The sequence below is a fragment of the Caballeronia arvi genome, assembly GCF_001544695.2.
GTDB lineage: Bacteria > Pseudomonadota > Gammaproteobacteria > Burkholderiales > Burkholderiaceae > Caballeronia > Caballeronia arvi.
On sequence record NZ_FCOM02000034.1, the window covers coordinates 1 to 57671 of the forward strand.

General features: G+C 66.0%; 49 protein-coding genes and 1 pseudogene (1 of these 50 running past the window's edge). 23 read left to right on the forward strand and 27 right to left on the reverse strand.

Annotated elements, in window-relative coordinates:
- Positions 1 to 143: 143 nt before the first annotated feature.
- Positions 144 to 1181 (reverse strand): Vgb family protein, encoded by a 1038-nt coding sequence (locus AWB74_RS28400; RefSeq protein ID WP_061150033.1) that lies wholly within the window; start codon positions 1179 to 1181, stop codon positions 144 to 146.
- 227 nt (positions 1182 to 1408) lie between these two features.
- Between AWB74_RS28400 and AWB74_RS28405 the strand changes: the two genes are divergently transcribed.
- The 4 genes and pseudogenes from AWB74_RS28405 (at position 1409) to AWB74_RS28420 (ending at position 6381) form a co-directional block, all read left to right on the forward strand.
- Positions 1409 to 2737 (forward strand): NAD(P)/FAD-dependent oxidoreductase, encoded by a 1329-nt coding sequence (locus AWB74_RS28405; RefSeq protein WP_061149978.1) that lies wholly within the window; start codon positions 1409 to 1411, stop codon positions 2735 to 2737.
- 462 nt (positions 2738 to 3199) lie between these two features.
- The gene (gene acnB, locus AWB74_RS28410; RefSeq protein ID WP_061149979.1) at positions 3200 to 5785 is read left to right on the forward strand and encodes a bifunctional aconitate hydratase 2/2-methylisocitrate dehydratase; all 2586 of its coding nucleotides are present in this window, start codon (positions 3200 to 3202) and stop codon (positions 5783 to 5785) included.
- 117 nt (positions 5786 to 5902) lie between these two features.
- Positions 5903 to 6046 (forward strand): annotated as a pseudogene (locus AWB74_RS28415) (ABC transporter permease subunit); the annotation flags it as partial.
- On the forward strand, positions 6046 to 6381 hold the full coding sequence (locus AWB74_RS28420; protein WP_235024702.1) for a DUF3088 domain-containing protein: 336 nt from the start codon (positions 6046 to 6048) through the stop codon (positions 6379 to 6381). The pseudogene AWB74_RS28415 and the gene AWB74_RS28420, both read left to right, overlap by 1 nt.
- Positions 6382 to 6421: 40 nt before the next feature.
- On the opposite strand, the gene AWB74_RS28425 is transcribed toward AWB74_RS28420, so the two are convergent.
- The 13 genes from AWB74_RS28425 to AWB74_RS28485 form a co-directional block, all read right to left on the reverse strand.
- Complete coding sequence (locus AWB74_RS28425) at positions 6422 to 7411, reverse strand: sulfonate ABC transporter substrate-binding protein (RefSeq protein WP_061150035.1); 990 nt, start codon at positions 7409 to 7411, stop codon at positions 6422 to 6424.
- A 173-nt stretch (positions 7412 to 7584) separates the two neighbouring features.
- Positions 7585 to 8760, reverse strand: coding sequence for an acyl-CoA dehydrogenase family protein (locus AWB74_RS28430; RefSeq protein WP_061149980.1), 1176 nt, complete (start codon positions 8758 to 8760; stop codon positions 7585 to 7587).
- Between the two features lie 100 nt (positions 8761 to 8860).
- Complete coding sequence (locus AWB74_RS28435) at positions 8861 to 9751, reverse strand: ABC transporter permease (RefSeq protein WP_061149981.1); 891 nt, start codon at positions 9749 to 9751, stop codon at positions 8861 to 8863.
- Positions 9748 to 10740 carry an ABC transporter permease gene (locus tag AWB74_RS28440; protein ID WP_061150036.1) on the reverse strand — a complete coding sequence of 331 codons (993 nt, stop codon included), beginning with the start codon at positions 10738 to 10740 and terminating at the stop codon, positions 9748 to 9750. Before AWB74_RS28440 ends, AWB74_RS28435 begins: the two co-directional genes overlap by 4 nt.
- Before the next feature lie 5 nt (positions 10741 to 10745).
- Positions 10746 to 12461 carry an ABC transporter substrate-binding protein gene (locus AWB74_RS28445; RefSeq protein WP_061149982.1) on the reverse strand — a complete coding sequence of 572 codons (1716 nt, stop codon included), beginning with the start codon at positions 12459 to 12461 and terminating at the stop codon, positions 10746 to 10748.
- Positions 12403 to 14103, reverse strand: a complete 1701-nt coding sequence (locus AWB74_RS28450) for an ABC transporter ATP-binding protein (protein WP_061149983.1) — start codon at positions 14101 to 14103, stop codon at positions 12403 to 12405. Before AWB74_RS28450 ends, AWB74_RS28445 begins: the two co-directional genes overlap by 59 nt.
- A complete protein-coding gene (locus AWB74_RS28455; RefSeq protein WP_061149984.1) occupies positions 14100 to 15485 on the reverse strand; it encodes an LLM class flavin-dependent oxidoreductase in 1386 nt (461 codons plus the stop codon). Before AWB74_RS28455 ends, AWB74_RS28450 begins: the two co-directional genes overlap by 4 nt.
- A gap of 48 nt (positions 15486 to 15533) precedes the next feature.
- Complete coding sequence (locus AWB74_RS28460; protein WP_061149985.1) at positions 15534 to 16778, reverse strand: acyl-CoA dehydrogenase family protein; 1245 nt, start codon at positions 16776 to 16778, stop codon at positions 15534 to 15536.
- Positions 16779 to 16922: 144 nt separating this feature from the next.
- Complete coding sequence (locus tag AWB74_RS28465; RefSeq protein WP_061149986.1) at positions 16923 to 18233, reverse strand: MFS transporter; 1311 nt, start codon at positions 18231 to 18233, stop codon at positions 16923 to 16925.
- Positions 18234 to 18270: 37 nt separating this feature from the next.
- Positions 18271 to 19200, reverse strand: coding sequence for an amidohydrolase family protein (locus AWB74_RS28470; protein WP_061149987.1), 930 nt, complete (start codon positions 19198 to 19200; stop codon positions 18271 to 18273).
- Positions 19197 to 20150, reverse strand: a complete 954-nt coding sequence (locus AWB74_RS28475; protein ID WP_061149988.1) for an amidohydrolase family protein — start codon at positions 20148 to 20150, stop codon at positions 19197 to 19199. Before AWB74_RS28475 ends, AWB74_RS28470 begins: the two co-directional genes overlap by 4 nt.
- The gene (locus AWB74_RS28480) at positions 20147 to 21451 is read right to left on the reverse strand and encodes an MFS transporter (RefSeq protein ID WP_061149989.1); all 1305 of its coding nucleotides are present in this window, start codon (positions 21449 to 21451) and stop codon (positions 20147 to 20149) included. Before AWB74_RS28480 ends, AWB74_RS28475 begins: the two co-directional genes overlap by 4 nt.
- A gap of 53 nt (positions 21452 to 21504) precedes the next feature.
- Positions 21505 to 22872 (reverse strand): NAD(P)H-dependent oxidoreductase, encoded by a 1368-nt coding sequence (locus tag AWB74_RS28485; RefSeq protein ID WP_061149990.1) that lies wholly within the window; start codon positions 22870 to 22872, stop codon positions 21505 to 21507.
- A 486-nt stretch (positions 22873 to 23358) separates the two neighbouring features.
- Between AWB74_RS28485 and AWB74_RS28490 the strand changes: the two genes are divergently transcribed.
- Positions 23359 to 24006: a GntR family transcriptional regulator gene (locus AWB74_RS28490; protein WP_061150037.1), complete on the forward strand. Its 648-nt coding sequence runs from the start codon at positions 23359 to 23361 to the stop codon at positions 24004 to 24006.
- Positions 24007 to 24115: 109 nt separating this feature from the next.
- Here AWB74_RS28490 and AWB74_RS28495 read toward each other — a convergent pair whose 3' ends face one another.
- Together AWB74_RS28495 and AWB74_RS28500 are read right to left on the reverse strand one after the other, a co-directional pair.
- On the reverse strand, positions 24116 to 24952 hold the full coding sequence (locus AWB74_RS28495) for an anti-sigma factor family protein (protein WP_235024703.1): 837 nt from the start codon (positions 24950 to 24952) through the stop codon (positions 24116 to 24118).
- On the reverse strand, positions 24949 to 25482 hold the full coding sequence (locus tag AWB74_RS28500; RefSeq protein ID WP_061127257.1) for an RNA polymerase sigma factor: 534 nt from the start codon (positions 25480 to 25482) through the stop codon (positions 24949 to 24951). The genes AWB74_RS28495 and AWB74_RS28500 overlap by 4 nt, the downstream gene beginning before the upstream one ends.
- A 168-nt stretch (positions 25483 to 25650) precedes the next feature.
- On the opposite strand from AWB74_RS28500, the gene AWB74_RS28505 reads away from it, so the two are divergent.
- From AWB74_RS28505 to tagF, 17 genes are all read left to right on the forward strand, one after another.
- On the forward strand, positions 25651 to 25887 hold the full coding sequence (locus AWB74_RS28505) for a hypothetical protein (protein WP_087039233.1): 237 nt from the start codon (positions 25651 to 25653) through the stop codon (positions 25885 to 25887).
- A gap of 164 nt (positions 25888 to 26051) precedes the next feature.
- Complete coding sequence (locus AWB74_RS28510) at positions 26052 to 26612, forward strand: Hcp family type VI secretion system effector (protein ID WP_327362570.1); 561 nt, start codon at positions 26052 to 26054, stop codon at positions 26610 to 26612.
- Between the two features lie 39 nt (positions 26613 to 26651).
- Positions 26652 to 27686: a type VI secretion system protein TssA gene (gene tssA / locus AWB74_RS28515; protein ID WP_087039237.1), complete on the forward strand. Its 1035-nt coding sequence runs from the start codon at positions 26652 to 26654 to the stop codon at positions 27684 to 27686.
- A 33-nt stretch (positions 27687 to 27719) separates the two neighbouring features.
- The gene (tssB, locus tag AWB74_RS28520; RefSeq protein ID WP_061149993.1) at positions 27720 to 28247 is read left to right on the forward strand and encodes a type VI secretion system contractile sheath small subunit; all 528 of its coding nucleotides are present in this window, start codon (positions 27720 to 27722) and stop codon (positions 28245 to 28247) included.
- Between the two features lie 46 nt (positions 28248 to 28293).
- Positions 28294 to 29754, forward strand: coding sequence for a type VI secretion system contractile sheath large subunit (gene tssC / locus AWB74_RS28525; RefSeq protein ID WP_061150039.1), 1461 nt, complete (start codon positions 28294 to 28296; stop codon positions 29752 to 29754).
- Between the two features lie 59 nt (positions 29755 to 29813).
- A complete protein-coding gene (gene tssE / locus AWB74_RS28530) occupies positions 29814 to 30365 on the forward strand; it encodes a type VI secretion system baseplate subunit TssE (protein WP_061149994.1) in 552 nt (183 codons plus the stop codon).
- Positions 30362 to 32254, forward strand: coding sequence for a type VI secretion system baseplate subunit TssF (tssF, locus tag AWB74_RS28535; RefSeq protein ID WP_061149995.1), 1893 nt, complete (start codon positions 30362 to 30364; stop codon positions 32252 to 32254). Before tssE ends, tssF begins: the two co-directional genes overlap by 4 nt.
- Positions 32239 to 33285, forward strand: a complete 1047-nt coding sequence (gene tssG / locus AWB74_RS28540) for a type VI secretion system baseplate subunit TssG (RefSeq protein ID WP_061150040.1) — start codon at positions 32239 to 32241, stop codon at positions 33283 to 33285. Before tssF ends, tssG begins: the two co-directional genes overlap by 16 nt.
- The gene (gene tssH / locus AWB74_RS28545; protein WP_061149996.1) at positions 33278 to 35878 is read left to right on the forward strand and encodes a type VI secretion system ATPase TssH; all 2601 of its coding nucleotides are present in this window, start codon (positions 33278 to 33280) and stop codon (positions 35876 to 35878) included. The genes tssG and tssH overlap by 8 nt, the downstream gene beginning before the upstream one ends.
- A 10-nt stretch (positions 35879 to 35888) precedes the next feature.
- The gene (locus AWB74_RS28550; RefSeq protein ID WP_061149997.1) at positions 35889 to 36278 is read left to right on the forward strand and encodes a DUF4280 domain-containing protein; all 390 of its coding nucleotides are present in this window, start codon (positions 35889 to 35891) and stop codon (positions 36276 to 36278) included.
- 24 nt (positions 36279 to 36302) lie between these two features.
- On the forward strand, positions 36303 to 38309 hold the full coding sequence (locus AWB74_RS28555) for a type VI secretion system Vgr family protein (protein WP_061149998.1): 2007 nt from the start codon (positions 36303 to 36305) through the stop codon (positions 38307 to 38309).
- A 20-nt stretch (positions 38310 to 38329) separates the two neighbouring features.
- Positions 38330 to 39679: a type VI secretion system-associated FHA domain protein TagH gene (tagH, locus tag AWB74_RS28560; RefSeq protein WP_087039238.1), complete on the forward strand. Its 1350-nt coding sequence runs from the start codon at positions 38330 to 38332 to the stop codon at positions 39677 to 39679.
- Positions 39680 to 39689: 10 nt separating this feature from the next.
- Positions 39690 to 41027, forward strand: coding sequence for a type VI secretion system baseplate subunit TssK (gene tssK / locus AWB74_RS28565; RefSeq protein ID WP_061150000.1), 1338 nt, complete (start codon positions 39690 to 39692; stop codon positions 41025 to 41027).
- Between the two features lie 11 nt (positions 41028 to 41038).
- A complete protein-coding gene (gene tssL, locus AWB74_RS28570; protein ID WP_061150001.1) occupies positions 41039 to 42355 on the forward strand; it encodes a type VI secretion system protein TssL, long form in 1317 nt (438 codons plus the stop codon).
- 27 nt (positions 42356 to 42382) lie between these two features.
- Positions 42383 to 45784, forward strand: a complete 3402-nt coding sequence (tssM, locus tag AWB74_RS28575) for a type VI secretion system membrane subunit TssM (RefSeq protein ID WP_061150002.1) — start codon at positions 42383 to 42385, stop codon at positions 45782 to 45784.
- Entirely contained in the window at positions 45784 to 45957 is a 174-nt protein-coding gene (locus AWB74_RS28580) for a TagF domain-containing protein (RefSeq protein ID WP_087039234.1), read from the forward strand. Before tssM ends, AWB74_RS28580 begins: the two co-directional genes overlap by 1 nt.
- Entirely contained in the window at positions 45957 to 46541 is a 585-nt protein-coding gene (gene tagF, locus AWB74_RS28585; RefSeq protein ID WP_061150003.1) for a type VI secretion system-associated protein TagF, read from the forward strand. The genes AWB74_RS28580 and tagF overlap by 1 nt, the downstream gene beginning before the upstream one ends.
- Here tagF and AWB74_RS28590 read toward each other — a convergent pair.
- The 11 genes from AWB74_RS28590 to AWB74_RS28635 form a co-directional block, all read right to left on the reverse strand.
- Positions 46538 to 47350: a PP2C family protein-serine/threonine phosphatase gene (locus AWB74_RS28590; RefSeq protein WP_061150004.1), complete on the reverse strand. Its 813-nt coding sequence runs from the start codon at positions 47348 to 47350 to the stop codon at positions 46538 to 46540. The two genes, tagF and AWB74_RS28590, sit on opposite strands and share 4 nt — an antisense overlap.
- 27 nt (positions 47351 to 47377) lie before the next feature.
- Entirely contained in the window at positions 47378 to 48736 is a 1359-nt protein-coding gene (locus tag AWB74_RS28595; protein ID WP_061150005.1) for a serine/threonine-protein kinase, read from the reverse strand.
- 1 nt (position 48737) lies between these two features.
- On the reverse strand, positions 48738 to 49616 hold the full coding sequence (locus AWB74_RS28600; RefSeq protein ID WP_061150006.1) for a Tll0287-like domain-containing protein: 879 nt from the start codon (positions 49614 to 49616) through the stop codon (positions 48738 to 48740).
- Complete coding sequence (locus AWB74_RS28605; RefSeq protein ID WP_087039235.1) at positions 49613 to 50503, reverse strand: FecR family protein; 891 nt, start codon at positions 50501 to 50503, stop codon at positions 49613 to 49615. Before AWB74_RS28605 ends, AWB74_RS28600 begins: the two co-directional genes overlap by 4 nt.
- Before the next feature lie 193 nt (positions 50504 to 50696).
- Positions 50697 to 52232, reverse strand: a complete 1536-nt coding sequence (locus AWB74_RS28610; protein ID WP_061150008.1) for a hypothetical protein — start codon at positions 52230 to 52232, stop codon at positions 50697 to 50699.
- 51 nt (positions 52233 to 52283) lie between these two features.
- Positions 52284 to 52418, reverse strand: coding sequence for a hypothetical protein (locus AWB74_RS48220; RefSeq protein ID WP_268811209.1), 135 nt, complete (start codon positions 52416 to 52418; stop codon positions 52284 to 52286).
- 177 nt (positions 52419 to 52595) lie between these two features.
- Positions 52596 to 52988 carry a hypothetical protein gene (locus tag AWB74_RS28615; RefSeq protein WP_061150009.1) on the reverse strand — a complete coding sequence of 131 codons (393 nt, stop codon included), beginning with the start codon at positions 52986 to 52988 and terminating at the stop codon, positions 52596 to 52598.
- Positions 52989 to 52996: 8 nt separating this feature from the next.
- Positions 52997 to 53665: an RraA family protein gene (locus AWB74_RS28620; protein WP_061150010.1), complete on the reverse strand. Its 669-nt coding sequence runs from the start codon at positions 53663 to 53665 to the stop codon at positions 52997 to 52999.
- The gene (locus AWB74_RS28625; protein ID WP_061150011.1) at positions 53662 to 54702 is read right to left on the reverse strand and encodes an amidohydrolase family protein; all 1041 of its coding nucleotides are present in this window, start codon (positions 54700 to 54702) and stop codon (positions 53662 to 53664) included. The genes AWB74_RS28620 and AWB74_RS28625 overlap by 4 nt, the downstream gene beginning before the upstream one ends.
- Before the next feature lie 30 nt (positions 54703 to 54732).
- Positions 54733 to 56055: an MFS transporter gene (locus AWB74_RS28630; RefSeq protein ID WP_061150012.1), complete on the reverse strand. Its 1323-nt coding sequence runs from the start codon at positions 56053 to 56055 to the stop codon at positions 54733 to 54735.
- 184 nt (positions 56056 to 56239) lie between these two features.
- Positions 56240 to 57139, reverse strand: a complete 900-nt coding sequence (locus tag AWB74_RS28635) for a LysR family transcriptional regulator (RefSeq protein ID WP_061150041.1) — start codon at positions 57137 to 57139, stop codon at positions 56240 to 56242.
- Between the two features lie 239 nt (positions 57140 to 57378).
- On the opposite strand from AWB74_RS28635, the gene AWB74_RS28640 reads away from it, so the two are divergent.
- A protein-coding gene (locus tag AWB74_RS28640) for a CBS domain-containing protein (RefSeq protein ID WP_061150042.1) crosses the window boundary here: on the forward strand, positions 57379 to 57671 show its start. The gene runs 391 nt beyond the window's last position; only the first 293 of its 684 coding nucleotides appear in the window; it begins with the start codon at positions 57379 to 57381; its stop codon lies beyond the right edge, outside the window.

The window sequence follows — 57671 nt, forward strand, 5'->3', positions numbered from 1 at the left end:
TGCCAGGCGCCACTGCGCAGGTGCTGCGTTTTAACGTCTGTCTAGGAAAATCTCAACGGCCCTCACGCGACGCTTACGTTTTTGCGTTCGGGCGAGCGATTTGCGCGAGCGCCCAGCGCGATCATCCCGAGAAACAGGTGCGGTCAATTGCTGCCGGCATTCGCTGCATTCAACCGATAACGCACGAGATGATCAGTGCCTGACTCGGACAACCAGACTTCGCCAGGGCGGCCCATCATCTGACGTACGTTCGCGTGTGGCCGCGGCAACGCGAAACTTTGAAATTGCTCAGTTCGCGGGTCGAAGCGCACTAACGCGTTGGCTGTCCATTCACTGAGCCACACGATGTCCCGGTCATCGACGAATATCGCGTATGCGTGCGGATTCGGGCCTGGCAGCGGCCATTCCTGCCAGCGATGCGTTGCCGGGTCATACATGCCGACCTTACCTGCGTTCCACTCGCTGACCCATACGCGTCCTTTCGAGTCGGACCATACTCGCCGGGCACCCTGATCGGGCGTTGGCGGCTCGATGACCCTTGCTGCGCCGCTCACCGGGTCGATGCGGCCGAGGTAGCTGCCTGCAAGTGAGGCGAAGTACAAGCTGCCATCCGGCGTGACGCAAATGCCGTAGGCGCCAGGCCCACGCGGTGCATCGAACACGCGCATTCTGGCACTCGCCGGGTCCAGTTCGCCGAAAATTCCGCTTTGACCGGTAAACCAGAGATGGCCGCGTTGGTCGAAGACTGCCGTGTTCAGATTGGCGTTCTGTCGGTCCTTGGGCAATGGAAAGCGCGTGACGTCGAGCGTCTTTGGATCGACGCGCACGATTGCGTTCAGCCCGCCATCGGTGATCCATGCCGCCCGATCCGGACCGACGATCACGCCGTGTGGTGCCGATCCGTCGCCGAGCGGGACCGATTCCATTTTGCCGCTGCGCGGGTCCAATCGTCCGACCGCGCCTCGTGCCTGTGCCGTATACCACACGACGCCATCTGGCGATGGTGCGACGTCGTGCGGTGCGCTGCCGGATGGAACGGCGAATGAATCGAAGGATGGGGTCTGGGCCGCTACCTGCGCTGAACCTGTCGCGACCAGCGCCCAAACGAGCGCAGGCGCAAAACGCCGGAAGAGCCGCGATGTGAGGCCTCTGTTCACCGTTGCCGCTGCGATGTGCATCATGTTCGCCTCCATGACCAGCATGGGCCTGCGATCGCTCGAACAGGCAGTGCACTTCGCAGCCCTGGGCGAATCGCTACGTGAGGCGATGGGTCCGTTTCCAGCCCGTCGACTCTTGTGCATATTCTGTATCAGATGCAATAGGATCGTCCTATCAACGATCCTGTGGAACAGCGAAAATCTCGACAGCAGTAACCCCTCAAAATCCGCCATTCCAGCGGCTGCGAACGATGCTAAAGATCGACGAAGTCACGAACAGCGAAGGTTTCCCCGAGCGATGCGACGTCGCGGTGATAGGCGGCGGCATCGTCGGCGTCAGCACCGCCTATGAACTGGCGCGACGCGGCGTATCGGTGGTTTTGCTCGAAAAGGGCATCATCGGCGGTGAGCAGTCGGGGCGCAACTGGGGTTGGGTGCGTCAGCAGAATCGTGACCTGTACGAACTGCCGCTCGCGATGCAAAGCCTCAGGCGCTGGAGCGAACTCAGCGAAGAACTGGACGAGGACGTCGGCTTTCGCCGGTCCGGCATTCTGTACGGGACGGAGCAACAGTCCGACGTCGCGCAATGGGAGTCATGGCTCGCCCGCGCGCGCGAAGTCGGCTTCAGCAGCGAGATACTCAGCGCGCGCGAACTGGCGTCGCGCATTCCGTCCGGACGGGCCAAGTGGGCCGGAGGCCTGTGGTCGGTCACGGATGGCCGCGCCGAGCCGTCGAAAGCCGCGCCAGCGATCGCGCGCGGAGCGCAAAGAATCGGCGCGAAGGTGTATCAGAACTGCGCGGTGCGCGGTCTCGACATGAGCGCGGGCCGTGTTTCCGGGATCTGGACCGAGCGCGGCCGGCTTGCGGCCGATACCGTAGTGCTCGCGGGAGGTGCGTGGAGCGCGTTGTTCTGCCAGCGTCACGGCATCGATCTGCCCGCGATCAACGTGATGGGAACGGCGCTGCGGACCGCTGAAGCGCCGGGCGTCATCGAGGGCTGTTTCTCCGGGCCCGACTTCGCGCTGAGACGACGGCTGGACGGCGGTTACACCATTGCCGTTCCCGGCTACGGACGCGTGGAACTGGCGCCGCAAAACCTGCGGCATTCGGTGAAGTTCCGCACCATGTTTCGCAGCAAGCTGAAGAAGAAACTGAAGATTCGCGTCGGCCAGAGCTTCTTTCAGGGACCGGAGGCCAGCGCGAACTGGCGCGACGGCGACCTTTCTCCCTTCGAAAAAGCGCGCGTGCTGGATCCGCGGCCGGATATGGAATGGCTCGACCGTGCGCTGCATAACGTCGCACGCGTGTTCCCCGAGTTGTCGGGCATGCGGATCGCTCACGCGTGGGCGGGCGCGATCGACACGACGCCGGATCTTGTCCCCGTCATGTCGAAGGTCGATGCCAAACCCGGTCTCGTGATTGCGTCCGGCTTCAGCGGGCACGGCTTCGGACTAGGGCCGGGCGCGGGCTTGCTCGTAAGCCGGCTGGTGATGGAGGATGCGCCGCAGCTCGACCTCAACCCCTTCAGACTGGCCCGCTTCAGCGACGGATCGAAACTGAGTAGCCCTCAGATGATGTGAGTCGAAGGCGCGCCGACGCTTAGCGGCGCGCACGGCGCAGGATTGGCCCTCAGATACGAACACCTTCGCGTTCGCCTTGGAACGAAACCGTCCGCACTTTCAGCAGGCCGCGTCGCCACGACGCATGGCGCAATCACGCGCTTACCGCTCCGCTGGGCAGTGCTCAACTTCTTAGAGACCACGTAAGACCACTCTTCCTGCGAAGCGACGAGCGCCCGATTAGTTCGTCATCCTTATCTATGGAACACGGGTGACCCTTTGAACTTTCGCGATCTTTGCCGGCCAATGCCGTTCGTCATCGTTTCAATTTTCGATTCTCTTTGCCAACTCTTATATAAGACATAAGACATAAGACAGTTGACGAAAGCGGCGTATCGCAATAAAATCACGCTCAAAGAGTGCCCGGAACAGCCTCGGCGTGTCTGGGAGAATTTCCTTTGAACGCAATACGAACGGTCCCCCATGCTTGAAAACTTTCGCGCTCACGTAGCCGCACGCGCCGCGCTCGGCATTCCTCCCTTGCCACTGACGGCTCAGCAGACTGCCGAGCTGGTGGAACTGCTGACGAATCCGCCCGCGGGCGAAGAGCAGACGCTGCTCGACCTGATCACCCACCGCGTGCCCGCCGGCGTGGACGAAGCCGCGCGCGTGAAGGCGGGCTTCCTGGCCGCCGTTGCCAAAGGCGAGACCGCGTGCGCGCTGATCTCGCGCGCACGCGCCACCGAACTGCTCGGCACGATGCTGGGCGGCTACAACATCCAGCCGCTGATCGAACTGCTGTCGGATGCCGAAGTGTCCGCCGTGGCCGCCGATGCGCTGAAGAAAACGCTCCTGATGTTCGACCAGTTCCACGACGTCAAGGAACTCGCCGACAAGGGCAACGCCAGCGCCCGCGCCGTGATGCAGAGCTGGGCCGACGCCGAATGGTTCACGAGCCGTCCGGAAGTGCCGCAAAGCCTGACCATCACCGTGTTCAAGGTGACGGGCGAGACCAATACCGACGACCTGTCGCCGGCCCCGGATGCCACCACCCGCCCGGACATCCCGATGCACGCGCTGGCCATGCTGAAGAACGCCCGTCCCGGCATCACGCCGGAAGAAGACGGCAAACGTGGCCCGGTCAAATTCATCGAGTCGCTGAAGGAAAAGGGCCACCTGGTCGCCTACGTCGGCGACGTGGTCGGCACCGGCTCCTCGCGCAAGTCGGCCACCAACTCGGTGCTGTGGTTCACGGGCGAAGACATCCCCTTCATCCCGAACAAGCGTTTCGGCGGCGTGTGCCTCGGCGGCAAGATCGCCCCGATCTTCTACAACACGATGGAAGACGCCGGCGCGCTGCCGATCGAACTCGACGTATCGAAGATGGAAATGGGCGACGTCGTCGAACTGCGCCCGTACGAAGGCAAGGCTCTGAAGAACGGCGAAGTCATCGCCGAGTTCCAGGTCAAGTCCGACGTGCTGTTCGATGAAGTGCGCGCCGGCGGCCGCATTCCGCTGATCATCGGTCGCGGACTGACGGCCAAGGCGCGTGAAGCGCTCGGTCTCGCCCCGTCGACGCTGTTCCGCCTGCCGCAGCAGCCGGCCGACAGCGGCAAGGGCTTCTCACTGGCGCAGAAGATGGTCGGCCGCGCATGCGGTCTGCCGGAAGGCCAGGGCGTCCGTCCGGGCACGTACTGCGAACCGAAGATGACCTCGGTCGGCTCGCAGGACACCACCGGCCCGATGACCCGCGACGAACTGAAGGACTTGGCGTGCCTGGGCTTCTCGGCCGACCTCGTCATGCAGTCGTTCTGCCACACCGCCGCTTATCCGAAGCCGGTGGACGTGAAGACGCATCAGACCTTGCCGAACTTCATCAGCAACCGTGGCGGTATCGCGCTGCGCCCGGGCGACGGCGTGATCCACTCGTGGCTCAACCGCATGCTGCTGCCCGACACCGTGGGCACGGGCGGCGACTCGCACACGCGCTTCCCGATCGGCATCAGCTTCCCGGCAGGTTCGGGCCTGGTCGCCTTCGCGGCCGCCACCGGCACGATGCCGCTGGACATGCCGGAATCGGTGCTGGTCCGCTTCAAGGGCAAGATGCAGCCGGGCGTGACCCTGCGCGATCTGGTCAACGCAATTCCGCTGTATGCCATCAAGCAAGACATGCTGACGGTCGCCAAACAAGGCAAGAAGAACATCTTTTCCGGCCGCATTCTCGAAATCGAAGGCCTGCCTGATCTGAAGGTCGAGCAAGCGTTCGAATTGTCGGATGCTTCGGCTGAGCGCTCGGCCGCCGGTTGCACGGTGCACTTGAACAAGGAGCCGGTCATCGAATACCTCAACAGCAACGTCACGCTGTTGAAGTGGATGATCGCGCAGGGTTACCAAGACCCGCGCAGCCTGCAGCGCCGCGTCGATGCGATGCAGCAGTGGCTCGCCGACCCGCAATTGCTGTCGCCGGATGCGGACGCCGAGTACGCAGCCGTCATCGAAATCGATCTGGCCGACATCCACGAACCGATCGTGGCCTGCCCGAACGATCCGGACGACGTGAAGACGCTGTCGGACGTGGCCGGCGCCAAGATCGACGAAGTGTTCATTGGCTCGTGCATGACCAACATCGGCCATTTCCGCGCCGCTTCGAAGCTGCTGGAAGGCAGGCGCGACATCCCGGTCAAGCTGTGGGTTGCCCCGCCGACCAAGATGGACCAGAAGCAGTTGACCGAGGAAGGCCATTACGGCGTCTTCGGCACGGCCGGCGCCCGTACGGAAATGCCGGGCTGCTCGCTGTGCATGGGCAATCAGGCACAGGCGCGCGAAGGCGCGACGGTCATGTCGACCTCGACCCGCAACTTCCCGAACCGCCTGGGCAAGAACACGAACGTGTACCTCGGCTCGGCGGAACTGGCGGCGATCTGCTCGCGTCTGGGCAAGATCCCGACCAAGGACGAGTACATGACCGACATCGGCGTGATCAATGCCAACGGCGACAAGATCTATCAGTACATGAACTTCGATCAGATCGAGGACTTCAAGGAAGTGGCCGACACCGTGCAGTCGTAAGCGTGTTGTCGGAGTACGGCGTGTCGATCACGTCGTAGCGCCACGGAATGGCGCCGCAGGCTGAACGCCTGCGGCGCCATTTTTATTGGAGTGCAAAGAAGTGCTTCGGGCCAGTGCGGCGTGCGCAATGTCGATCCTTTGCTGATCCGCTCCGCGCGTTCGATGGGCCTCAGGCCGTTGCAACTGTTCGTGAAGGTCGTCTTGCCGGCATCGGTGCCGTCGGTGTTCACGGGCATTCGCCTCGCGGGCGCCAACGCGATTTGCTGATCCTGCTGGAACCCGGCTTCACCGATACGAAGCACCCCGGCGAAGTGTTCATCTGTCCCGACGGCGCGCCCATCGAAGGGCTGCTCGCCACCGATCCCGCGCGTGCGGCCCGCCTCGATATCGGCCGCGTGCCGTTCGAGCGTCCGCGACGTGCGGTCATCGAAGCGCTGAGCGAGGCGCATCAAAGTCTGCCCGTCCTGGTGATCGGTGGCGATTTGCCCGCACCGTCCGATGCAGTGCGCCTCGGCGAAACGCGCTTCGTCACCGATACGCGCCGCATCCTCGCGTTGCTCGCGGAGCGGCACGGTTTCGCCAAGGTACATGATTAGGATTCCATATCGTGATGTGCCGGCCGCCGCCGTGCGGCGCTCAGGCCAGATCGGGCGGCGCGGCCTTCGCTACATCGACATGTTTCGGAATGAGGCCGAGCTCGACGAAGGTATCGGCGATCTGTTGCTGCTCGCTGATGATCGTCCGCGTGATGGCTTCGGTGCCGAACACCTGCCGGCTCACCGCGAGATCGACGACGGCTTTCGGCAAGCCCCATAGCCGCGCGAGTTCGGTCGCGAGTTCATCTGGATTCTGCTTGCCCCATTGATCGACCGCCCGGATTTCTTCGATGACGACGCGAAGCACATCGGCATTCTTCGCCGCATAACTCTGCGAGGAAAAGAAGTAAGCGCGATTGCCGACGACACCGCTCGCATCCGCGACGATGCGCGCATTCAGCGTCTTCTGCGCCGCCGCGAAGAACGGGTCCCAGATGACCCATGCATCGATGGAACCGCGCTCGAACGCGGCGCGCGCATCGGCGGGCGCGAGGAACGCGAGCTCGACATCGCGATACTGCAAGCCGTGCTGACGCAGCAGCTTCACGAGAAAGTAATGGACGTTGCTGCCTTTGTTCAGCGCGACGCGCTTGCCTTTCAGATCCGCGACCGTCCTGACCAACGATTGCGCCGGGACGATCACGGCTTCGGAACGCGGACGCGAAGGCGTCGCCGCGACGTAGGTGAGAGGCGCGCCCGCCGCCTGCGCGAAGATCGGCGGCGCTTCGCCGACATCGCCGAAATCGATCGATCCGACGTTGAGCGCTTCGAGCTGCACCGGTCCGGCGGAGAACTCCGTCCAGGTGACGGAGACGTTGAGCGGGGCAAGCCGCTTCTCCAGTGTTCCGCGTCCCTTGAGGAGGTTCAGATAGCCTTTCTGATTGCCAATACGAAGCACGCGCGGCTGCCCCTGCGAGACCTGCTGCGCGAACGATGCGGGCACGGCTGCGAACGCCGCGGCGCCCGCTGCGGCGCGGGCGGACAAGGTCAGGAAAGCGCGACGATCGGTGGAGGTTCTTCTTTTGGACATGGCGGAAATCGTGGTCTTGGAAAGCTTCAAATGCTAAGGCGTCCGCCCGTTATGTCCAACGTAGCGATGTTCATAACGCTATCGCGGTTGGGCTCATATGCTTGTGCATACGGCGGATCAGGCGCCTTTTCGCGAGCTGAAGCCGTGCGCCTCCGTCAATGCACAACGCCCCCTCACGAATAGAACGACGGCTTCGGAATCCGCCCGTTGAGCGCCCAGTCTCCCAGTTCCCGCACCTTGTAATCGAGCGGATCGTGCAGCGTGTGCACGCGCACGTTGCGCCAGAAGCGGTCGAGCCGCAATGCCGCCGTGGTCGAGCGCGCGCCCGTCACTTCGAACATGCGATGCGCGACTTCCAGCCCCGCGCGCGCCGCCGCCACTTTCGACGCCGCCACGGCCACCGCGACTTCGCCGCGCTCGCTTTCGGTGAGCGCAAGGCCGCGCTGCCACGCGCGATCGAATGCCTGCATCGCACGTTCGACGAGAAGGCGCGCGCCTTCGAGCGCAATCCAGAAGTCGCCGTAGTGCGCGAGCACGTAAGGATCTTCGGCGGGACGCTCGGCTTGCGAAGCGATCCACGGCCGCGTCTGCGCGAGCGTCGCGTCGCGCGCGGCCTGCAATGCGCCTTCGCCGATGCCGAGATAGATATGGCTCAGGATCGATTGCGCGAGCAGCGGCCGCAGCGTGGCGAACGGGCTGGAAAGCGGTCCGGGCTGGAGCAGCAGTTCGTCCATCGCGATGGGCACGCGCTCGAACACGACCGTGCCGCTGTCGGTCTGACGCTGCCCCATGTTGTCCCAGTCGTCGAGCACGGTGATGCCCGCGCGATTCGTCGGCGTCGCGCCGATGAGCAGGCGCCCGTCGACATCGAACGCGGAAGCGAGCAGCCGGTCCGAATCGCGGGCGCCGGAACAGAAGCTCTTGCGGCCATCGAAGAGATAGCCGCCGGCGCCGTCGGGCAAGGCGCGCGTGCTCTTGTCGAGCGGATTGAGCGCGTTGCCCCAGAACCAGCCCTGCGCGATGGTCTCGCCGAGCCAGTGCCGAATCTGCGTATCGCTGCCGAAGAGGCGGATCGTCGCCAGTTGCAGGTGATGAAACGCGAACAGATGTGCGAGCGAACTGTCGACCTGCGCCATGCGTCGGACGATATCGAGCGTCGTCGACCAGGGCGCGCCGTCGCCGCCATGCTCGACGGGCACCGAAAGGCGCAGCAGGCCGCTCTCGCGCAGCAGGCGACGCTCGTGAAAGGCGGTGCCGCCGGCCTTGTCGCGCGCGGCGGCGGTTTGCGCCCATTCGCGCAGCACCGCTTCCAGCGGCTCGGTCCACGGGGCGTCCTGGATGCGGCTCATTTCGGTATCTCCTGTCGATGAGGGTGCCGGTTCATATCGAGTGGTATCGGGCAGCATAGCGCGCGGGCGATAAACGTGCGGCTGCTACGCTGCGCTGCGCTCAGGGCCGCAGCCCTTCGAGCGCTTCGCGCTGCGACGCCGCATCGGCGCGGCGGTTTCTCGACAGACGCGGATTGAACGCCGCGTGCAGGGCATCGCTCAGCAGATTGAGCGCCAGCACCGTCAGCGCGATCGCCGAGCCGGGCACCGCGATCATGTACCACGCGGTGCGCAGCGCTTCGCGCCCGGTGCCGACCATCGAGCCCCAGCTCACCACGTTCGGATCGCCGAGCCCGAGAAACGACAGCGCCGCTTCGGAGAGCATCGCGTTGGCGACGAGCAGCGCCGTGGAAACGAGGATCGGCGTCAGCGCGTTCGGCAGGATCTCGATGAAGATCAGATGCGCATCGCTCGCGCCGAGCGCCACGCTCGCGCGGACGAACTCGCGCTCGCGCAGCACGATGAACTCGCCGCGCGTCAGCCGCGCAATGCCCGGCCACGCGGTCACGCCGAGCGCGAACACGATCGTCGCGAGCGACGGCGTGAGAATCGCGACGAGGATGATGGCGAGCAGAAACGGCGGCACGGTCTGGAAGAACTCGGTGATCGCCATCAGCGCCTGATCGGTCACGCCGCCGAAGTAACCCGCGATACCGCCGATCAGCACGCCCAGCACGAGCGCGATGACCGCGACCGTCGCGCCCACGTACAGCGAGACGCGCGCGCCGTGGAACAGCCCGGCGAGCAGGTCGCGGCCCATCAGGTCGGTACCGAGCGGATACGCGTGATCGGCGCCGGGCCATTGATACGGCGCGGCGACCATGTCGAGCGGATCGCCGGGAAAGAGCCCGTTGGCCGAGAGCGCTGCGGCGAGCGCCAGCGCGAGCAGGATCGCGCCGGCGAGCGCGGACGGCTGGCGCAGGAATTGGCGCAGGAAGTGGAGCAGTTTCATCGGTTCGATCTCGTGCGTGGATCGACGAGCCCGTAGAGCAGATCGACGATCAGATTGAGCAGGACCACCAGAAAGGCCGAGAGCAGCAGCACGCCGACCAGCAGATTGACGTCGCGGCTCTTGATGGCTTCGAACGACAGTTGCCCGAGCCCCGGCCAGCCGAACACCGTCTCGACGATTACCGAGCCGCCGATCAGCGCGCTGCCCTGGAGGCCGAGCATCGTGAGCACGGGCAGCACGGCGTGGCGCAGCGCATGATGCGTCGTCACGTACCACGGCCGGCCGCCTTTGGCGCGCGCGGTGCGGATGAAGTCCTCCTGCAGCGTCTCGATCATCGAGGCCCGCGCGAGCCGCGCGAAGATGGCGACGTAATACAGCACGAGCGTCATGGCGGGCAGCACGAGATGGCGCAGATGATCGACGACGAGCGCGACGCCGCGATGCGCGACGTTGGTGTCGGCGACGCCGCCGATCGGCAGCCATTCCAGATGCACGCCGAAGACCACGATCAGCATCAGCGCGGTCCAGAACATCGGCGCGGAATAGCCGATGGTCGCGAGCGTGGACACGAGCGTATCGACGAGGCCGTGCGGGCGGCGCGCGGCGAGCACGCCGAGCAGCAGCCCGAGGCTCACGGAGACGGCGAGCGCCGTGCCGATCAGCGCGAGCGTGGCAGGCAGGCGCGCGAAGATCAGCGCCGCCACCGGCTCGCCGAAGCGAAACGAGAAGCCGAGATCGAGGCGGATCGCGTGCCCGACGTAGTGCAGCAACTGCCACGCGACGCCCTGATCCAGCCCGTATGCCGCGCGCAATTGCGCGACATATTGCGGCGACACGTTGCCGCTCTCGCTCGCGATGACATCGACGAGATCGCCAGGCATCAGCTTGAGCAGCACGAAATTGAGCACCGTAGTGCCGAGCAGCACGAGCACGAGCTGAATCAGCCTGTGCCCGATCCTGCGCCCCGCGAGCGCCGATGTGAGCCGCATGACGATCACGCCTCTTCGAACCAGACCCGCGCGAAATTCGCGCGCGAGTGGCTGGCGGTGTCGGTGACGTTGCGCAGGTTCTTCGCCCATACGCCGAACCAGCGGAACTCGAACAGATTGATGAGCGAGAGGTCGCGCTGCGCGATCTTCTGCAACTGGACGTAGAGGTCGCGCCGTCTGGCCGGATCGGTTTCCGTCTGCGCCGCTTCGATCACGCGGTCCATTTCGGGGCTCGCGTAGCCCGAAGCGTTGAACCATGGCGTGCCGTTGGACGCCGCCTTCGACCAGTAATGCTGCTCGATGCCGATCTGTGGATCGAGACCGTCCGTGCCCCAGCTGCTGATGAGCTGAAAGTTGTAGTCGGTGAAGACGTTCTTGATCCAGGTCGGGAGATCCTGCCCGCGCAGATTCACGTCGATGCCCACGCGGCGCAGCGCCTGACGCACGAATTCGCCAGTGCGCCGGTAGTCGTCGCCATAGGGGATGAAATCGTGATCGAGTTTGAAGCGCCAGCCGTCCGCCTTCTTCGGGAAGCCGGCCTTGTCGAGCAATGCCTCGGCGCGCTTCGGATCGTAGGGATATTGCTGCGTATCCTGCGTATAGAACGCCTTCACCAGCGACGACTCCGGTCCCGTCGCGGGCACCGCATAGCCGCCCCAGACGGTTTTGACCAGCACGTCGCGGTTGATCGCATGCGCGATGGCCTGACGCACTTCGAGCTTGCCGAGGATCGGATCGCGCAGATTCGGTTCGAGCCACAGCCACGCCGCGTAGCCGTTATAGCCTTCGCGCGAGACGACGAGACCGGGCAGCTTCGCGAGCCGGTCCGCATCGGCGAAAGTCACCGGGTTGCGCTCGCCGTATTGCGCCGCGCCGGTTTCGAGCGCGGTCGCGCGGCCCGAGACGTCCGGCGTGATCTTCCACGTGATGCGGTCGAGATACGGCTGGCCGGGCGCCCAGTATTTCTCGAAACGGTCGAGCACGATGCGGTCGCCGCGCGCCCATTCGGTGAACTTGAACGGACCCGTGCCGACCGGCTTGTTGTTGTACGGATTGTTGCGGATGTCCGTGTTCTCGTAGAGATGCTTCGGCAGGATCGGCGTGCCGAGCGAATCGAGAATGCCGAAAGTCGCGGGCGTCGATTTCGACAGATGCAGCACGACCGTGTGCGCGTCCGGCGTGTCGATCTTCGTCAGGTATTGCAGCACGCGCCGCGACGCCGGGCTGATCTTCAGCCACACTTCCTCGGCGGAGAATTTCACGTCGGCGGAAGTGAAGGGCTGGCCGTCGTGCCACAACGCGTTGCGGCGCAGCTTGAAGGTCCATGCAAGGCCGTCCTGCGAAACGTTCCAGCTTTCCGCGAGTTGCGGACGCGGCCTCAGGTCCGGGCCGTACTCGACGAGACCATCGAAGACCTTGCTCGCCACCGCGCCGATCATCGTCGCGGAGTTGACGAAGAATGCGAGCGTTGGCGGTTCCGGATGGATGACCGCCGTGAGCGTGCCGCCGCGCTTCGCGCCGTTGAGCGTGATCGGGGTCGTTTCGATCGCGGCCCACGCGTTGCCCGTGAACATGAACGGCGTCGCCGCGCCGGCGAGCAGCGCGCCTGCGCCCTTGAGCAGTCTGCGCCGTTTCAGATCGGCCACTGCGGCGCCCAGCGGATCATCGCGGAACAGGAGCGGCGAGGTTGAGGTCGGCTGCGGCTTGCTCTTGAAAGTCACGATCAGTTTTCCTTGTGTCGGATGAGAATGGCGCGTGCGACGACGGCACCGCGTCGATCAGCGCGCGCGTGTAGATGTGTTGCGGCGAAGTCCAGATGGCGGCGTGATCCCCGCTTTCGACGATGCGTCCCGCCTGCATCACCAGCACGCGATCGGCGATATAGCGGACCACCGAAAGATCGTGCGAGATGAAAAGCAGCGCGAGGCCGAGTTCGTGCTTGAGATCGGCGAGGAGATCGAGAATCTGCGCCTGAATGGAGACATCGAGCGCGGAGACGGGCTCGTCGCAGATGACGAGCTCCGGCCTCAGCACCAGCGCGCGCGCGATGCCGATGCGTTGCCGCTGCCCGCCCGAAAACTCGTGCGGATAGCGGCGCAGCGACGACTCCGGCAGGCCGACCGCGTCGACGATGCGGCGCATCCTGTCGTGCCGTTCGCGCCGGCTCGACACGCCGTGAATGGCCAGCGCATGACCGAGCGTGCGTTCGACGGTATGACGCGGATTGAGCGAGCCGTACGGATCCTGAAAAATCATCTGCACGCGCCGGCGATACGGACGCAACGCGCGCCGTCCGAGACGCGTGACGTCCTCGCCATCGAACACGATGCGGCCGTCCGTTGGCTCGACGAGCCGCGTGAGCGCGCGCGAAAGCGATGACTTGCCGCATCCCGATTCGCCGACGAGTCCCACGGTCTCGCCCGCGCGAATCTCGAAGTTGACGCCGTCCACGGCGCGCACGCCGTGATAATCGACGCGCACGTCGCGGGCTTCCAGCAGCACGCGCGCGGGCGCGTTGGCAGTTGGCCGTGGCGCGACGCGCGGCGCGTGCGTGAGTCGCGCATCGCGGTAATGCAGACCCGCGCCGAAGTGCAGCGAGGCGCCGAGCAGCGCGCGCGTGTACGGCTGCGAAGGCTTGGTGAAGAGTTGCCTGTTCGACGCTTCCTCGACTTTCGCGCCGTCCTTCATCACGACGACGCGATCCGCCCAGCGCCCGACCACACCGAGATCGTGCGTGATGAGCAGCACGGCCATCGACAGTTCGCGCCGCAGCCGGTCGATCAGTTCGAGAATCTGCGCCTGGATGGTGACGTCGAGCGCGGTGGTCGGTTCGTCGGCGATCAGCAGGCCGGGCCGGCACGCGACCGCGATGGCGATCATCACGCGTTGCCGCTGCCCGCCCGACAGTTGATGCGGATAGTGCGTAAAGCGCCGTTGCGGTTCGGGCAGGCGCACGAGTTCGAGCAGTTCGAGCGCTTCCTTGCGCGCGCTGTGCGACGACATCGGCCGATGCAGCGTCAACGCTTCCGCGACCTGTCTGCCGATGGGCTGAAGCGGGTTCAGCGAGGTCATCGGCTCCTGAAAGATCATGCTGATGCGGTTGCCGCGCAGCGCGCTCCATTCACGCTCGCTTTGCCCGAGAAGCGATTTGTCTTCGAAGCGGATCGCGCCTTGCACGCGCGCTTGGCCGGGCAGCAGGCCCATCGTCGCGAGGGCGATGGTGGATTTCCCGCTGCCGGATTCGCCGACGAGCGCGACGATCTCGCCGCGCGCGATCGTCAGATCGAAGGGACGAACCGCAGCCTGTCCGCCGAAAGACACGCTCAACTGGTCGATCCGGAGCAGGGGCGTCGCGGCGCTCATGTCGCCTGCCCGGAAAGATCGCGGAATGCGGCGCCGGTGTGACGCGCCCCGAGCCGCGCGCCGCCGCCGAAGAGCTTCTCGCGCAGCGTGCCTTCTGCATACGCCGTCTTGTAGATGCCCCGCGACTGCAATTCGGGAATGACCAGATCGATGAAATCCTCGTAGCTTTCCGGCGTCACCGTGCGTGTGAGGTTGAAGCCGTCGATGCCCGCTTCGTCGACCCAGGATTGCAGCGCATCGGCGACCTGAACGGCATCGCCGACGATCGTCGTGTAGCGTCCGCCCAGTTGCATCTGATCGAGCAGATGGCGCACGGTGACCCCGCGCTTGCCGTCGGTCACGCGCTGCACCGACGATTCGATGCCGCACCCCTTGTGGCCGCCGGGCGGCGCGAGTTCGTCATCGGGCGCGTAGGTCGAATAGTCGATGCCGCTGCCCGCCGCGAAGTGCGCCAGTCCCGCTTCGGGGCTGGCGTACCGTGCGTATTCGGCGAACTTCTCTTCGGCTTCGCGCTGCGTGCGGCCGACCACGACGGTGATGCCCATGATGATCTTCAGGTCGCCCGGCGCGCGCCCGGCTTCGACGGCTTGCGCGCGCAGCGCATTGACGAGCTTGCGCGTGCCTTCCTTGCTCTGGCTCGACACGAACACGCATTCGGCGTGACGCACGGCGAACGCCTGGCCGCGCCCCGACGATCCCGCCTGGAACAGCACCGGCGTGCGCTGCGGCGAAGGCTCGCACAGGTGATAGCCTTCGACGTCGTAATAGCGCCCGTGATGATGCAGCTTGCGGACTTTCGATGGATCGGCGAATACGCGTCCTGCGCGGTCGCGCAGCACCGCGTCGTCCTGCCAGCTTCCTTCCCATAGCTTGTAGAGCACGTCGAGATATTCGTCGGCGCGCTCGTAGCGCTCGTCATGCGCGATCATTTCGGTGCTGCCCATCGCGCGCGCGGCGCTGTCGAGATAGCCCGTCACGATGTTCCAGCCGATGCGGCCTTCGGTCAGATGATCGAGCGTGGAGAAGCGCCGCGCGAGCAGATAGGGCGCCTCGTACGTCAGATTCACCGTGATGCCGAAGCCCAGGTTCCGCGTGGCGGCGGCCATCGCGGAGACGAGCATCATCGGATCGTTGACGGGCAACTGCACCGATTCCTTCAGCGTGACATCGACCGATCGCCCATAGATGTCGTACACGCCGACGATATCCGCGATGAACAGCCCGTCGAACAGGCCGCGCTCCAGCAGCTTCGCGAGATCGGTCCAGTACGAGAGCTTTCGATAGTCCGTCGAACGATCGCGCGGATGAGTCCAGAGGCCATGATTGATATGGCCGACGCAGTTCATGTTGAACGCGTTCAGAATGATTTGCTTCTTGCTCATGGAAAGGGGCGTGTGGCGAACGAAAGGAAAATCGCGCGGGCGCGCGCTTCAGGCCACGCCGATGCGCCATTGCCCCGGCGGCAGCGTGCCGTTCACGGCGAAATCGCCGACGATGCGGTCCTTGTAGATGCGCGGGTTATGCGAGGCGATGGTGCGCGCGTTGCGCCAGTAGCGGTCGAGTCCGGAGGCGCGCAGCGTCGCGGAAGCGCCGAGCGCGTCGAACACGTTCGCGCTCGCATCGAGAATGAGTTGCGAGGCGACCGTCTGCGCCTGCCAGATTTCGATTTCGGTTTCCGCGATGACGGCGAGCGCGTCGGGCGTGTCGAACGACATCACCGCGCGTTCGAGCGCGCGCGCCGCCTGCGCGACGATCGCGCCTGCGGTCCATGCGTGCGCGCGGGCGCGGCCGACCACCTGCAACAGTTGCGGGTCGTCGGCGGCACGCGTGCTCACCGCGTGGCTGTAGCTGCGCTTGCGCGTGGCGATGGCGGTGGCGGCATCGCTCGCCACGGCGCGGCCGATGCCCGCGAGCGTCGCCAGATGCACGAGCTGATAGAACGCCTCGGAGTAGGGGAACGGCGCGCGGCCCGCGACGATCTCGCGTTCATCGATCTTCACATCGTTGAAGCGGCTCGTGCCGCTCGCGGTGAGCCTTTGCCCCATGCCGTCCCAGTCGTCGATCACTTCGACGCCGTCGGCATGACGATCGACGGTGACGGAAACGGCTTCGTCGTTCGCGTCCGTCGCGCCGACGTGGATCCAGTCGGCGAAGAGCGACCCGGTCGTATAGAACTTCGTGCCGTTCAGATGCCAGCCGCTCGCGTTGCGCGTGAGACGCGTCGCGAACTGGCTTCGCGGCGCTTCACCGGTTTCGGACCACGCCGCGCCGACGATATCGCCTTTGCCGAGCCGCGCGAGCCATCGTTCGCGCCGTTCGGCGGGGCTTTCCAGCGCGTGCTCGGTGAAGCCGAAATGCGCGCGCAGTGCCTGCGTGATATTCGAATCGGCTTCCGATAATTCGATCAGCAGTTCGAACAGTTCGACGAGCCGGATGCCTTTGCCGCCATGCTCGCGCGGCACGCGTAAGGACGTGAAGCCGGCGTCGCGCAGCCAGCCGATTTCATCGGCGGGAAGGCGGCGTTCGAGTTCGCGCGCGACGCTCTGTGCGCGGATGCGTGCGAACACGGGCCGAAAGCGCGCGGCGAGCGCGGCATAGTTTTCCGTGGGACCGGAGCCCCAGGCAGGGCCGACGACTGCATCGGAAGGCAGAGGTGCATTGCGATCGAAAGGCATGGTGCGTGGGCGTCATTCGTTAAAGCGTTGATTATCTGCAACGAATGCGCCAACGCTAAACGATGAATTCTCAGAAGCTAAGGCGAAAATTCATCGCTTGCGTCTACGACTGGCCCAATGCTCGGCAATGCCGGGATGCGTCAACTAACGCACGTTCGCCCGGACTGGCTGTGCGTCGATGTTGCTTCGAGGGCGCGCGCGCAGTACGGCTGCGAGAAGCAGCGCGCCGAGCACGAGTCCGCCTGCCACAACGAACAGCGCCGTATCGGTGCGCCCTGTGAGGTCTTTCAGATAGCCGATCATATAGGGCGAAACGAAGCCCGCAAGATTGCCGATCGAGTTGATCATTGCAATGCCGGCCGCCGCCGTCACGCCGGTGAGGAACGCGGTCGGCAAGCTCCAGAAGAGCGCCGGGATCGACAGCACGCCCATGTTCGCGATGCACAATGCGATCACGCCGAGGACAGGCTGGTTCTGCCAGAGCACGCAAAGCAGGAAGCCGATCGCCGCCATCGAAAACGCCACGATCAGATGCCATTTGCGTTCATTGTGACGGTCCGCGCTGAAGCCGAACACGAGCATGCTGATGATCGCGCATACACCCGGAATCGCGGTCATCACGCCGATGGTGAACGCATCCGTCACGCCCATCTTCTGCACGAGCGTCGGCATCCAGAAGCTGATCGCGTAGAGCCCCATGTTGTAGACGAAGTAGATCACGACGAGCGCCCAAATCCGCGAATTCGTCAGGAGTCCGGCAAGGCCGTGCGAGAGCTTGTCGCGGTTCTCGGCGGCGAGCACACTCGTCAGGTGAGCTTTCTCCGGCTCCGACAGCCACGTGACGCGACGAATGTCCTCGCTCATGCGGAAGAAGATGTAGATGCCGAGCAGCACGGTTGGAATCCCTTCGACGAGAATCAGCCATTGCCAGCCGCGCAGACCGCCCAGTCCCGACATGAAGCGCAGGATCGACCCGGAGACCAACCCGCCGATCACACCCGACGACGCCAGCGCGATGTAGAACACGCCCCATGCGCGGCCGCGTCGCGCGGCGGGATACCACTGGCTCATGTAGTAGATGGCGCCCGGAATGAAGCCCGCTTCGGCGAGCCCGAGCAAAAAGCGCATGACATAGAACTGCGTGGGCGTGCGGATGAAGATCGTCGCGCAGGAGAGCAGGCCCCACGTCACCATGATGCGCGAGATCCAGCGCCGCGCGCCCACTTTATGCAGGATCACGTTGCTCGGCACTTCGAGCAGGAAGTAGCCGAGAAAGAAAATGCCGGCGCCGAAGCCATAAACGGCGTCGCTGAACTGCAGGTCGCTCGCCATCTGCAGCTTGGCAAAACCCACGTTCACACGGTTGAGGTAAGAAAAGAAAAATCCGAGCATCAGGACGGGCAATATCCGCACGGATACTTTCCTGAAGAGCGAGTTTTCGTCGATGGTCTGCATGCCTGTCTCCTGATAATTTTGTACGTTCGATGCAGTGTCAATCGATGCGGTAGAAGCGCCGCGCCGTGTCGGCGAAGAGCTTGCGCAGATCGGTTTCGGTCGCCTGGGGAAGGGCCGCGAGCACATCGGCGACGATTTCCGTCATGCTCGCCGACAGATTGCCCACCGGCAGATTGCTCGCGAACATCGACCGGTCGTAGCCGAACAAATCCACGGCTTCGCGGATCACGCGTCGATTGCCCGCGCTGTCCCATTTGCCGTTCGGCAGGCCGAGTTCCGACACCTTCAGGGTCACGTTCGGACAGGCCGCGAGTGCTTCCATGCCGGAGCGCCAGATCGCGATGCCCTCGTCGGAGCGGTCGAGCGGCAAGCCGAGGTGATTCGTCACGATCGGCGTGTTCGGGAACGCGCGCGCGACTTCGGCCGCTTCCTTCAGATGCCAGTAAGGCACGCGCAAATCCCACGAAAAGCCGTATTTGTCGAGAAGGGCGAGACCGCGCAGCCAGGCGTCGTCCTGCATCGTGCCGGGGCGGCCTTGCACGGACTCGCCGGGGCCCGCCGAGATTTCCGGCTTCGAGCGCACGCCTCGCGCGAGCGGGCTCTTCGCGTGGCCCGCGAGAATCGCATCGCAATCCGGCTGCACGAAGAACACATGCCCGACGATCGCGCTCGGCAGCCCGCTCTTCGCATTCAGTTTCGTGAGCCATTCGGTCTCGCGCACTTGCTCCTTGCGCGAGCGTTCCGCTTCGACGTGAACGGTGCCGATCACATCGAATCCCGCTGTCGCGCGACGGTATTGCTCCGGCAGGAAGTCGCTGCACATGCGGCGATAATCGCCGAGGAAGAACGTGTCGTCGTATTCGTCGGTGAGCCAGGGGAACGTGCCGTCGGACAGGTCCCAGAAGTGATGATGCGCATCGAGAATCGGCAATTTGAATCCGAGTTCGTTGTGCGATTGGGTGATCATCGGGATGCCCTTTCGTTGGTCGGGAGCGAACCGCTCGTGCAGGAGCGCGCCCCGAGTCCGAGCGGGCGATACACACGCTCGGCGGTGTCATGGAAAAAGGCCCGCTGCTGCGCATGCGGCCAGGCGCGCACGAGCTGTGCGAAACCGCTCAGCAGGCCATCGAGCGAGAGGAACATGCCGTCGACGGGAAAGTTGCTGCCGAACATCAGCCGCTCAGCGCCGAAGAGCGCGTAAAGCGTATCGACGATGGGCTGATTGGCTTCCACGCTCCACGGCTTACCCCGCTCGCACAGCCCCGATACCTTGACGACGACGTTCGGCAGCACCGAGAGCGTTTCCATTGCCTTGCGCCAGCCGCGCAAGGTGTCGGGCGAGCGGTCGCCCGGCACACCCGCGTGATTGACGATCAGGAGCGTTTCCGGAAAGTCGCGTGCCACGCACGCCGCCTCGTGCAATTGGGTCCACGGCGCCTGCAGTTCGAAATGCAGCCCGTGTCGCGCGAGCGCTGCGTAACCGCGCAGCCAGCGATCGTCGGACATCAGCGTGCGGCCTTTCCCGTCCGGGTTGCCCGGCTTGTGACGGACGCTGCGCACGCGGTCGAATCCGGCCTGCGCGGCGAGCACGTCGTTTGCATCGTCGCGATCGAGCCACGCTTGCGCGGCGATCGCATTCGGCCGTCCGCACGACGCCGCCAGTTGCGACACGTAACGGGTCTCGCCGAGCGGGTCGGACGGGTTCCATTCCGCCTCGACATACACGCTGCCGACCACGTCGTGACCGGCGGCATCGCGCAGATAATCCGCCGGCAGATACGTGCGCTTGATCGCGGAATAGTCGCCGTAGCGGTGCGCGACCAGCGTATCGCCCGTGAGCCACGGATACTGATTCGCTTCGAGATCCCAGAAATGCTGATGGGCGTCGATGACCGGACCGTCGTAGAGCGCCTTCATGCGCGGTCTCCGCGCGGCGCATTGCGGCCGAAGTCGATCATCAGCGAACCGACGAGATAGGCGAACGCCGCGGCTGCGAAGAACATGATGACGGCGGTGAAACCACCGGTTGCATCGACGAGCACGCCGACGACGATCGGCACGACGATCGCGCCGCCCGTGCCCGCGAAGTTCATCACGCCGCCGACGAGGCCGACCTGTTCCTGCGGCGCGAGCATCGCGGGGATCAGCCAGTAGAGACCGCCCCACAGATGGAAGAACACGCCGAGCGACAGCAGGGCGACCGCATAGCGAATGTCCGACACGAACGGCAGCGCGAGCAGGCAGGCGAGCGACATGCCGCCGGACAGGCCGAACAGGATCTTGAACGCGGCCTTGCGCGAGAAGCGCTTTTGCAGCCAGTCGGCGGTCACGCCCGACAGCACTTCGCCGATCGCGCCAGCAAGGAAGATCAGGAAGGTGGCGAAGCCCATGCTGCGGATGTCGAGACCGCGGCCGACCGACAGATAATTCGGTCCCCATGTGACGAGGCCGAAGAACACCATCGCCCAGCCGATCCGGCCCACCACCATCGCCGCAATCGTGCGGCGCGAGAGCGGCGCCTTCTTCGCGCGCGGCGCTTCGCCGGCGGCAAGCTTCTGCGCGCGGATATAGGTCGTCTCGGCGTCGTCGATGCCGGGATGCTGCTCGGGCGTTTCGCGTAGCAGCCGGTACACGATCAGGCCGAACACGATCGTGACCGCGCCGACGATCAGAAACGCCGTGCGCCACGAGCCCGAGAGTGCGATCAGCGCGCTGATCGCGAGGCCGCCGAGCGCCGATCCGAGCGGCGCGCCGCTATCGATCAGCGTCACGCCGCGCGCGCGTTCGGCGGGCGGCAGCCACGTCGCCGTGAGCTTGGTCGCGGCCGGCATGTAGGGCGCTTCGAACACGCCGAGCCCGATGCGCGACAGCAGCAGCGTCACGCCGTTGACCGCGAAGGCTGCGAGACACTGGAAGCCGCCCCACAGCACCGCCGAGATGCCGATCATGCGTCGCGCGCCGAAGCGGTCGGCGGCCCAGCCGGCGGGAATCTGGAACGTGCTGTAGGTCCAGAAGAACGCCGACAGGATCAAGCCCTGCATCGTCGCGGCGAGATGGAACTCGTGAACGATCGTCGGCATCGCGATGGACAGCGACATCCGGTCGATACAGTTGATCGTGTAGAGCACGAATAGCAGCAGCACCATGCGCCAGCGTGTGGTGGACACGAGCGAGCGGAACGAACTGGGCGATTCCGCTGTGGGAATATCGGTTTGCATGTCTCCTCCTTATTGGAACGCGGCGCTTTGCGCGCCGCTTTCAGCGCGTGCGCTCAGTGCGCCGGATTGCGCTGCCATGCTGCGTACAGCGCCGAGCCTTCGAGATCGAGCGCGGCGAGCGGGATCAGATCGCCGCGCGCCACGTCGGCGAGCAGACGCTTGTTCGCGGCCAGATAGAACGGCGCGGCGCGACCGGCCTTCGCGCGATCGACGAGCAGTGGCGTCGCGCCTTCGATCGCGTGGTGATGGCCGCCCATCGCCAGCGTTTCGCCCGCCCTGAAGTCGCGGTCCGCGCGCGCGACCATCTGCGCATGCGGCAGTTGCGCGGCGCTTCCCGTCGGCTGGCCGAGCAGCACGGCGGAGAACAGGCTCATCGGCGTTTCGAGGCCCATCAGGTGATACGGCAGGTAGATGCACGCATAGCGCCCTTTCTTGCCGACGAGATGCCCCTTCTGCCTGAGCAGTTGCCAGGTCTCGTCGTCCTTGCAGCGGACCACGACGAACACGCCGCCGCCGAAGCTGAGGTCGTCCGGACGGCGCAGGCAGTTGAACACGTCGACCACGCCCGTGCGATCCAGAATGCCGCCGTCTTCCCTGGGCACGAAGATGTCCGCGAGTTCGCTGATACGCGCGAGCGGATAGTTGAGCGCGTCGGCGGCCGGCAGAAGGCCGGTCGAATTCGCGACGACGTTCAGCTCGCAATAGTCGGGGGTCGCGCTTTGCGGCAGCATCGAAAGTGCCTGACTGCGCGCGGCGAGCGTCGCGGGGATATCGTCGCCGAGCGTCCAGCAGCCGTCGAGCGAGGCGGTGTGCCGCTCTTCCAGATAGTCGATGGTGCGCGCCGCCGGATCGTAGATGTAGTCGTATTCGCTCGACTTGCCCGCCGCCACGACCTCGAAGCCGAGCACGCGCGCCCACGTGACGAGGCCGATCAGGTTGCTCGGCTGGTCGCCGTCGGGCGTCGTATAGACGACCTTGTTCTCGATCGCGAGCCGGTTCAGATAAGGCCCGACGACCGAATCGGTCTCCTTGGTCGCCATGGCGACATGCACGCCGCGCTGCAGCGCGTTCTCCGCGATCCGCACGCTCACTTCGGGCTGCCCGGTCGCCTCCACGACGATGTCGAGCTCCACTGCGTCGAGTAGTCGGTAGTCGCCGACCAGTGCGATGCGGCCCGCGGCGCGCGCCGCTTTGACGTCGTCAGCGTTGTTGCAGACGGTCGCGGCGCCGGCGTCGAAGCCGAGCGAGGCGAGCGTGGAGAGGGTGCCGTCGATGTCGAGGTCGCAGAGCGCCGCGATCTGGATGCTCGGCACGGCCCGGCACTGTACGAGCAGCGAGCGCCCGAAGCCGCCCTTAGGGCCGACGAGCGCGATGCGGATCGAGCGGCTGCCGAGCGTTTTGAAAAGATGTTCGTAGTTCATGTGTCTGTCCTTGGTGGAGCAAGATTGCGAATCGGTGCCGAGCCGCAATCCAACGCATTCTGGTATACCGATTTGATCTGGTCTGGACGGGAAACAAAAAGAGCCATCGAGTGGTGCTAGGGCGCGCTGAGATTCACCTGAATTCCTTGCTGCATATGACTCTTCTGGCCATTTTCGGTCGGTTTCATCAATATCTCGATTCGATGCTCCTCTTTCGTGGCGACCGGGATTTCCCAACTGAATTTTGCAATCGATAAATCTGGCATACCAGAATGTAGTTGCACGTCATCATCCGGTCAAGTACGGGATAACACCCGCCACCGGCAAAGGGCTTGCGCGCCTGTCGCCATCACGTGCGAACTGGTAAAGTGGCATACCGGATCCGCGCCCACCGCTTTCCGGCATCGAAGGATCGGGGAAATGACTGATTTCGAAGACGAATCGGACGCATTCGAGAATGGCGAAGCGCCTGACGAACTGCTGTCGATGCAGATCGCGCAGCGCCTGCGCACGCTCATCGCAACGGATGAGCTCAAGCCTGGAGAGCGGCTTCGCGAACGCACGCTCGCGGAGCGGCTCGACGTGTCGCGCACACCGCTACGGGAAGCGCTCAAAGAGCTGGCCAGCGACGGTCTGATCGTCGTGCTGCCCAAACGCGGCGCCGTGGTGGCGAAGCTCGGCGCGGCGGAGATTGCGGAAAAGCTGGACGTGCTCGGGGTGATCGAGGCGTTCGGCGGCGAAACGGCGTGCCGGGTGGCGACCGACGCGGAGATCGCCGAGATCCGCGCGCTTCATTACGAAATGCACGCAGCGTATGAGCGGCGCGACCGGATGAACTACTTCCGGCTCAACCAGGCGATCCATACGAGCATCATCGTTGCCGCGAAAAATGCCACGCTCAGAGAGGTTCATGAACGGCTGAACCGGCAGCTTTATCGCTATCGATTTCAGGGGAGCGTGACGTCGGAGACCTGGCATACCGCGATCGACGAGCACGAGGTCATCGTTCGGCTGTTGTCGGCCCGCGAGGGCGCGAAGCTCGGCGAATTTCTACGACGCCATGTGCATAGCACATGGGAGCAACTGGCGCCGCACGACGGGGAAGCGCTTCCCGCTGCACAAGACGCTCAGTGACGGTGCCGGCGGGCCGGTCGGCCCAGGCATCCGTTTCTCTGCGAAAGGATCACCACGCGTAAGGGTGTGCGCCGCGTCTGAAAGCATTCAACACGGCGCACCCATCCGCCTAACTATCGCGCGCCACCTCCGCATTGCCGCGGCTATAGAGCGGCGCAGTCTTCCCACCGGCAATGCTGTTCCCGATAGCCTGCAAGTCGAGCGATGGGGTTTTCGCGAGCAGCACATAGGCGAGCCGATTCGTGCGCCACGTGACCGTATTCATCTCGCCGACCCGACTCGATCGCACCGGCGCATCGCCCTCGTTTTCCTCGATCACGCACAGCGCCACCGGATCACCACGCTCCGGCAGATACACCATCTGGACGAGCGGGCGGTCGTGATAATTCAGGCGCTGCACGCGCTTGAACTTCAGGCCCGCCTGGCGCAGATCGGGCACATCGACTGGCATGCCATCGCGCTGATGGATATCGGCCATCACCTGTTCGGTGGTGGCCTTGTCTTCCCGGAGATTGGCGACCGTGTCGCGTCCGTAGAGCACCTGATAGTCGGCCACGCTCTGCACCCACGGATCGACACCCGGCTTCAATGGATTCACGCCGCTGAAATAACCCGTGAGCACGCCCGAGCAGATCGCGCCCGCGACGAAGGCCGCGGCCGCCCATTGCATCGAAAAGCGCCGGCTGCTGCCGCGCGGCGCGCTACGCTCCTGCGGCGCGCTGACGCTGACGAGCTCTTCGATACGGCGCGTCAGGCTCTCCGGCACGGGCGGCACCGTCTGCCGGTCATACGCGGCACGATACGGCAGCACCGACGCCTGCAATGCCGCGGCCCGCGCCGCCAGTTCGTCCGAGTGCGCGATCGCTGCTTCGACTTCTCCGCGCTGCTCCGGCGACAGCTCGCCGTCCACATAGGCCATCAGCAGCGAATCATCGACATTCATCATAAGGATTCTCCTTTTCTAGCCGACGCTGGCGCCTGCACGCTGAATTTCTGTCCGATCGTCAGCCGCGCGCGCGACAGCCGGCTCATGATCGTGCCGATGGGCACGTCGAGCACTTCGGCCGCCTCGCGATAGCTCAGGCCTTCGATCGCCACCAGCACCATCACGACGCGCTGCGCTTCGGGCAACGCCTCGACGGCGTCGATCACCTGGCGATGCAGCAAATCCAGCTCCGGATTGCGCGCCGAAGGATCGGCGAACTGTTCGATTTCCTCGTCCTGCCAGTCCATGCTCCCGCGGTTGCGAATCGATCGGGCGCGCAATTCGTTCATCCACGTCGAATGCACGATCGAAAAAAGCCAGCTGAGCGCCGACGTGCCCGGCTGAAGCTGGCTGCGCCGTTCCAGCGCCCGCACACAGGCCCGCTGCACCAGATCCTCGGCGTCGTGCGGGTTCTGCGTCAGCCTCAGCGCGAAGCGCCAGAGCCGCGGCAACAACGTCGGCAGGACGGTCGGCAGGTCGTCGTCGTTCATCGGGGCAGCTCCTGAAATGGGCGCGCTCATGATTGACAACACTCCAGAGGGGAATCTATTCCACGAATTTTTCGAGTTTTTTTGCGGAATAAGCCGGCGAGGGCGGCTGTTTTCGGGTCACGGATCGCGCATCGAAGCGCACTCGAACCACTGAATAGGAGACAGATCATGGAGTCCCTCCTCGACCGGGCCCGGCAGGCAGGCATGGCGGTCATGCTGGACGCGTGCATCGGACGCGAACGTTTTCATAGCATAGTCGGTTCGGCCGCCACACTCGAACGATTTGCGCAGCTTTGCGAAACGCCGACGGTGAATCGCGACACGCTCGTGAACTGGGCCGGGCTCTGCGAACGCAAAGACATGGCCGCCGTCGAAGCGGCGATCCGGCAGGCGCTCGGCGAATGAACTCAGGCTGATGCGTGCCGGCAAAAAACGCATCGAAGCATCGTAAATAATTCGTAATCCAAAGTAACGCGGGTAATCAGCAGAAAGCTCGCAAACCACGCTTCGCGTTTCAACGCGACGCGCATCGACCTGTGCCGCAAGGCGCGCATTTTTCGGAGACTGACATGGCCGTAGATATGTTTCTCAAGCTGGGCGATATCAAGGGTGAATCTCAGGCGGTAGGTCACACCGACGAGATCGAGATACTGAGCTGGTCGTGGGGATGCTCGCAGACGGGCACGACGCACAGCGGCACGGGCGGCGGCACCGGGACCGCATCGGTGCAGGATCTGTCCATCAGCAAGTACGTCGACAAGAGTTCGCCCACGATCGTGCAGTCGTGCTGTCAGGGCGTGCACATGCCCGAGGCCGTGCTCACGCTGCGCAAGGCGGGCGGCAACGACCCGGTCGAGTATCTGAAGATCACGCTCAAGGAAGTGCTCATCAGCCGACACTCGGTCGGCTCCGGCGGCGGAGATCAGATCGCCGAGAACGTCACGCTGAACTTCGCGCAATTCTGCGTCGAGTATCAGCCGCAGGACAACAACGGCGCGAAGAAAGGCGGCGTCGTGACCGGCAAATGGAACATCCCGAAGAACACGGCGAATTGCGACTCCGGCCCGGGCGCGAGCCCCAGTTCGAGTTCGAGCTCCAGTTCGCGCTCGTCGTCTTCGCCGAGGCCCTAGTAGGCCACCTTCCGTTCAATGCTCGTCGCGGATACCGCCATGAATTTCGCTGATATCGCAGCCTGGCTTACCGCCCTCGCACCGGATGCGCCGTGCGGCGAGGACGAAGAGTACAGCCCCGAGTTCCGGGCGCTGGAAGAGGCGATCGCCGGCAAGCCCGACGCCCAGTATGGCGGCACCGTGATTGCCGCGACGCCGCCCGACTGGACGCTCGCCCGCTCGCTGTCGATCACCCTGCTCGACCGGACGCGCGATCTGCGGGTGGCGGTGCATTACACGCGCTCGGGCATGGTGCGGGAGGGCTTCGCCGGCCTCGCGTGCGGCCTCGCGCTGATCGAAGGGCTGCTCGATCAGCACTGGAGCGGCGTGCATCCGCAACTCGACGCCAGCGACGGCGACGATCCGACCGCGCGGGTCAACGCGCTGTCGGCGCTCGTCGATGGTGCGGGGATCGTGGGCGAGCTGCGCGACGTGCCTTTTGTTGCGCCACGTGGCCAGCGCGGTTTCGCGCTGCGCGATCTCGAAGTGCTGGCAGGTGAAGCACCGCTGTACGAAGGCGACGAGATGCCGACGCTCGCGGCCATCGATGCGGCGTTCGCGCAAGCCGGCATCGACGAAGGGCGGGCGATGTGCGAGGCGCTTTCGGCGGCGCGGGCTTCGCTCGCGAACATCGAGCGTGCGTTGACAGGGCGCGTGGGGCCGTCGCGCGCGCTCGACTTCGGGCCGCTCGCACGGCCGCTTCAACGCATCGCGGAGTTCGTTGCGGCGCACACGGGGGGAAGGGGCAGCGCGATGGAGACCAGCAGCAGTGAAGAGGGCGCGGGTTCCGGTACGGCGGCGCATGCCGCTGCCGCGACGGGACCCGCCACGCCCCGGCGCATCGCGAGCGCGCGCGACGTGAGCGACGCGCTCGACGCGATCTGCGCGTACTACGCCGAATGCGAGCCGTCGAGCCCGTTGCCGGTGCTGCTGCAACGCGCGCGCAGGCTGGTCGGCAAGAGTTTCATCGAAATCATCGAGGACGTCGCGCCGGACGGCGCGCATCAATTCAGGCATCTGGGCGGAGTCGTCTGACCCGGCTCATTCAAAAGCAAAGGAGTGCACATCATGGCCAAGGAAAGCAGTCAGAAATTCATCGCGCGCAATCGTGCGCCGCGCGTGCAGATCGAATACGACGTCGAAGTCTACGGCTCGGAGAAGAAGGTCAACCTGCCCTTCGTGATGGGCGTGCTCGCGGACTTGTCGGGGCAGCCCGCCGAGCCGCTCGCGCCCGCCGCCGAACGCAAGTTTCTCGAGGTCGACGTGGACAACTTCGACGAACGTCTCAAGTCGATGAAGCCGCGCGTCGCCGTGCAGGTGCCGAACACGCTGACGGGCGACGGCAACGTCGCGGTCGATCTGACCTTCGAGAGCATGGACGACTTCACGCCCGCCGCGATCGCCCGCAAGGTCGAGCCGCTGCGGCAACTGCTGGAAGCGCGTACGCAACTGGCGAACCTCCTGACCTACATGGACGGCAAGACCGGTGCCGAAACACTGATCGCCCGCCTGCTGGAAGAACCCGCGCTGATGAAGGCGCTCGCCGCGCAGCCTCGCCCGAATGGCGACGAAACCAAACCCACCACCGGAGCATGACACGATGAACGATCTCAGCCTCCAGCAACACACGCATGCGGCCGTGATGGAAGCGGCGCCCGAACTCGACGGCTTCTCCGCGCTGCTGCAAAAGGAATTCAAGCCGAAGTCCGATCGCGCCCGCGATGCCGTCGAGAACGCAGTGCGCACGCTCGCCGAGCAGGCATTGCGCGACACCGGCGTGATTTCCGGCGATGTCCTCGCGACCATCGAGGCGCTGATTGCGCAGATCGATCAGGCGCTCACCGGGCAGATCAACCTGATCCTGCACAGCGAGCCGTTCCAGAAGGTCGAGAGCGCATGGCGCGGCCTGCACTATCTCGTCAACAACACTGAAACCGATGAGTCGCTGAAGATCCGCGTGCTCAACATCTCGAAGACGGAGCTGCACAAGACGCTGAAGAAGTATCGCGGCGTCGCGTGGGACCAGAGCCCGCTCTTCAAGAAGCTCTACGAGGAAGAGTATGGCCAGTTCGGCGGCGAGCCGTACGGCGCGCTGGTCGCGGATTATTACTTCGATCACAGCGGCCCCGATGTCGATCTCCTCACGCAGATCGCGAAGATCGCGGCGGCGGCGCACGCGCCGTTCATCGCGGGCGCGGACCCGGCCGCGCTGCTGATGGAATCCTGGCAGGAGCTCGCCAATCCGCGCGATCTGACCAAGATCTTCCAGACGCCCGAGCACGCCGCGTGGCGCTCGCTGCGCGATTCGGAGGACTCGCGCTATATCGGTCTCGCGATGCCGCGCTTTCTCGCGCGTGCGCCCTACGGCGCGAAGACCGATCCGGTCGAGGCGTTCGATTTCGAGGAAGACACCGCCGGCGCGAACAGCAGCAAGTACGCGTGGGCGAACGCATCGTATGCGATGGCCGCGAACATCACGCGTTCGTTCAAGATGTCCGGCTGGTGCTCGCGCATTCGCGGCGTCGAGTCGGGCGGCGCGGTCGAGGGTTTGCCGGTGCACGCGTTCCCGACGGACGACGGCGGCATCGACATGAAATGCCCGACCGAGATCGCCATCAGCGACCGGCGCGAGGCCGAGCTCGCCAGGAACGGCTTCATGCCGCTCGTGCACAAGAAGAACTCGGACTTCGCGGCATTCATCGGCGCGCAATCGCTGCACAAGCCGGCCGAATACGAAGATCCCGACGCCACCGCCAACGCGAACCTCGCGGCGCGCCTGCCGTATCTGTTCGCGTGCTGCCGCTTCGCGCACTACCTGAAGTGCATCGTGCGCGACAAGCTCGGCTCGTTCAGGGAGCGCGACGACATGGAGCGCTGGCTGCAGAACTGGATTCTCCAGTACGTCGATGGCGATCCCGCCCACTCTTCCGACGACACCAAGGCGCGCAAGCCGCTCGCCGACGCGCAGGTGATCGTGGAGGAAGTCGCGGGCAATCCGGGCTACTACACGTCGAAGTTCTTCCTGCGCCCGCATTACCAGCTCGAAGGTCTGACGGTGTCGCTGCGGCTCGTGTCGAAGCTGCCGACGGCGAAGGCCGCCTGAGCATCGTCGTGTCCGTCGTGTTCGTCCTGTCCGACCATTACGCCTGAAAGGAGCCGCCCATGTCCGAACCTTCCGCCCGGGACCGCCTGCAGCCCTCGCTGCTGGACCGCCTGACCGATTTCGAGCCGCACGCGCGTCATGAATCCCGCGAGCGGCGCGTGATCTCGTCGCGCGCATTGCGTGACAGCGTGCAGCGCGACATCGGCTGGCTGCTGAACGCGAGCGGTCTCGGGGAGGTGGGAAGCGCGGGTGATGCGACGAACCTGCCGCATGTCGCGACATCGGTGCTGAACTACGGTCTGCCCGATCTCGCGGGACGCGACGTCGCCGCGCTCACGGCGGGCACGCTCGAGCGCCTGATCCGCGACGCGCTGTGGGCTTTCGAGCCGCGGCTCGCGCGCGAATCGGTGCGCGTCACGGCGATCGAAGACGGCAAGGGCGGCGCGAAGACCAGCCATGTGATCCGCTTCGAGATCGAGGCGGACATGTGGTCGCAGCCATATCCCGAGCGGCTTTTTCTGCGCACGGAGCTCGATCTCGAAGCGGGCGAGGTGCGCGTCGCCGATGCATCGACGACGCGCGCCGGATCATCGGCGGGGGAGCAGGCATGAACCCCGCGTTCCTCAGGTACTACAGTCAGGAGCTCCAGCACGTGCGGGAGATGGGCGGTGAGTTCGCCGCCGCGTTCCCGAAGATCGCCGGGCGGCTCGCGCTGGACGGCGTCGAATGTGCGGACCCGTATGTCGAGCGCTTGCTGGAAGGCTTCAGCTTCCTCGCCGCGCGCGTGCAGATGAAGCTCGATGCCGAGTTTCCGCGCTTCACGCAGCATCTGCTGGAACTGGCGTATCCGCACTATCTGGCGCCGACGCCGTCGATGACGGTCGTTCAGCTTCACGCGGATCACGCGAACCCGCAACTCGCGGCCAGCGCCGATGGCATCGTCGTGCCCCGTCATACGGCGCTGCGCGGCATGCTCGACAAGTCCGCATCGACGCGCTGCGAATTCCGCACCGCGCATGCGCTGACGCTGTGGCCAGTCGAGATCGCGCAGGCGAAGTTTTCTACGCTCGCGGGCTCGCTCGACGCGTCGTCGCCGTCGTTGCCCGCGAACGTCAAGGCGGGATTGCGCCTGCGCCTTCGCGCAACCGGCTCGCTCGGCTTCGACCGCCTCTCGCTCGATCGTCTCGCGCTCTATCTGCGCGGCCCCGACGGCCTGCCGGCCCGCCTGCACGAGCGTCTGCTCGCGCATTGCGTCGGCGTCGCGGTGATGCAGCCGGGCAACGGCGCGAGCGCCGCGGCCACGCTCGCGGTGCTGCCGAAGACCGCCTTGCGGCCGCTCGGTTTCGCCGAAGACGAGGCGCTTCTGCCGGTCGGCCAGCAATCGTTCGATGGCTACCGGCTGCTGCAGGAGTATTTCGCCTTCGCACCGCGTTTCATGTTCGTCGAGTTGCACGGGTTGCGCGGCGCGCTGCGTCATTGCCGCGGCCAGGAAGCGGAGATCGTGATCCTGCTCGATCAGGCGGATGCGTCGCTCGAACGCGGCGTCGATGCATCGAACTTCGCGCTCGACTGCACGCCCGCCATCAACCTCTTTCGCCGCCGCACCGACCGCGTCGCGCTGTCGGACACGGAATTCGAGTATCACGTCGTCGTGGATCGCACGCGCCCGATGGACTACGAAATCCATCAGATCGACGAAGTCACCGGCTACGGCGCGGGCGCGAGCGCGGTGAAGCAGTATCGCCCGTTCCATTGCGCGAAGGATCTCGACATGCCGGGCGAGGGCGGCGCGTTCTATCAGTTGCGCCGCGAGGCGCGGCGCGCGTCGGTGCGGCAGCAGCAGAACGGCGCGCGCAGCAGCTACCTCGGCAGCGAAGCCTTCATCGCGCTGGTCGATGCGAACGCGTCCGAGGACGGCGAAGTGCGGCAGCTCGGCATCAGCGCGTGGTGCACGAACCGCGATCTGCCGCTGTCGATGCCCGTCGGCGCGGGCTCGACCGACTTCACGCTCGATGCCGAAGCGCCCGTCACCGCCGTGCGCTGCGTCGCCGGCCCGAGCCGGCCGCTGCCTTCGTTTGCCGAAGGGCCGGCCGCATGGCGGCTGCTCGATCATCTTTCGCTTAACTACGCGTCGCTCGTCGATACGAACGCCCAGGAAGGCGCCCGCGCGCTGCGCGAGCTGCTCGCGCTGTACTGCCCGGCCGATGACGCCGCCGCGCACCGGCAAGTCGAAGGGCTGCGTTCGGTGTCGTGCGAACCGGTCGTGCGGCGCCTGCCAACGCCCGGGCCGATCGTCTACGGGCGCGGCCTCGCGATCACGCTGCGCTTCGACGACGCCGCGTTCGAGGGCGCGAGCGCGTTCCTGCTCGGCGCGGTGCTGGCGCAGTTCTTTGCGCAGTACGTGTCGATCAATTCGTTCACCGAGACCCATGTCGCATCGCTCGCGCGTGGCCCGATCATGCAGTGGCCCGCGAGGACCGGACGATGCGCGACGCTCTGACCATCGATGGCGTGCTTGCGCGCGACGCCCGCCGCTTCGACTTCTTCCAGGCGCTGCGGCTGATCGAGCAGGCGCATGTGGATCGTCCGCGCGTCGGCCGGTCGCTTTCCGCGCGCGACGACGCCGTGCGCCTCTCGCAAGACCCGGAGCTGATCTTCCATCCGACGACGCTCGGCGACTTCGTTCCGGGCGAGGCCGGACAGCCCGGCCGGCTCGCGGTGAATTTTCTCGGCCTGCTCGGACCGAACGGCCCGCTGCCGACGCATCTGACCGCCTATGTGCGCGAGCGCGCGCGTAACGCAAACGATCCGACGCTCGCGCGCTTTCTCGACGTGTTCCATCACCGGATGCTGTCGCTCTTCTATCGCGCATGGGCCGATGCCCAGCCGGTCGTGAGCGCCGACCGTCCGCATGACGATCGCTTCGCGGATTACGTCGGCAGTCTCTTCGGTTTGGGCGCGCCCGCGCTCGCCGGCCGCGATGCCGTGCCCGATTCCGCCAAGCGCCACTTCGCGGGCCTGCTCGCCGCGCCGACGCGCCATGCCGACGGGCTGCGGCTGATCCTCGCGCGCTTCTTCGGCGTGAACGTGTCGATCGAACCGTGGAGCGGTCACTGGATCGCGCTGCCGGACGACGCCTGCACGCGTCTGGGCGGTGCGCGGCTCGGGGTATCGACGGTCGTCGGCACGCGGGTGTGGGACTGCCAGCACAAGTTCCGCATCGTGATCGGACCGCTGCGCTACACGGATTTCGTGCGCTTCCTGCCCGATGGGACGAGCCTCGCGAAGCTCGCTGACTGGGTCCGCAACTACGTGCGCGATCCGCTCGACTGGGATGTCGCGCTGCATCTGAAGCGCGAAGAAGTGCCGCCGCTGCGTCTGCAAGGCAAGGCAATCGGCGGCGCACGGCTCGGCTGGAACACCTGGCTCACGAGCGGTGCGCCGGTCCATGACAACCATCGGGTCGTGATCGCCGGGCGGGCGGGAGCGAGCCACACGCAAGCCACAAGCAAGGAGACTTCTCATGACTGAAATCAGCCGCATGGCGTTGTTCGGCAAGCTCGATCCGCTTGCCTATCGCGCGATCGAAAACGGCGCGGCGTTTTGCAAGCTGCGCGGCAATCCGTATGTCGAACTGGCGCACTGGGTGCATCAGATCCTGCTCGCGGCGGATTCGGACCTGCGCCGCCTCGTGCGTCATTTCGAGCTGGACGAGGCCGCGCTCGAACGCGATCTGACCGCCGCGCTCGATCGCCTGCCGCGCGGCGCGGGCGCGGTGTCCGATATCTCCGCGCAAGTCGACGAAGCCGTCGAGCGCGGCTGGGTCTTCGGCTCGCTGATGTTCAACGCCGCGAAGGTGCGCACGGGGCATCTCGTGATCGGCATGTTGCGCACGCCGAACCTGCGCAATGCGCTTTACGCGCTCTCGCGCCAGTTCGAGAAGATCAGCTTCGATGCGCTGTCCGCGCGCTTCGACGCGCTGCTCGACGGCTCGCCGGAAGCGCATGCCGCGGTTGCCGTCGAAGCCGCCGCGCCGCTCGCGGAGAACGACGCGCTCGCCCGCTACACGGTCGATCTCACCGCCGAGGCGCGCGAGGGCAAGCTCGACGCGATCGTCGGTCGCGACATGGAGATCCGCCAGGTCATCGACATTCTGATGCGGCGCAGGCAGAACAATCCGATCCTCACGGGCGAGGCGGGCGTCGGCAAGACGGCGGTGGTGGAAGGCTTCGCACAGCGCGTCGTCGCGGGCGAGGTGCCCCCCGCGTTGCGCGACGCCGTCGTGCGCACGCTCGATGTCGGCTTGCTTCAGGCGGGCGCGAGCGTGAAAGGCGAGTTCGAAAACCGGCTCAGGCAGGTGATCGAAGCGGTGCAGGCGTCGGACAGGCCGGTGATTCTTTTCATCGACGAGGCGCATACGCTCGTCGGCGCGGGCGGCGCGGGCGGCGCGGCCGGCACCGGCGACGCCGCCAATCTGCTCAAGCCCGCGCTCGCGCGCGGCACGCTGCGCACCATCGCGGCGACGACGTGGAGCGAATACAAGAAGCACATCGAGAAAGATCCGGCGCTCACGCGGCGCTTCCAGGTGGTGAAGGTGCCGGAGCCGTCCGAGGAAAACGCCATCGCGATGATGCGCGGCCTCGTGCGCAAGATGGAGCGGCATCACGGCGTGCAGGTGCTCGACGAGGCGCTGGAGGCCGCCGTGAAGCTCTCGCATCGCTTCATTCCCGCGCGCCAGTTGCCCGACAAGGCCGTGAGCCTGCTCGACACCGCCTGTGCGCGCGTCGCGGTGAGCCAGCAGGCGCTGCCGCCGGCCATCGACGATGCGAAGCGGCGCATCGAGACGTGGCAGACCGAAAGCGAGATCGTGGCGCGCGAAGCCGCGCTCGGCATCGATACGCAGGAACGCGCCGCCGATGTCGCCGCCCGGCTCGACGCCGAGCGCGCGCGCCTCGCCGAGCTGACCGCGCGCTGGGACGCGGAGCGCGGGCTCGTCGCACGCATTGTCGCGGCGCGGCGGGCCATCGAGGAGGGCGGCGAGGCCGTGGCGCTTTACGATCTGAAAGCGCTGACCGATGAACTCGCGCAACGTCAGGGCGAGGCGCCGCTCATCCTGCCGGGCGTGGATGCGCATGCGGTCGCATCGGTGGTGCAGGACTGGACGGGCATCCCTGTCGGCCGCATGGTGCGCGACGAAGCCGCGAGCGTGCTCGATCTGGCCGCGACGCTGAACCGCCGCATCGTCGGGCAGGATCATGCGATGCAGATGATCGCGCGCCGCGTGCAGACCGCGCGCGCCGGTCTCGACGATCCCTGCAAGCCGGTCGGCGTGTTCATGCTGGCGGGCACGTCGGGCGTCGGCAAGACCGAAACCGCGCTCGCGCTCGCCGAGGCGCTCTATGGCGGCGAGGACAACGTCATCACCGTGAACATGAGCGAGTATCAGGAGGCGCACACGGTGTCGCTATTGAAGGGCGCGCCGCCGGGATACGTCGGCTACGGCGAAGGCGGCGTGCTCACCGAGGCGGTGCGGCGTCGTCCGTACAGCGTCGTGCTGCTCGACGAATTCGAGAAGGCGCATCCGGACGTGCACAAGCTCTTCTTTCAGGTCTTCGACAAGGGCCGCATGGAAGACGGCGAAGGCCGCGAGATCGACTTCTCCAACACGCTGATCCTGCTCACGACCAATGTCGGCACCGAGTTGATCACGCAACTGTGCGGCGGGCGCCAAGTGCCTTCGCCCGAGGAGATTGCGCGTGCGCTCCGCACGCCGTTGCTCGACGCCTTTCCGCCCGCGCTGCTCGGGCGCGTCGCGGTGATCCCGTACTACCCGCTCGACGACGCGATGCTCGATGCGGTGATCCGTCTGCAACTCGCACGCATCGGACGACGTATCGCGGAGCAGCATCGCGTGAGCTTCGCCTTCGACGATGCCGTGGTCGGCCAGATCGCGCAACGCTGCACGGAGCTCGCGAGCGGCGGCCGCATGATCGACGCGATCCTCACCAACACCTTGCTGCCGCGCGTCAGTGCGGAATTCCTCGGCCGTCTCGTCGATGGCCGCCGTGTCGGGAAAGTCGAAGTCGGCGTGTGCGACGGCGACTTCACCTATGCCTTCGATTGAGGAGTGAGCCATGCCGCAACAAGTCAGCATGGGCGCGACGTTGCAATGCTCGTTCGGCATAACGCCGTCGACGCTCGTCGTGCTGCCGGTGAACCGCGTGCGCTGCGAAGGGCCGCTCGCCGCGAACATCATGGATCACGAGCCGCTCGTGAACATCATGCCGTTCGGCATGTGCACGTCGCAGGCGAATCCGGAGGTCGCCGCGGCCACCGCCGCCGCGCTCGGCACGCCGACGCCGATGCCCTGCGTGCCTGCAACGATGACGCCGTGGACGCCTGGCGCGGTCACGGTGCTGCTCGGCAAGCAGCCGTCGCTCGACAACGTGTCCACGTGCCTGTGCAACTGGGGCGGCGTGGTGACGGTCGTCGATCCGGCGACGCGCCAGACGCAGATTCCCTGACATTCGCTGATGAAGAGGCCCGCAATGATGCTCACCGATGACAATCGAATCGCGCAGGTGACCTGCGCGCTCGGCAAGAACGCGCTCGTGCTGTATCGCATGCGCGGACACGAAGCGCTCGGGCGGCTCGCGCAATGGGATCTCGAACTGCTCGCCGACCGCTCGAATCTCGACATCGCGAAGATGCTCGGCAGCGATTTCTCGCTGTCGCTGGAAATACCGGGCAGCGGCACGCGCGAGTACAACGGCATCGTCACGGCGTTCGAGCTGGCGCGGCCCGCGAGCACGCAGCCCAATCTCCCGGCGATGTATCGCGCGACGGTGCGCCCGCGCCTGTGGCTGCTGACGCGCGCGTCGCATTGCCGCTTCTTTCACCGGATGACCGTGCCCGCGATCATCGGCAAGGTGCTTGCGGACTATCACATCGACTTCGAGAACAAATGCTCGGCGAGTTATCCGAGCCTCGAACACTGCGCGCAGTATCGCGAGACGGATTTCGATTTCGTGAGCCGGCTTGCCGAGCGCGAAGGCATTTACTACTTCATCGAGCATCGGGGCGGCAAGCATAAGCTGATTCTCACCGATTCGTCGCAGGTGCACGGCGCGACGCCGCATTGCGCCGAGCTGCCGTTTCGTCCGCAGCCGGCCACGCCGCACGAGCACGAGTGGATCTACGCGTGGTCCGCGGGCGGCGAAGTGGCGACAGGCGTCGTCGAGATCAACGACTACGACTTCGAAAAGCCGTTGCAGTCGGCACAGCAAGGTCTGGTCGCGCGCGGGCTGCGCAGCACGCCGTTCGACCCGGCCGTCTACGCGATGCAGGAGCACGCGCCGGGTTACACGCAGCACGCGGACGCCGAGCGTCTCGCGCGCGCGCATGTCGAGGCGCATCAGGCGTCCAACGTATTCGTGAGCGCACGCACCACTGCGCGCGCCGTCTGGCCCGGCGGTCTCGTGCGGCTGACCGGGCATCCGCTCGCGTCGCAGAACCGCGAACATCTGATCGTTTCGGCCGAGTACGAAGTCAATTCGGATGACTATCTCTCGACACTCGATGCGCACGCCAGGCCGCCCGTCTTCGATTGCGCGTTCAGCGCGCTGCCACGCGACGCCGGTTTTCGCGCGGCACGCAGCACGCCGCGCGCGCGCGTCGCGGGGCCGCAGACGGCGGTCGTCGTCGGGCCGAAGGGCGAAGAGATTCATACCGACAAATACGGCCGCATCAAGGTCCAGTTCCATTGGGAGCAGCTCGGGCCCGCGGAGTCGCGCGAGTCGCTGCAGCGCTGCTGGGTGCGCGTCGCGCAGCCGTGGGCCGGCAAGGGCTATGGCGCGTTCTTTCTGCCGCGCATCGGGCAGGAAGTGCTGGTGCATTTCATCGAGGGCGACCCGGATCAGCCGCTCGTGATCGGCAGCGTCTACAACGCCGCGCAGACGACGCCCTGCGAACTCCCCGCGAAGATGGCGCGCACCACGCTCAAGAGTAATTCGACCAAAGGCGGCAACGGCTTCAACGAAATGCGCTTCGACGATACCAAGGGCGCCGAACAACTGTTCTTTCACGCGGAGCGCGATCTTGAGACCTGGGTGAAGCACGACGCGCTGACGCGCATCGGCAACGAGCGCCATGTAATCGTCGAGCAGGACGACGTCGCGCGCTGCGGCGGCAATCGCAGCGACGCCGTGCAGGGCAGCCAGCGCGTGCGGATCGGCGGCCAATACTCGCTCGATGTCGGCGGCGATACGCAACACAAAAGCGGGGCGAATATTTTGGTGGGGGCGGGTGTTAACGTCGATGTGAAGGGCGGGACGAACGTCACCATCGAGGCCGGCGCGACGCTCACGCTCAAGGCGGGCGGCAACACCATCGTGCTCGGGCCGTCCGGCATCGCGATCAGCGCGGCCGGACCGGTGACGATCGACGGCGTGGTCGTGGAGATCAACTGCGGCGGCGGGGGCGGCGGCGCGGGCGCGGCGAGCGCGTCGCCCGATGCGCCCGCCGCGCCCCGCCAGGCCGACGACGGCTCGAAATGAACGCGCACGGAGGAGACATCATGTATCTGACGCTCACGGTCGACACGTATCAGGGCAGCGCGCCCGATGCGCCGCTCGCCTGCCGCTTCGGCGCGGCGGGCGGGACCATCGGGCGCGGCGCCGACAACACGATGATGCTGCCGGATGCGGCGAAGACCGTGTCGCGCGTGCATGCGCGCATCGACTGGAGCGAGGACGGCTGGCGGCTCGCCGACCTCGGCAGCAATCCGAGCCGGCACAACGGACGGCCGCTCGCGAGCGGTCAGCCCGCGTGGCTGGCCGACGGCGACCAACTGGAAATCGGCGGCTACCGGCTCGGCGTGCGGACGATGGCGCGCGCGAGCGCCGCAGCCTTCGACGCGCCGCCCGGCGTGCACGATCGCCGCGGTTTCGATCCGCTCGACGTCGCGAGTCCGCGCGAGTGCGCCGTAACAGAGGCCTGCGCGCACGATGCGCTCGCTCGCGCGGCGGTGCTCGCGGATGCCCCGCTGCCGGGGCCGCGCTTCGATCCGCTCGGCGACGCGTATGAAGCACCGGCGCGGCTCGACGGCCACGCGGTGTTCGCCGGCTCCGGCAGCGATCACGTGCCGCCCGAGCAGTTCGCCTACGTGCCGCCTGCGGGCGCGACGGCGCATGCGCCGGCGGGCGGCATTCCGCACGACTACGATCCGCTGGGCGATGTCGCCTTCGCTGTCGCTGTCGAACCTGCGCGACGCGCTGTCAACCCGCCGACGCTGCCAGCCGCCAATGACGCCATCGCCGAATCGTCGTTCGGAGCGCTGCTCGACGGCATGGGCGTCGATGCCGGCGCGCTCGGTACGCGCGATACCGCCGAGACCGCGCGTCTCGCGGGCGCCATGCTGCGCACGGCGGTGCGCGGCGTGGTGGACGTGCTGCTGTCGCGCTCGGTGCTCAAGCGCGAGATCAGCCTCGACACGACGATGCTGGTCCAGCGCGACAACAACCCGCTCAAGTTCTTCCCCGACGGCGACGGTGCGCTCGCGCAGATGCTGCGTGGCGCGAGCGCCGGCTATCTGCCCGCGCAGGCCGCGCTCGAAGGCGCATTCGACGATATCCGCCGCCACGAGCTCGCGGTTCTAGCGGGCACGCGCGCGGCCATGCAGCACCTGCTCGGCCGCTTCGATCCGCAGGCGATCGCGCGCGCCGACACGCGGCGCGGCTTGCTCGACTGGCTGCCCGCATGCCGCAAGGCGCGCCAGTGGGACCGTCTCGTCGCGCTGCATGCCGAACTCACGCGCGCGAGCGCCGACGACCTTCAGGCGCTGTGCGGCAGCGCCTTCAACGACGCATACGAACGGCAAGCGAACGACAGCGCCGACGCGCTGCCGCTGGCTCCTTCAATCCGATAGCGAGGCGACGATGTCCTGGAACAACAAGGTGATCTGGTCGGAAGGCATGCTGCTGCAGCCGCAGCATCTGCAACAGCACGACCGCTATCTGCGCGCGCAGATCGACGCCCGCTGCGCCGCGCTGCGGCCCTATGCGTTCGGCTTCTCGGAACTGACAATCGACGTCGGGCAACTGAAGCTCGGCCGCATCGCGCTGACGTCGTGCGCGGGCGTGCTCCCCGATGGCAGCCCGTTCCGCCTGCCCGCCGACGACGATCTGCCGCTGCCGCTCGCCATTCCCGAGGACGCGCGCGATCTGACCGTGGTGCTCGCGCTGCCCGTCGCGCGTCATGGCGTGCCGGAAGCGGCGCATACGGTGCAGGCGGGCGAAGGCTTCGCGCGTCACCGCATCGCGGAAACCGAAGTGCTCGACAGCAACGACGGCGCCGCTGGCGCGGCGCTCGTGCAGGTCGGCAAGCTTCAGTTGCGGCTCGCGTTCGAGCGGGACGTGGTCCACGCGCACACGTCGCTGGGGATTGCGCGCATCGTCGAGCGGCGTGCGGACAACAGCATCGTGCTCGATGCCGGCTACGCGCCGCCTTGCCTCGACTATCGCGTGTCGCGCCGGCTCACCGGATTCGTCGATGAACTCGCCGGCCTCATGCATCAACGCGCCGATGCGCTCGCCGCACGCCTGGCCCGCCCCGCCGCGACCGGCGCGGCCGAGATCGCCGACTTCCTGCTGTTGCAGGTGCTCAACCGGGCCGAGCCGCTGTTCGCCGGGATCGCGTCGACCACGGGTTTGCATCCACACGATCTGCATCAGCACGCGTTGCAACTGGCGGGCGAGCTCGCGACTTTCAGTCAGGCCGGCAAGCGTCCCGCCGCGTTTCCGGCCTATCGCCACGAGCGGCTCGACGAAACCTTCACGCCGCTCATCGACGCGCTGCGCACTGCGCTGAGCTCGGTGATGGACCCGCATGCAGTGCCGATCGCGCTGGAGGAGCGCAAGTACGGCCTGCGCGTGGCGATCGTGCCGGATCGCGAGTTGTTCGCGTCCGCGAGCTTCGTGCTCGCGGTGAAGGCCGATCTCGCGCCGGCCGCGCTGCTCAACGGCTTTCCGCAGCAGGCCAAGCTTGGGCCGGTCGAGCGCATCCGCGATCTGGTCAATCTGCAGTTGCCGGGCATCGCGTTGCGCGCGCTGCCGGTCGCGCCGCGCCAGTTGCCGTTCCACGCCGGCTTCACCTATTTCGAGCTGGAACGCGGCGGCGAGTTGTGGCGGCAGTTCGCCACTTCGGCGGGCGTCGCGCTGCATGTCGCAGGCGAGTTTCCAGGCATCGAGTTCGAGTTCTGGGCGATCCGTCCATAAAGGATTTCATCGTGAACGCACCGACCTTTCCGCAAGCCGGCTTCGACCCGGACGACACCATCCTGATTCCGCAGCCGGGCGGGCGCGTGGCGGGCCCCTCGCGCGCGGAAGAAGCGCACGCATCGCGCGCGCCGGTCCTGCCGGCCGTAGCGGTTGCGGCGGGCCTGAACCCGCTGGTGCGCGCGGCCAATCCGCTGCTCGAACTCGCGTTGCCGTTGCGCCAGCGCGCGGCGATTACCGATATCGAAGGGCTGCGCGGCGAACTCGCGCGGATGGTGCGCGCCTTCGAACACGATGCGCGCGCGAGCGGCATCGACACCGAAAAGCTCGCCGCCGCGCGCTATTGCCTGTGCACCTGCATCGACGAGGCGATCTCGGGCACGCCGTGGGGCAGCGGCGTTTGGGCGAGCCGCAGCCTGCTCGTGACCTTTCATAACGAAGCGTCGGGCGGCGAGCGCTTCTTCCTGATCCTGCAACGGCTCGCGCAGGACCCGGCGCGCAACGTCGATGTGCTGGAGCTGCTGTACGTGATCCTGTCGCTCGGCTTCGAAGGGCGCTATCGCCTGATCGACGGCGGGCGCAGCCAGCTCGACTCCGTGCGCGAGCGGCTCGAGCGCATCATCCGCAATCAGCGCGGCGCGGTCGAAACCGAGCTGTCGGTGCACTGGCGGCCCGCCGAGCGCGCGCGCAAACCGCTCGGGCAGCGCATGCCGACGTGGGTCTGCGCCGCGCTCGCGGGCGTCGTGCTGGTGGCGACGCATATCGCGCTCGCGCTGAGCCTGAACCGCACGTCCGATCCGGTGTTCGAGGCGCTCAACCGCATCCGCGTGAGCGAGCGGCCCGCCGCGCAAGCGAGCGTGATCGCGCCTGCCGCGATGCCCGCCGCCGCCGCGACGCTCCCGACCTTCCTCGCCCCCGAGATCCGGCAGGGTCTGGTCTCGGTGCGCGAGATGCCGGACCGCTCGATCGTCACGATCACCGGCGACAACCTGTTCGCCTCCGGCAGCGCGACACTCGATCCGGCCTACGACGCGTTGCTCGGACGCATCGCGGACGCGCTGAAGAGCGTGCCCGGCAAGGTCGTCGTCACGGGCCACACCGACGACCAGCGGCTGGTGTCGGCGCGTTTCCCGTCGAACTGGCATCTGTCGCAGGCGCGTGCAGACAGCGTGCGCGCGATGCTCGCATCGGCGACCGGCGTTCCCGCGCGCTTTTCCGCGGAAGGGCGCGGCGACGCGGAGCCGCTCGCGCCGAACGACACGCCCGCCGGCCGCGCGAAAAACCGCCGCGTGGAGATCACGCTGCTCGCGCCGGGCGCGTCGTCCTGACACATTAGAAACAGACCGGAGACATCGATGAAAAAGCTTGTTGAAACGATCAGTAATCCGAAGTGGATCACGCTTGCGGGCGTGCTCGCGTTGCTCGTCGTCGTGTGGTTCGAAGGGCCGCTTCTCGCGTTCGACGGACACGCGCCGCTCGAATCGCCGCGCGGCCGCTGGATCGCGATGGCCGTGCTCGTCGCAGCGTGGGCGCTGGCGTGGGGTATGCGGCTCGGCGCCTCGCGCCTCGTCAATCTGCGCTTCATGAGCGGCGTGGCGGGGCAGGGGCAGGCGGCAGCCGCCGGCAGCGCGGAACTCGCGGTGCTGCGCGAGCGTTTCGAGCAGGCGCTCGCGATCCTGCGGCAGGCGCGGATGAAAGGCGTCAACGGCCGTCAATGGGTGTATCAGTTGCCGTGGTACATGTTCATCGGCGCGCCGGGCACGGGCAAGAGCACGGCGCTCGCGCATTCGGGTCTGCGCTTTCCGCTGCGCGAGAAGCTCGGCGACGAGGCCATCGGCGGCGTCGGCGGCACGCGGCACTGCGACTGGTGGTTCACCGACGACGCCGTGCTCGTCGATACCGCGGGCCGCTTCACGACGCAGGACAGCGACGCGCAAGCCGACGAGTCCGCGTGGACGGGCTTCCTGCAACTGCTGCGCAAGTACCGGCCGCGCCGTCCGTTGAACGGTCTCATCGTGACGGTCTCGGCGGCCGATCTCGTGCGCCAGGACGATGCCGCGCGCGATGCGCACATCCGCGCGATCCGCAGCCGGCTCACCGAGCTGAGCGAGCGGCTCGGGGTGCGCTTGCCGGTCTACGTCGTCGTGACGAAGTGCGATCTGCTCGCGGGCTTCACCGAGTTCTTCGACGATCTCGGCGAAGCGGAGCGCAACCAGGTCTGGGGCATTACCTTCACGCTCGACGAGTCGCCGGGCGCGGGCACCGCGCTCGCCGCTTTCCCGGCCGAATTCGACGCGCTCGGCGCGCGGCTGCAGGCGCGCGTGCTGCATCGCATGCAGCGTGAAACGGACGTGGAGCGGCGCGCGCGCGTGTACGGTTTCGCGCAGCAGTTCGCGGGGCTGCAGCCGGCGCTCGGGCGCTTTCTCGACGGCGCCTTTCGCGGCACGCGCTTCGAGGCGTCGCCGCTGTTGCGCGGCGTGTACTTCACGAGCGGCACGCAGCACGGCCGGCCGATCGACCGCGCGATCAGCGCCATCGCGCAATCACTCGGCTTGCGGCGCGATGCCGGATACCATCGCGACGCGTCGGGACGCGCCTATTTCATCAATCGTCTGCTCAAGGACGTGGTAATCGCGGAATCCGGGCTGGTGGGTGCGAACGCGCGCTTCGAGCGATGCAGCGCGTGGCTGCGGCGCGGCGCGCTCGCGCTGGTCGGCGTGACGCTGATGCTCGCGCTCGCCTGCATGGCCGTGAGCTATCAGCGCAACCGTGCCTATGTCGCCGAGTTCGAGCGGCAGACGCGGCATGTCGCGCAACTGGCGCACGAGGCGAACGCGGCCGCTGACCCGCTCGCGGTGTTGCCGTTGCTCGACGCGGCGCGCGCGCTGCCCGGCGGCTACGCGGACGCCGGCAAGCCCGTGCCGTGGCTCACCCGACTCTGGCTCTATCAGGGCGACAAGCTCGGTCAGGAAGCGCGCGTAACATACCGGCGCCTGCTCGATCAGACCTTGCTGCCGCTCGCGGTCGGCAAGCTCACGCAGGAGTTGCGCGATGGCGGATCGTATAATCATTCGGCATCCGAAGCGTATCGCTATGAAGCTCTGCGCGCCTATCTGATGCTCGGCGACGCGCGCCATTTCGATCCCACCGCGCTGCGCGCCCATCTGATCCCGGCGCTCGCCGGCGACGCCACCCCGGCCCAAAGAAGCGCGCTCGATGCGCACCTAGCCGCGCTGTTCGACAAGACGCGCTTCGATCCGTCGTTGCCGCTCGACGATGCGCTCATCAAGGCGGCGCGCGCGCGTCTGGCCGAATTGCCGCTGTCGCAGCGCATCGGCAACCGGGTGGATGGCGAGATCGCGCAGGCGAATCTGACCGCATTCGACGTGAGCGCCGCAGCCGGACCGAACGCGCCGCTGCTGCTCAGACGAGCGAGCGGCGCGCCGCTCACGACCGGCGTGGCGGGTGCGTACACCCGCGCCGGCTACGCGCAATACACGCGGCTGCGCGATGCGGCGCTCGCCGATGTCGCGAAGGACGCCTGGGTGCTCGGCCGCGACGATGCCGCGCTCACACCCGATGGCGTCGCAGCGTTGCGCGCCGCCCTCGATGCGCGCTATGTCGATGCCTATATCCACGCATGGGACGCCCTGCTCGACTATGTGACCGTCGTGCCCGTCACCGCTCTGGCCGATGGCGCGCGTATCGCAAACGCGCTTGCCGCGCCCGATTCGCCGCTCAGGAAGTTCATCGTCGCGGCGGCGCGCGAGACGACGCTCGCGGTTGCACGCGTCGACGAGCACTTTCAGCCGTTGCACGAGCTTGCAGGCAAGCCGGGCGACGCCGCGTCACTGGATCGCGCGCTCGCGCCGCTCAAGGACGCTGCCGTCTATCTCGACGCCGCCGACGCCGCGCGCAGAACGGGCCAGCCCGCACCCGCCGGCGACGCGCTCGGCAAGCTGAGGCTCGCGAGCCAGACGACGCCGGCGCCGCTCACGCCCGTCGCGGCATCGCTCGCCACGGCGGGCACGGCGCTCGTGGAAGGCGGCGAGCGCGCACGTCTCGATGCGCAATGGAACGCGAGCGCCGGGCCGTTATGCCGCCGCGCGCTCGATGGCCGTTATCCGTTCGTGCATGGCTCGACCCGCGATGTCGCCGCCGACGACTTCGGCAAGCTGTTCGCGCCGGGCGGTCTCATCGACGACTTCTTCCAGAAGAACCTCGCCGCGCTGGTCGATACGAGCGGCCCGGTCTGGCAATGGCGCGCGGGCGCACCGCCGGCGGGCATGCCGCGCGACGCGCTCGCGCAGTTCCAGCGCGCCGCGCAGATTCGCGACGCGTTTTTCCACGACGGCAGCCGCGACATGTCGATCCGCTTTCGCGTGAAGGCGCTGTCCTTCGATCCCGCCGTGACGCAGGTGAATCTCGACATCGACGGGCAGCAGCTCGCGCTGAAACCAGACGGTCTCCAGTCGATGCTGCTGCAATGGCCGAGCGGCAAGAACACGGGCCGCACGAGTGCGCAGTTCGATCCGCCTTCTGCGACACAAAGCGCGTCGCTCGATGCGAGCGGTCCGTGGGCGCTTTTGCATCTGATCGACACCGGCAGGCTCGAAGGCACCACGCAGCCGGACCGCTACAGGCTCACGCTCGATTCCGCCGGACGCAAGGCCGTGCTCGAACTGGATGCGACGAGCGTCGTCAATCCGTTCCGGCGCGCGCCGCTCGAACAGTTTCGTTGTCCGGAGCATCTGTGATGACGTCCCCGGGCGTCGCCGGATGCTTCGGCAAGGTGCGCGGCAACGGCGACTTCGTGACGCGGCGCTTGCCGCCGTGCTTCGTCGAGTCGTGGGATGCGATTGCGACGAGCGTCGTCAATCCGTTCCGGCGCGCGCCGCTCGAACAGTTTCGTTGTCCGGAGCATCTGTGATGACGTCCCCGGGCGTCGCCGGATGCTTCGGCAAGGTGCGCGGCAACGGCGACTTCGTGACGCGGCGCTTGCCGCCGTGCTTCGTCGAGCGATGGGACGCGATGTTGCAGGCGGGCCTGCTCGCGGGCCGCGCGTCGCGCGGGCGTGCATGGCTCGATGCTTACCTGACCGCGCCGCTCTGGTGCTTCGCGCTCGGCGGCGGCGTGCTGGGAAAGAGCGGTTGGGCGGGCGTGCTGATGCCGAGCGTCGACAGCGTGGGCCGACACTTTCCGCTCACGATCGCCGCGCCCGTCGAACCGCGCGCATGGCCGATGTGGCGTCCGCATGCGCACGCGTGGTTCGCGCGTTGCAGCGCGCTTGCGCTCGCGACGCTCGATAAGCGCGCGTGTTTCGCGGATTTCGATGCGGGATTGCTGGCGCTTTCACATGCGGAAGACTTGAGCGGCGTTTCGACGCCGTTAGATGCTGGCGCGCGGGGAATGAGCGATTGGTGGCACGCGGACGCGGCGCGTGTCAGCGCGGGATTGCCGGATGCGGTGTTCGTCGCGGGGCTGTTCGACCGTGCCGACAGCCGCACGGACTAGACGCCATCGAAACACGCAATGACCGCCGTGATGTTGTCCTTGCCGCCCGCATCGAGCGCGAGCGCCACCAGACGCCTGCATGCATCGTCGATGCCATGCGGCGTCATCGCGGCGAACACCTCTTCCATCTCCCGATGCGCAACCTCGCCGTGCAGCCCGTCGCTGCACAACAGATAGCGGTCGCCGGGCAGCCACGCATGCGCCTGCACGACGGGCGCGATCGACGGCAGCGGGCCCAGCGCTTGCAGTAGCACGTTGCGCGGCGGCAGATGCTCGATGTCCCCGCGCTCCAGCGCCTGCTGATAAAGCGTCTGGTCGCGCGACAACTGTGTCAGCGCGCCGTCGCGATAACGGTAGAGCCGGCTGTCGCCGACATGAAACGAAATGAGCTGCGCGGAGCCGCAGGGCTGCCAGAGGCCCGTCAACGTCGTGCCCATCGATCGATGCGCGAGACCCTCGCGCAGGTTCATCGCGTGTAGAACCGCGTTGGCGTGGCCGAGCGCATCGGCGGCGGCGCGCATCGCGCACGCCGACGCGTCGTAGACAGTGGCGTCGGGGTCATCGGAGAAGTTGACACTGGCGTGACCGTGCGGCATCGCATCGGCAGCGAGCCGCGCGGCGATGCAGTCGAGCGCGGTCGCACTGGCGCGCGCGCCGAATGCGTGTCCGCCCATGCCGTCCGCGACCGCGACGAGGTTCGACGTCGCATCGATCAGAAAGCGGTCCTGATTTTCGCGGCGCACGCGCCCCGCGTCGGTGAGGCCGAATGCCGAGCAAGTCGCCAAGCGGAGGGGTGCGCAATGATCCATCGGTCGTGCTCCTTCTGATGCGTGTCGTTACAGTCCGACGTCGCGCTCGAAACACGCGCGGTCGGCTTCGCTGGAGATCGCCGCCGCGAGCCGCTCGTGCAGCGCGCGCAGGCTGGCCGCGCGCGACGCCTCGCGTTTCGCGATGATCTGCGCGATCGGGCCGAGATAGACGGCGAGCCTGAGCGCGGCGGCCCGCACCTCGTCCACGTCGAGCGATGAAGAAGGCGATGATCCTTGCGACGTGCCCGCTTTCGATCCGTCCGCGAAGGCCGCGATGAACTGCGCACGGCCCTTGTCGGATGGAACATGCGGCGCGAGCAGCGCGACGAGCGCCGGCAGGTCCGGCGCATCGGCGATGCGGGCCGCCGCGCGGCGCACGAGCAGACGCGCCACCGGCCCGATCTGCGCGGCAAGCTGCGTCTCGACCGGCGCGAGCATGGCGCTGGGCCACATCGTCAGCGAGGGCAGGGAGTCACCGCGCCACGAGCCCGTTCCCGAGGCGAGCGTCACGGCCTGCGCTTCGAGAATCGTGCAATCGTCGTCCGCTGCCGTTGACGTGCCCTTCGTCGCATCATCGAGTGCCCGCCACAATGCGTTCGCGGTCTGGAAACGCGCATCGCGACGCCGGGACAATGCGCGCATCAGCACGTCGTCGAGGGCGGCCGGCAGCGCGGGATTACAGGCGGAAGGCGCACGCGGTGTCTCGTGCATGATCTGCCGCATGACGTCGGCTTGCGACGCGCCCGCGAACGGACGGCATCCGGTGAGCATCTGATACAGCACGATCGCGGCGGAAAAGAGGTCGGAGCGCCCGTCGACGGATTCGCCCGTGAACTGCTCCGGCGACATGTAGCTCGGCGTGCCGATCATCGCGCCCGCCAGCGTCAGCGTGGACGATTCGACATGCGCGACGCCGAAGTCCGCGACCTTGAGCCGCCCTTGCGCGCTCACGAGCAGATTCGCGGGCTTGATGTCGCGATGCACGACGCCGTGCTCATGCGCGAAGCCGAGCGCGGCGAGCAGTTGCGCGAACCACTCGAGCGCAGTGGCAAGTTCGAGCGGACCGCCTGCGTCGAGCCGTTGCTTCAGCCCCTGTCCGCTGACGAGTTCCATGGCGATATACGCGGTGTCCGCCGTTTCGCCGTAGTCATACACGCCGACGATATTCGGATGCGCGAGCCGGCCAGCCGCTTGCGCTTCGTTGCGCAGACGCGCCTTCAGGCTCTCCCGCTCGCCGCTTTCGAACAACTCGTGGCGAACCGTCTTCAGCGCGACATGGCGCTCGATGTGTGGATCGAACGCGCGATAGACGATGCCCATTGCGCCCGCGCCCAGCATCGACTCGATGCGGTACTTGCCGAGTTGCGTGACGGCTGGCGTTGCCACCTCATGCCTCGATCATCTTGAACGCTTCGACGAGGCTCGTCTTCATGCGCGCGAACGACGCAGCGAGCGAAGCGATTTCGTCGCGGCCGCGCTCCGTGAAATTCGCGCCATCGAGCTCGCCGAGACTCGCCTGATCGGCGGCGCGCGACAGCGCACGGATGCGCCGCGTGACGAGCAGATGCACCATGACGTTCAGCGCGATCAGCAGCAGCACGAACACCGCGAGCAGCGACGCGAGGAAGGTGCGCAACACCGCGTCGCCGCGCGCGACCGGCAGCGCCATCGGCACCGACACGAAATCCGCGCCGATGACTTCGTGCATCGCCCAGTTGAAACCATTGTCGGGTCCGTACTTGTCGATGAGCGTCTTCGGCGCGCGCGACGGCACGCTGTGACACTCCATGCAGGCGGCATCGTTGATGCGGTTCGGGCGCGCGATATAGAGGTTCTGCCCCGAGGGCGTATCGCGCAGGCCGACGATCTCCTTGAGTTCAGGCTTGTCGTGCAGATGCCGGATCACGTCCGCTTCCCAGTCCGAGGGCCGGTCGCGCGGATTGGTCGGGTTCAGCATCGTCGAGCGATAGGAATATCCGTCGAGGCGCTTTTCCAGCGTCATCAGCGTTTCGACCGCAGCAAACGCCGGCACCGACTGCGGCACGAAACTGTATTTGAGCTGCGTCTGCAGGAGCGGCGTGACTTGCGTCGCGGTGTAGTTCTGCGCCGCGCTCGCGGCTTCCATCAGGACGCGCGCATTCTGCACCGTCTCTTCGATGGCCGCGCGGCGCAGCAGTTCGCGCGCGGCGAATCCGGCCGAAACGAAGCCGACGACGAAGACCGCGAGAAACACCAGATTGAATTTGACGGCGAGCGACAGTCTCATGAGTTCACCTCGGTCGATTGGGTCTGCGCGGGCACGACTGCGCGCCGGCGCGGCATGGCGGGAGGCGGGCACAGCACGCGCCGCCAGTCGGGAAGCGTGCGCAGGTTCTGGCGCACTTGCGAGCGGAACGGGTCGCCCTGCGCCAGCGGCCGGAAACGCGCGACGAAGCTGCGGCGAATGCCGAGCGGCGCGGTCAGCCAGTCGACGAGATCGGCAAAGGTCGCCGGGCGGCCCTGAGACGGAACGATGAGCTTTGCCTTCGCGGACGCGGCGACGGATGCGACCGACGCGAGCGGATCGCGGAACGGACGCGGCATCCCGGCGATGAACGCGGACGCCGGGCGCGTGCTCACATCGAGCGGTTTGCCGGCTTCACGCGCGGCGTAGTGCTCGCCGTCGAGCTGTTGATGGGCGTCGGCATGTTCGGGCAGGGCGAGCGTCATGGCGCCCGTTTCGAGGAAAAGCGAGGTCGCGTCGCGGCTCGCGTGCAGGACGGCTACGCCGTCGCGCAAGGCGACTTGAAGCGTGGGCGTGTCGATCGAAAAAGGCGCGTTCGCCTTCGTGCGCGCGATCTTGATCCAGCCCGCAAGCAGCGCGAGCGAATCGCCGCCTGGCGCGGCATCGACGGCGATGCGCGTGTCCGAGCCGAGCGCGACGATCGTGCCGTCTGCTTCGAGTTGCGCGCTGCCCTGCGTTGCAATGGCGAGCAGATCGCCCGGCTCCAGCGCGATGGGCGCATCGACGTTGAAGACCGTCGTCGCGCGGATCAGCGTGACGTTTCCTTCGGGTAGCAGAATGAACTGGCCCGCGCGCACGCTGTGAAACGCGCACAGACACGCAATGGCGAAGCCGATGCGCAGGGCCTGGAGCATGGTTCTGGCGTTCATCGCGATCGATGCCTCGGAACGTGAAGGGATTGCGACGAAAACAGCCGGGCGGCGGCTTCTATTCCAGAGATATTTTTTGCGTGCCGATGGAAGAAATCGCGGAGATGGGTGTTGCCGGCGTCATGAAGCGCGGGCCTAAAACGAAAGCGCCTTCGCAAACGCGAAGGCGCCGGATGTGTTGTGCGTAGAGTCGCTATCCGTTCAGGAAGCCCAGAACGGCCTTGCGCAGCTTCAGGTCCCACGTCTGCACTTCCGTGTGGCTTGCGGCGAGCGTGAGCAGCCCCTTGATCGTCGCATCGTCCGATTTGAACGCGAAGCCCGCATCGCCCAGATAGTTCGATCCCCAGACCTTGAGGTCATCGACGTACTTGCAGCCGGCCGTGAACTCCGTTTGCGTGACGATGGTTTCGTTGTCCTTGAACATCGCGAGGAAATGCATCTTGTCGCCGCAGATGCCGGAGTTCAGCGCGAGCACCGAGAGCGCCGGTATCGGCACGGCGTAACGCTTGAACCAGCTGTTGAAGGCGATCGGCCGCGTATGCAGCGCGTCGCGTTGCATGCGCGCGTCCCAGTACGCCTTCGCCTGCTCGCAAAAGCGCTTGATGCGCTTGATCTCGACGATCTTCCAGATGACCTTCGCGAGCGTTTCCATGATGGAGACGACGGCATCCACGATGGTCGATGCGCCCTGGCTCGCGATCTGCAAACCGAGACTTGCGCCGCCCTTGACCATGTCGTAGACGCCCGCGCCGATGGAGAGCTTCATCGCACGCCGGATCGCCTCCACGATGGTGCCGGGGTGTCCGGTGATGAGCTGGACGTCGCGCCCCTGCACCCACTCGCGATATTTGGTGATGCTGCTGTCGACGGTATTGGCGATGCCCTTGGCGATATCGAGGCCCGCGCCGATGAGCGGCGCGACGGTCGCAAGCAGCTTGCCGCACAGGAAATCGACGAGCTTGCGCAAGAGGCCGGGCATCGTGTCGAGCGCGAAGCCTGCGGGATCGTTGCGGATATCCGCGACCTTCTCGCGGATCATGTCCCAGAGCTTTTTCGCGCCTTCCTCGACCTTGGCGCGAATCGCTTCATAGAGACGCCGCGCCGCGCTGCTCAACGCCGGCAGCGTGATGCCGGACGTCATGAGCTGGCCGGAACTCGTGAGCGTGGGCTCTTTGCGTCTTCTGATCTTTTGCTGCACCTGTTCCAGCGCGAGCGAGGCCGACTTTTGCACGAGACTGTTGTCGAGCACATCGCCGGCGATGGATGCGGCGTCGTTGCTGTCCGGTGCGAAGCCGAGGCCGGCGTTGGTGATTTCGAAAGCGCCTTCGAGCAGCACCTGGAACGTATCGTCCTCGATCTCCATGTTGCCGAAGAGATACAGCACGCCGAGCCGCGAGTTGATGAGCGCAGGCGTCATGAAGTCTTGCGCGCCGGCTGCGGCGTCGGTGTCGCCCTTGCCGCGCAACTGTTGATCGAGCAGCGTGAAGTAGTTCAGGCCGTTGCGCGAGACTTTCTTCCAGTCGTCGCCGGTGCCGGCAGACTCTTGCCAGAACTCGAACGCGCTCACCAGAAGATGGAACTGATGGACGGTGCGATCGCGGTGATATAGCTGTATCTGCTCGTCCAGATTCTTCAGCGCCGAACTGCGTATCTGAAGCAGCGCGGACGTGCCTCTCAGCCATTCATCGTAGGGGACGATATTTGGCAAGCGGGCGTATGCGTAGGTCATGGGATGGGTCTCCTCGAGCCTGAATTGATCGATGGCTGCGCCGCACGCGTCCTAGCACCACGCGATGTCGCTGAATTTCACGTAGTGCGTTTCGATGAGGCGGCCGCTGCGGCTGCGCAGGTCCACGCGATAGAAGCAGCCGAAGCTGAAGTAGCTCTGGTCGAGGACGTAGATTGCGCGGTGCATGATTCCTCCTGCGTGGCCGGTTCGCTGGACGAATCGCGCCGTTCGGGGCCGCCGCGGTGTGCCGCGACCGTCGAAAGCAAAACAGCGGGAGGAGGGAGTTTGTTCCGCGAGAGAGCGGCGATTTATTTGCGTGGGATGGGGGAATAAAAGCGGCGCTGGAGTGTCCCCGTTCGCGGATTAGAGCGCGACGTCCTCGATCAGATGCAGACGCAGCGCGCGAATCCTGCGATCGACGAAATAGCCTCCGCCTTCGGTATAGCGCAGATACAGACGCCCGCACGCCGAACATTCCCACACGCTGCACCGGTTGTAGGGAGAGTAGCGCGGCGCGATCGGCGCATCCGCCGACCAATAACCGATCTTGCCGGGCAGATACTCGGCGAAGGTCGGCTCGGGATCGTGTTCGGGCATCAACGTGCCGATCTCGCGCAACTGGGTTTCGTCGAGGGACAGCGGCTGGGATTGCCAGCCGTCGAGCGGCGTTTTCGTGCATGCGCATGGCCCGGGCGTCCGGGCTTCCGCGCGTCGCGCAAGATCGGTCAGCGTGGCTATGTCGAGATGATCGGGCATGACGGGTGTCAGCCGTTCATCATGCGGTCGCGCTGCGGGGCGACCCATGAACGATCGAAGCGTCCCTCAGCAATCGACTGCAACGCCGCTGCTTCCTTCGCCGCCTGTCTGCGCGCGCCCTCGATCACCGCTTCGACATCCGCGGGCGCAATCGCGAGCACGCCGTCCTCGTCGCCGACGACGATATCGCCCGGATGCACCACCATCCCGCCGACGGTCACGGGCACGTTGATCTCGCCCGGACCGTTCTTGTACGGTCCGCGATGCGTCACACCGCGCGCATACACCGGAAACGCACGCTGGCCGAGCGCGCCGACATCGCGGATCGCGCCGTCGATCACGAGGCCTTGCACGCCGATGCTTTCCGCGAAGCTCGCCATGATGTCGCCCATCAGCGCCTGCGTGAGTTCTCCGGCGCCGTCGATCACGAGCACGTCACCCGGTCGGCAGTAGTCGAACGCGCGATGGATCGCGAGATTGTCGCCGCCGCGCGTGCGGACCGTGACCGCTGTGCCGGCCATCGGCTTCGGCCGATGAAACGCGCGCAAGCCGGTCGTGCCGCTCACGCGGGCCATGTTGTCGCTCAAAAGCGAGACCGCGAGTTCGCGCAAGGCGTTGAGGATCGCAGGGCTCGCCTGGGCCGCCGATTCGTATTCGCGCCATCCGGCCGTATTCATGTCGTCGCTCCTTCGGTCGATACTTGTCGTTCGAGCTGCGCGGACAGGCGTCCGTACACAGTGCGCGCGTTGCCTTCGTAGATGCGCTGGCGGTCCGCGTCGCTGAGCCATTCGATCGCATCGATATAACGGCGCGTGTCGTCGAAGTAATGGCCGGTTTCGGGATCGACGCCCTGCACCGCGCCGATCGTCTCCGACGCGAACAGGATGTTCTTCGCCGGAATGACTTTCGCGAGCAGTTCCGCGCCCGGCTGGTGATAGACGCAGGTATCGAAGAAGACGTTCTTCAGCAGATACTCGGTGAGCAGTGGCCGCTTCATGTCCTGCGCGAGCCCGCGGTAACGTCCCCAGTGATACGGCACCGCGCCGCCGCCGTGCGGAATGATGAACTTCAGCGTCGGGAAATCGGCGAACAGGTCGGCTTGCAGCAACTGCATGAAAGCGGACGTGTCGCCGTTGATGTAATGCGCGCCGGTCGCGTGGAAGTTCGCATTGCACGACGACGAAACGTGGATCATCGCGGGCACGTCGAGTTCGACCATCGCTTCGTAGAGCGGATACCACGAGCGGTCGGTGAGCGGCAGCCCGGTCCAGTGGCCGCCCGAAGGATCGGGATTCAGATTGCAGCCGATGAAACCGAGCTCTTCCACGCAGCGCCGCAATTCGGCGATGCAGTTTTCCGGCGCCACGCCCGGCGCCTGCGGCAACTGGCACACGCCGACGAAGTTGCGCGGAAAGAGCGCGCACACGCGATGCACGAGGTCGTTGCATTCGCTCGACCAGACCGCGTTGGCGTCGGCCGAGGCCAGATGATGGCCCATGCCGGCGGCGCGCGGCGAGAAGATCGTGAGATCGGTGCCGCGCTCGCGCTGGATGCGCAACTGGCCACCTTCGATGCTCTCGCGGATTTCATCGTCGGAGATGGCGGGGCGCGGCGGCGGCGATGCGCCGTCCTTCAGCGCGGCGATCTGCTGCGCGCGCCACGCTTCGTGCTGGGGCGGCGAGGTCGTGTAGTGACCGTGACAATCGATGATCATGCGGGGTTTTCCTGTCGTCGTGATCGGGATTCAGGTGCGCGCGGCCGGATCGGCGGCGGGCAGCGAGGCGTCTTCGTCGTCGGCGGGCTTGACGCGCATGACCAGCGCGATGACCGTCGCGACGACGAGGAACGCGGCGATGGTCAGCAACGCGAGCTTGAAGTTGCCCGTTGCGTTGCGCACGAGGCCGATGCTCCACGGCCCGACGAGCCCGCCGAACTGCGCGATCGTATTGATGAGCGCGATGGTCGCCGCGCCCGCCGCGCCGGTCCTGAACGACGAGGCGAGGCTCCAGAACAGCGGATTGCCGGCGTAGATGAAGAGTCCCGTCACGCAAAGCAGCGCATAGGCGATGACGGGACTCGGCGCGTAGGCGCTTCCCGCGATCGCGATGGCGCTCATGCCGTAGACGAAGGCGAGATGCTTCTTGCGATCGCCGGTGCGGTCGGAACTGCGGCTGATGATGAAGGTGCCCAGCACGCCCAGGAGCGGCGGCGCTGCCGACAGAAAGCCGACTTCGATATTGCTCAGATGACCGAGACTCTTGACAATCTGCGGCAGCCACAGAAAGAGCCCGTAGATGCCCACCAGCGCGCAGCCGAACAGACACGCGAGGCTCCATACGCGGATATCGCCCGCCACGCGCAGCAGCGGAAAATGCGTGTTGCCGCCAACCGCCTCGCGCTCGGCTGCAAGCGTCGTTTCGAGCCATTGCTTTTCGTTGTCGGCGAGCCAGTCGGCGTCGGCGGGGCGCTCCGTCATGATGCGCAGCGTGAGCAGGCCGAGCAGCATCGCCGGGATGCCTTCGAGGATGAACATCCATTGCCATCCCTGCAGGCCGAGGATGCCGTTGGCGTAGGTCATCAGCATGGTCGAGATCGGGCCGCCGAGCACCGCGGAGAACGATCCCGCGATGATGTAGCCGCCCACCGCGCGCGCCCGGTAACGCTCCGGGAACCACTTCGTCAGATACACCGCGACGCCCGGCAGAAAGCCCGCTTCCATCACGCCGAGCAGAAAGCGCAGCACGTAGAAACTCTTGTCGTCGAAGACGAAGGCCGTGACGGCCGCCACCGCGCCCCACGTGAGCAGAATCCGCGCGATCCAGCGGCGCGCGCCCACGCGATGCAGCAGCAGGTTGCTCGGCACTTCGAGCACCATATAGCCGACGAAGAAGATGCTGCCCGCGAAGCCGAACACGGCGGGCGAAAAGCCGAGCGCCTTGTTCATGTCGAGCGCCGCGAAGCCGATGTTGATGCGGTCGAGATAGTTGAAGAACATCATCGCGAAAAGCAGGGGCATGAGCCGCCCGTACACCTTTCGCATGGTCGCCGCTTCATTGAATGGGGTCATGCCGTCTCCACGTTCTTTTCATCGGATCATGAGGGCTCTGCGGCCCTGTCTGACGAACGGCTTTCGCCGCGCGCCGCCCGCAACGGCCGCGCAAAGGGCGAGCCGGTCGAGCACGAAAACCGATGATAAGAAGCGCCGTTGCCCGCGTCCAAGACGCGTTCCTTATTCTTCTATAAGGCTTCGCTTATAGTGCGGCGTCGGCGAGGGGCGGTGGCAGGCAGTCGAGAAAGGTCCGCAGATGCGCTGAGTCGTCGTCCGTGCGGAAAGTCGCGGCGAGCGTCGACCACTGGGACGCGCCCGGGCCCGCGAGATGACGGAACACGACGTCGGTGCGTCCGTGCCGCGCGACCGATTCGCCGACGAAGGTCACGCCGAGCCCCGCTGCGACGAGCGCGATCGCAGTCTGGATTTCGTAGGCCTGATGCGCGACGAAGGGTGTCACGCCCGCATCGCGATACAGCGACTGCACGGTGCGCTTGAACTGTGCATTCTGATGCTTCGGATAGAGGATGAGCGGCGTGTCGGCCAGATCGACGATACGCACCTTCTTTTTCCCCGCCAGCGGATGATCCGGCGAGAGCACGGCGACGACATGCTCGCGCAGCAGCGGATAGGACGAGTAGCCGGGAATCGCGAGGGGCTGCCGCCCGATGCCGACGTGGATGCGCATGTCCCGCAGCGCGTCGGTCTGCTCGTCGGTCAGCATCTCGAACAGCTTGAGCTCGACTTCCGGGCGCAAATGGTGGAACGCCTTTAGCGCGGGCGGCAGGATGCTGTACATCGCGGATCGCGTGAAGCCGATCGCTAGCCAGCCGCGCCGCCCGATGCCGATTTCCTGCGCGCCGACGCTGGCCTGTTCCCAGGAGCCGAGAATCTGGCGCGCTTCCGTGCAGAGATAGTGGCCCGCTTCGGTGAGCCGCAGCGGCCGCCGTGCGCGATCGACGAGCTGGGTGCCGAGCCGGTCTTCCAGCAACTTGATCTGCTGGCTCAGCGCGGGTTGCGCGATATGCAGACGCTCGGCCGCACGGCTGAAGTTCAGTTCCTCGGCAAGAATGACGAAGCACTGCAAGGACCTGAAGTTCATCGACGTCGTGGAATCCGGTGAGCGATGCGCATCTGCGATTGGGAACGTCATGATGTCATAACTTCGCTGTCAGCAACGAATGACGCGATTGGTGCGCGTTTCGAATGCGACTCGAAAACGTGTTTTATCAACAGACTTAATTTCAATTCGGCAGTTCGTCGAAACTTTGCCTAATGTGTATTTGGAAATTAACCTAGAAGTGCGCCGGCCCGGGTTTGCTATCCAGACAGGAGATGAACGTGAGAGCTTCCGACATCATGACGACTTCGATCATCACGGCCGGCCCCGACATGTCCGTGCGGCAGGCCGCGGGCACGATGGTGTTTGCCGGCATCAGCGGAATGCCTGTCGTCGACGAGGCTGGCAGGCTGCTCGGCATGGTCACGGAAGGTGATCTGATGCATCGGGCGGAAATTGGAACCGGCGTCAAGCAGCGTGCGTGGTGGCTCGAAATGGTGGCATCGACGGCCGAGCTGGCGAGCCAGTATGTGAAGGAGCACGCGAGGACGGTCAAGGACGTGATGACCACCGA

Excerpts from the sequence above, each read along its gene's own strand:
- AWB74_RS28615 (WP_061150009.1), bottom strand. The coding sequence starts at position 52,988 with ATGCCCGATCATCTCGACATAGCCACGCTGACCGATCTTGCGCGACGC.
- tssB (WP_061149993.1), top strand. The coding sequence starts at position 27,720 with ATGGCCAAGGAAAGCAGTCAGAAATTCATCGCGCGCAATCGTGCGCCG.
- AWB74_RS28510 (WP_327362570.1), top strand. The coding sequence starts at position 26,052 with ATGGCCGTAGATATGTTTCTCAAGCTGGGCGATATCAAGGGTGAATCT.
- AWB74_RS28480 (WP_061149989.1), bottom strand. The coding sequence starts at position 21,451 with ATGCAAACCGATATTCCCACAGCGGAATCGCCCAGTTCGTTCCGCTCG.
- AWB74_RS28600 (WP_061150006.1), bottom strand. The coding sequence starts at position 49,616 with ATGAGACTGTCGCTCGCCGTCAAATTCAATCTGGTGTTTCTCGCGGTC.
- tssC (WP_061150039.1), top strand. The coding sequence starts at position 28,294 with ATGGAAGCGGCGCCCGAACTCGACGGCTTCTCCGCGCTGCTGCAAAAG.
- tssG (WP_061150040.1), top strand. The coding sequence starts at position 32,239 with ATGCGCGACGCTCTGACCATCGATGGCGTGCTTGCGCGCGACGCCCGC.
- tssK (WP_061150000.1), top strand. The coding sequence starts at position 39,690 with ATGTCCTGGAACAACAAGGTGATCTGGTCGGAAGGCATGCTGCTGCAG.
- AWB74_RS28635 (WP_061150041.1), bottom strand. The coding sequence starts at position 57,139 with ATGAACTTCAGGTCCTTGCAGTGCTTCGTCATTCTTGCCGAGGAACTG.
- tagF (WP_061150003.1), top strand. The coding sequence starts at position 45,957 with ATGACGTCCCCGGGCGTCGCCGGATGCTTCGGCAAGGTGCGCGGCAAC.
- AWB74_RS28440 (WP_061150036.1), bottom strand. The coding sequence starts at position 10,740 with ATGCGGCTCACATCGGCGCTCGCGGGGCGCAGGATCGGGCACAGGCTG.
- tssF (WP_061149995.1), top strand. The coding sequence starts at position 30,362 with ATGAACCCCGCGTTCCTCAGGTACTACAGTCAGGAGCTCCAGCACGTG.
- AWB74_RS28590 (WP_061150004.1), bottom strand. The coding sequence starts at position 47,350 with ATGGATCATTGCGCACCCCTCCGCTTGGCGACTTGCTCGGCATTCGGC.
- AWB74_RS28475 (WP_061149988.1), bottom strand. The coding sequence starts at position 20,150 with ATGAAGGCGCTCTACGACGGTCCGGTCATCGACGCCCATCAGCATTTC.
- AWB74_RS28405 (WP_061149978.1), top strand. The coding sequence starts at position 1,409 with ATGCTAAAGATCGACGAAGTCACGAACAGCGAAGGTTTCCCCGAGCGA.
- tssH (WP_061149996.1), top strand. The coding sequence starts at position 33,278 with ATGACTGAAATCAGCCGCATGGCGTTGTTCGGCAAGCTCGATCCGCTT.
- AWB74_RS28455 (WP_061149984.1), bottom strand. The coding sequence starts at position 15,485 with ATGAGCAAGAAGCAAATCATTCTGAACGCGTTCAACATGAACTGCGTC.
- tssA (WP_087039237.1), top strand. The coding sequence starts at position 26,652 with ATGAATTTCGCTGATATCGCAGCCTGGCTTACCGCCCTCGCACCGGAT.
- AWB74_RS28435 (WP_061149981.1), bottom strand. The coding sequence starts at position 9,751 with ATGAAACTGCTCCACTTCCTGCGCCAATTCCTGCGCCAGCCGTCCGCG.
- AWB74_RS28500 (WP_061127257.1), bottom strand. The coding sequence starts at position 25,482 with ATGAACGACGACGACCTGCCGACCGTCCTGCCGACGTTGTTGCCGCGG.
- AWB74_RS48220 (WP_268811209.1), bottom strand. The coding sequence starts at position 52,418 with ATGCACCGCGCAATCTACGTCCTCGACCAGAGCTACTTCAGCTTCGGC.
- AWB74_RS28620 (WP_061150010.1), bottom strand. The coding sequence starts at position 53,665 with ATGAATACGGCCGGATGGCGCGAATACGAATCGGCGGCCCAGGCGAGC.
- AWB74_RS28490 (WP_061150037.1), top strand. The coding sequence starts at position 23,359 with ATGCAGATCGCGCAGCGCCTGCGCACGCTCATCGCAACGGATGAGCTC.
- AWB74_RS28400 (WP_061150033.1), bottom strand. The coding sequence starts at position 1,181 with ATGATGCACATCGCAGCGGCAACGGTGAACAGAGGCCTCACATCGCGG.
- AWB74_RS28580 (WP_087039234.1), top strand. The coding sequence starts at position 45,784 with ATGACGTCCCCGGGCGTCGCCGGATGCTTCGGCAAGGTGCGCGGCAAC.
- tssE (WP_061149994.1), top strand. The coding sequence starts at position 29,814 with ATGTCCGAACCTTCCGCCCGGGACCGCCTGCAGCCCTCGCTGCTGGAC.
- AWB74_RS28550 (WP_061149997.1), top strand. The coding sequence starts at position 35,889 with ATGCCGCAACAAGTCAGCATGGGCGCGACGTTGCAATGCTCGTTCGGC.
- AWB74_RS28555 (WP_061149998.1), top strand. The coding sequence starts at position 36,303 with ATGATGCTCACCGATGACAATCGAATCGCGCAGGTGACCTGCGCGCTC.
- AWB74_RS28485 (WP_061149990.1), bottom strand. The coding sequence starts at position 22,872 with ATGAACTACGAACATCTTTTCAAAACGCTCGGCAGCCGCTCGATCCGC.
- tssM (WP_061150002.1), top strand. The coding sequence starts at position 42,383 with ATGAAAAAGCTTGTTGAAACGATCAGTAATCCGAAGTGGATCACGCTT.
- acnB (WP_061149979.1), top strand. The coding sequence starts at position 3,200 with ATGCTTGAAAACTTTCGCGCTCACGTAGCCGCACGCGCCGCGCTCGGC.
- tagH (WP_087039238.1), top strand. The coding sequence starts at position 38,330 with ATGTATCTGACGCTCACGGTCGACACGTATCAGGGCAGCGCGCCCGAT.
- AWB74_RS28625 (WP_061150011.1), bottom strand. The coding sequence starts at position 54,702 with ATGATCATCGATTGTCACGGTCACTACACGACCTCGCCGCCCCAGCAC.
- AWB74_RS28430 (WP_061149980.1), bottom strand. The coding sequence starts at position 8,760 with ATGAGCCGCATCCAGGACGCCCCGTGGACCGAGCCGCTGGAAGCGGTG.
- AWB74_RS28495 (WP_235024703.1), bottom strand. The coding sequence starts at position 24,952 with ATGATGAATGTCGATGATTCGCTGCTGATGGCCTATGTGGACGGCGAG.
- AWB74_RS28605 (WP_087039235.1), bottom strand. The coding sequence starts at position 50,503 with ATGAACGCCAGAACCATGCTCCAGGCCCTGCGCATCGGCTTCGCCATT.
- AWB74_RS28425 (WP_061150035.1), bottom strand. The coding sequence starts at position 7,411 with ATGTCCAAAAGAAGAACCTCCACCGATCGTCGCGCTTTCCTGACCTTG.
- AWB74_RS28505 (WP_087039233.1), top strand. The coding sequence starts at position 25,651 with ATGGAGTCCCTCCTCGACCGGGCCCGGCAGGCAGGCATGGCGGTCATG.
- AWB74_RS28460 (WP_061149985.1), bottom strand. The coding sequence starts at position 16,778 with ATGCCTTTCGATCGCAATGCACCTCTGCCTTCCGATGCAGTCGTCGGC.
- AWB74_RS28610 (WP_061150008.1), bottom strand. The coding sequence starts at position 52,232 with ATGACCTACGCATACGCCCGCTTGCCAAATATCGTCCCCTACGATGAA.
- AWB74_RS28465 (WP_061149986.1), bottom strand. The coding sequence starts at position 18,233 with ATGCAGACCATCGACGAAAACTCGCTCTTCAGGAAAGTATCCGTGCGG.
- AWB74_RS28450 (WP_061149983.1), bottom strand. The coding sequence starts at position 14,103 with ATGAGCGCCGCGACGCCCCTGCTCCGGATCGACCAGTTGAGCGTGTCT.
- AWB74_RS28470 (WP_061149987.1), bottom strand. The coding sequence starts at position 19,200 with ATGATCACCCAATCGCACAACGAACTCGGATTCAAATTGCCGATTCTC.
- AWB74_RS28630 (WP_061150012.1), bottom strand. The coding sequence starts at position 56,055 with ATGACCCCATTCAATGAAGCGGCGACCATGCGAAAGGTGTACGGGCGG.